Origin of the sequence: Streptomyces sp. NPDC059696 (genome assembly GCF_042733745.1) — a bacterium.
GTDB lineage: Bacteria > Actinomycetota > Actinomycetes > Streptomycetales > Streptomycetaceae > Streptomyces.
On the sequence record NZ_JBHWFG010000010.1, the window covers coordinates 169,746 to 227,416 of the forward strand.

Sequence of the window (57,671 nt, forward strand, 5' to 3'; positions counted from 1 at the left end):
TCAAGGACGGGGCGGAGGTCCATCAGATGCTCGCGGCGTCCAGGGATCATCAGCGGTGGAGGGTGGTCGCGGCGGGTCAGCACGACGGCGACGTCCTGTACCGGATCGAGAACGTGCGCAGCGGCAAGGTTCTGGAGGTCGTCGGAGCGCAGGAAAGGTCCGGGGCAGTCATCGCACAGCGCGGGTACGAGGGCGCGGACGCACATCATCAGCAGTGGAGGCTGATCCCGGTAGGCCCGGTGGACGGCACTCCCCGAGTGTTCGAAATCGCGAACCGCAACAGCGGTCTGCTCCTGCGGGTCGACACCAATGCCCGCGCGGCGATCACCCAGGACGGGTCGGAGGGCGATCACCAGGGCCGGCAGTGGCAACTGCTTCCCGTATGACACCGGAGGGCAGGGGCACTCTCGCCCCTGCCCTCTCTTACACCCTGCCCTGTCTCTGCTCCGCCCCGGCCCCTATTCGGAACGGGACGGCTTCTCCGCGGTCGCCTTGGGCGCGGTGGGTGCCTCAGGTGCTTTCGGCGTCTGCGGGGTTTTGGGCGGCTGGGCGTAGTCGCTCTTCTTCGGCCTGCTCTGCAGATCCTCGTCCTTCTGCAGATCGCTGTGATCTGTCACTGTCGCGCTCGCCTTGTTCATGCCGGCGGACGCTGCATCGCTCACCGAGCCGGGATCGGTGGCGTATCGGGCCTGCGTGTGGGCGGACGCCTGGGTGCTCTGGATGAAGGAGCCGAGGAAGCCCAGGACGGCCCGCGCTTCGGGTGACGTCTCCTGCACGATCTTCGCTCGGGAGGAAGCGCCATGGATCGCGCTGTTGAACAGGCTGGTGCTGGTGTCGTCGTACGTGTCGCTGCCGGCGTCCTCGAAGTCGACGTCCTCGCCGAACGGGGGCTTGGTGCCGTCAGTGGTCACGGAGAACAGTCCCGCGCCCGTGCGCGCGGAGTTGAAGATGTTGTCGAACACCATGGTCGTCCCCTCGGTCGTCGTTGTCGTTGTGGTGGCGGTTCCGCGCGGTCAGGGCTGCTTGTACAGGGTCTGCGGGCTGACGGCCAGGCTCTCGCTGTCGAGCATCGTGTGGTGGACCTCCAAAGCGGAGACGACCTCGGCCAGTCCTTTCATGCGAAAACCGCCGGGTGCCAGGTCGATGTCGCCGATGTCCCGGGCGACCAGCTGGTCGAGGCCGGGGTAGGCACCGGACTGCGGAGGGGACAGGACCGCCACCGGCACGGCGTACTTCACCGCGATCAGTCCGGAGAAGGTCACCGGGATTTCGTAGGTGTACTGCTTACGGGTGCGTCGCTGCGTGACGAGGGTCTGCACGCGGGAGTTCGGCGGGACCTTGCCGGAAATCTGCGACTTCGAGGCCCAGCTGGTGTTCAGAGAGCCGCCCACGGTGGCCGCGATACCCAGGGCCAGCTGCGCGTTGAGCGACGCGTTGCCGGTGGCGCTGCCGGTGGTCGTGAATCCCACCGAGTTCGTCATCCCGTTCGACGAGGAGTTCGTCGCGGAACTGCTCGCGGACGTTTCGGTGGTGTTGGCGTTGTCGACTCCGACGCTGTCCTTGCTGTTCTTGTTGGTCACGGTGTTTGCGTTCTTGTTCGCCGTACCGTTCTGGCACGACGCCTGAAGCTGCGACTGGAGGTCCAGGCGGAGCTGGTTCTGCAACTGCAGCTGGAGCGAGGCGCCGACGCTGCCGCCGAAGGTGAGCTTGGCGTCTCCGTGGAGCGACCACGTGACACCGTTCGAGACGGTGAAGTCCACCGAGTCGGTGAAGGTCATCTCGGACTGGCTGCGATTGACGTACGTGCGCGAGGAGAACGTGTCGGGCGGGGGCTGGCCGATGTCGCCGCGTACCTCGATCAGCGGCTCCCCGAGGTTCATGTAGGCGAGCCACCCCAGTTGGAACGCGCTCCCGGGGAAGTTGCCGAAACTCGACTTGTTCACGGAGAACCCGACGGGCTTGTGTTTCGCCCCGTAGTCGTCGACGTAGATCAGGCTGGGATGGTTCAGGATGGACTGCCAGGTCTGCTGGATGTTGAGCTCCCGCAGGTTCTTCTTGGTCAGCGGCTGACGCTTGGCCTGTACCAGGTTGTACGCGTTGGAAGTCATTCCCCGTCCTCGACTGATATGGCCGAATGTGAATCGGTGAATTCCGAACAAGGATCTGCGCGTTCCCGATAGCTGAAGCTAGCACGCTCTTCGAAATCTCAGAAGATGGCGCCGTATTGTGCGCTCAATCGAGTGATGTGGCATCCGGGGTATTCTCAACTGCCCTGCTCCGCAACTAACTTGAGAATCTGCCGGACACTCGGATGTGACTGTTAATTGCTGGCCGGAAAATGTCAATGGACTTCGCCGGCTGGTGCTGCGGTTCGAATCTGGTTACTGCAGCCACTGCATTGAGCGTCCGACGTGTCGTTCTCCACATTGAGGGACAGGTGAGGTTTCCGCGATGTACACCCAAGAACGCACGGCGATGTCGAACCTGGTCGTCGGCGGCCCGGTGGCGGTGAACAGCTACGACAACGCGATCGTGGCGGCGCTGGTCGAGAACCGGCCGGTCATGCTCGTCCACGCCTTCAACGGCGGCTACCTGCGGCCCGCCGAACTGAAGGAGGAGAGCCACGACAAGGGCGTCAAGCTCGCCACCGCGCTCGACGAGGCCACCAAGGAGGCGAAGGGCCACCTCTGGCACATCACCCCCGCCGGCTTCTTCGGGCAGCGACCGCTGTACTTCGTCGAGAGCGCCGCAGGTCAGGTCACGCCCAAGCCCGCCGCGGCAGGCGACGCCGAGACCGGCCGCGGCGACGACGGCGCGCCGAAGCCCAAGCGCAGGCGCATCACCGTCCACCAGGACGCCCCCAAGAGCACCTGCGACATCGTCCAGGTCGGCCTTCCCGACAAGGTGGGGGACAAGTGGCGCGGAAGGAACGGCGCGCCCGAGGACACCCAGCTCTGGGTCGTCACGGTGACCCCTTGGGGCGGGATCACCTTCGTGCCGATCACCCATCCCGACACCATCCTCGGGTTCAAGGACCACGCGGTGACGGCCGACAGCGAGGTCCGTGTCACCCGCAACTGGGGCGGTGACTTCACCGGGACGGTCATCAACACCTTCTACCCGCGGCTGCCCAACGAGTGGGACGTCCCGTACCACCACGTCTTCACGTGATGCCCGGCCACCGCCGCGCCGCACCCGCCCCCAGTCGCGGCCGGCCCGCAGTCGCCGGCCGCGGCACCCCCGACCGCCTGGAAGAGGCATCACGATGCCCGTGCCCATCGAAGACCTGAAGCTTCAGATCGTCAACGCCGCCACGGGGAGGACCCTCGGTGTCAAGGCCGCGCCGAGCACGGACGGAGCGCTCGTCGCCCGCGCCGTCCCCGATGACGACCCGAGCCCACACCTGTGGCAGCTCGCTCCGGTACAGACGGCGCAGGACGACCGGATCCATGTGATCCGCAACGCGTCCAACGGCAAGGTGCTCGACAACCCCGCGACCCCCGAGCGCGGCGTCCGTCAGTGGGACGCCTCCGCGGGCAAGAAGAGCCAGCAGTGGCGCGTCGTCCCCGTCGACGGCGAAGCGGGCCTCTACTTCATCGAGGGCGCCACCGACGGCGCTGTCCTGGACCTCGGAGCAGCAGGCCAGGACGACACCAAGGTCGTCCTGCGCGAGTACGACGACAACGCGGAAACCCAGCGCTGGAGGTTCGTCCCAGCCGAGCCGGAGCGCACCAGCGATTCGGTACTGCGCTGGTCACCACTGGATCACTGGAACGGCCGCCGGTCCTGGCGGCTGACCCGGTCGGCCTCGCTGCGGCCGGCACCCGACGCGACGCCCTCCTTCAGCGATGCGCTGCTGGTCGTCAAACGCTTCGGCAGCGACCAGGACGCCGGCGGGTGGCAGAGCGACGGCGCGGGACACCTCCCCGACGGGCAGTCCACCCGGTGGGCCGGGCTGGGCGAGCGGTTCCTTGCCGACACCACAGGCACAGGGCGCGTGGACATCGTCGCCATCAAACCCGCGAAGGGCGCTGTGACCGCGGCGGGCCGGGGTGACGGGACCTTCGACGACAACGAGCGCGTCCTGCACCCACCTGCCCCCGCCCCTCATGCCGCGGACCTGTGGACCTCCCTGGACACGACGGGCGACGGCAGACCCGACATCGTCGTGCTGGCCGTCGACGGTGTCCGGGTGAGCGCACAGGACGAGGGCGGGACCTTCGCACCCACCAGCGGCAAGCTGGTCCTCAAAGCGTTCGGACACGGCCGGCAGGCCGGGAGCTGGCTCACCGGCAAGCACCCCCGGTTCCTCGTCGACACCACCGGCGACGGGCGCGCCGACATCGTCGGCTGCCATGACGACGGCGTGTGGATCTCCCTCCAGAGCGAGGACGGCACCTTCGACGAACCTCTGTACGTTCTGGACGACTTCGGAACCGACCAGGGGTGGAGCTCAGTCCGGGAACACCCTCGGTTCCTCCTCGGGACCACCCGTGGTGGTCCGGTGGACATCGTCGGATTCGGCCCTCAAGGCGTTGTCGTCGCACGCGGGCGGGGCGACGGCACGTTCGAGCCGGCGCAGCTCGTCCTGAACGACTTCGGGCTCGCCCAGGGGTGGACGGGCAGCAGACACCTGCGCTTCCTCGCCGACGTCACCGGTGACGGCACCCCGGACATCGTCGGCTTCGGCGACGAGGGAGTCTGGGTGTCGCACAGCCGCGGCGACGGCCGCTTCGAGCAGGCACAACTGGTGTGCCGCGGCTTCGGATACAACGACGACGCCGGCGCCTGGCGGGTCGACCGTCACCCCCGCTTCGTCACCGACATCACCGGCGACGGACGGGTCGACATCGTCGGATTCGGCGGCCCCGGCGTATACGTGGCACGAAACCTCTTCCGCCGCTTCAGAACCCGATAGCGTCCCCGACGTCTGTCATCCTCCCGCTCCGACGCAGGCGGGCCCGCTGATCTCGGGACAGGCGCGTAAACGACCGGCGTCTCTTCACGAGCCGTCAGCGCCGCACTCACTGTTCGTTGCCGGTGCCGTTCGCTCCGCTGAGATCCGCGCAGACCTTCAGGCGCAGGCTGATGGCGTCGTCATCGTGCGATCCCGCTGCTCGATCGGCAGGTCGGGCAGCGGACGCCTCGATCCTGCCGACGCCTTCAGCCCGGCGAGCTGAACCTCGGACAGCCCGGACGACGGCTTGACCCGCTGCGGATCATCCGCCGGACATCGACCCGCCCGAACCCAGGCAACGCATCAACGCCCTGTGGCGAGTTGGGGAAAACCCCTAGGATCGGTCGGTGATGGAGAGCGCAACGCTTGCGGAAGTCTTCGACGAGCTGGCCGACAGCTATGACCACGGGCACCATGAGGAGATCGCGCGGGCCCTGATCGCGTGGGCCGATCCCGGTGCCACCGCCAGGGTCGCCGACGTGGCGTGCGGTGCGGGTGCGGTGGCGCTGCAAGTCGCCCGGGGCCGGCCGGACACCGCACCGGCCGTCCTGGCCGTCGACCTGTCGCCGGGCATGGTCGCCACGGGCCGCGACCGCGCCGCCGGCCTCGTCCCGGTCGGCGCGATCGACTGGCGGGTCGCCGACGCCGTACCGCTGCCCGTCCCGGATCACTCCCTGGACGTGGTGCTCTGCGCCTCCTCGCTGCACTTTCTCGGCCGTCGCGTGATGGACGACTGGCTGCGCGCCCTGCGCCCCGGGGGCCGGGTGGGCTTCACCCTGCCGTTGGCCACGCATTTTCGCCCCTCGGAACGCTTCGCCCGCCACATCTGCCGTGACGTGCCATTGCCCCGCACCGCACGGGAGGCCGACGCCTGGGCGACTTCATGCGGTTTCTCCGGGGCCGCCTCGCGGATCCTCGACCTCGGAACACGCCGTGTGGCCGTCATCGTGGCGAACGCGCCCGCCGGGGACTGACGCCCGGTCTGCGGGTTCGGCCGGACGACGACACCGTGCGGCGGCCGGTACGCACCGGCGGCTGCAGATAGGTCGGCCGGCGGGCGTCCCAGGAGCGGCGCAGCGGGTCGTGGACCGCTCGTACGCACAGCCCCGCGGGGGTGACCACCGCGAAGTACAGCACGGCCAGCCCCACGTGCCGCAGCCGCTCAGTCCACAGGGATCGCGGCACGCCAGTCACCCTCCTCACGCCACTCGGGCTGGTCCCGCTTGTCCAGCAGGAAGTCGCCCAGGACCAGCAGATCGATGCGCGTGCGCATGAAGCAGGCGTAGGCCTCCCGGGCGTCCCGCACGATCGGCTCCCCCCGCACATTGAACGACGTGTTCACCAGCACCGGACAGCCCGTCTGCTCCCGGAACGCGGTGAGCAGCGCGTGGAAGCGCGGGTTGTGCTCGGCCGTCACCGTCTGCACGCGCGCCGAGCCGTCGACATGGGTGACCGCCGGAATGGTGGAGCGCGGCACCCGCAACAGCTCCAGTCCCGACACACCCTGCGGTGGGGGCCCGCACTCCTGCCGCCGGGCGGCGGCGACCTGCGCGGTCAGCAGCATGTACGGGCTCTCCTGGGGGAGTTCGAACCAGTCCTTGGCGTCCTCGGCGAGCACCGCGGGCGCGAACGGCCGGAAGGACTCGCGGAACTTGGTCTTGAGATTGAGGGTGGACTGCATCAGCGGGTCGCGTGGGTCGGCGAGGATGGACCGGTTGCCGAGCGCACGCGGCCCGAACTCCATCCGTCCCTGGCACCAGCCCACCACCCGGCCCGCCGCCAGCTCCGCCGCGACCCGCTCCGTCAGCGCCCGCTCCGGCATCCGTACGGCGGGGTAACCGCCTTCGGCGAGGAAGTCCTCGATCTCCTGGTCCGAGCAGGCGGGGCCGAGCAGCGCCCCCGCCATCGCGTCCCGGCCGCTGCCGGCGTGGGCGCGGGGCGCCCCCCGGTGGTGCGACTCGGCCAGGGCGGCGCCCAGCGCCCCGCCCGCGTCCCCCGCCGCCGGCTGCACCCACAACTCGTCGCACACCCCGTCCGTCAGGATCCGTCCGTTGGCCACGCAGTTCAGCGCGACGCCACCCGCCAGACACAGCCGCCGCTCCCCGGTGCGTTCCAGCACCGTGCGGGCCAGCCGCCGCAGCACCTCCTCGGTGACCTGCTGCACGGACGCCGCCAGGTCGAACTCCCTTTGGGTCAGCGGTCCTTCGGGAGTCCGGCGTGGGCCGCCGAACAGCTCCTCGAAGGCCCGGCCGACCATGGTCAGCCCGTACTGGAAGGTGAAGTAGCCGAGGTCCAGGCGGAAGGAGCCGTCCGGTTTCACGTCGATCAGCCGCTCCCGGATGAGCGGCGCGTACCGCGGGGTGCCGTAGGGCGCGAGGCCCATCAGCTTGTACTCGCCCGAGTCGACCTTGAAGCCGCAGTAGTACGTGAACGCCGAGTACAGCATGCCGAGCGAGTGCGGGAACGACAGCTGTGCGAGTGGGACCAGCTCGGTGTCCCGGCCGTGCCAGAGCGTCGTGGTCTCCCACTCGCCCACGCCGTCCACGCACAGCACCGCCGCCGAGGAAAACGGGCTCGGGAAGAACGCCGATGCCGCGTGCGAGGCGTGATGCCGGTGTGCCACCACCGGGGGCAGCGGCCGTCCCCGGGCCAGCTCACCCAGCCGCGCCCGTACGTCGTCCACGGCACGCCGCTTCCAGCCGGTCCATTCGGGCCACGCCCGGCGGAACACCGGAAAGCCGCGGGGAGCCGTGGCCAGCCAAGTCGCCAGCACCCGGCGGAACTTCAAGGCCGGATCCTCATAGAACGCCACCGCCGCCAGGTCGTCCAGGCTTAGCCCGGCCTCCCGCAGACAGGACACGACGGCGTGGGCAGGGAAGGCCGCGTCGTGGCGGCGCCGGGTGAACCGCTCCTCCTGCGCCGCCACGAGCGGGACGCCGCCGGCCACGACGGCGGCCGCACTGTCGTGGTAGTAGGCGGAGATGCCCAGGACCGGGCGGTCCGGGCCGGTCCCGCTGCCGGAACGGGCCATCTCAGAACAGCGGGTAGACGGAGGCGTCGTCCTCGGGCTGCGGGCGCATCCCGTGCGGCGGGGCGTCGGTGGAGGGGGCGGCCCGGTGCCGACGGCGCAGCCAGGAGGCCAGGCGGCGCACTGCCGGCACGGACGCGGGGCGGCTTTCCCGGGGGGCCTCGCCGTGCGCCTCATGCGGGAACTCGGGCATCACAGGCTCCTCACGCCAGATCGAGACGGTCGGCGAGCTGCCGGGCCACGAGGTCGTAGCCCAGATCGGTGCAGTGCACCCGGTCGATGAACAACCAGTCCTCCGGGCCGGCCACGTCGGCCAGCGCCACGTTCATGTCGAGGAACGGTACGTGCAGACCGGCGCATCCGGCGGCCAGCCGGCCCGCGTAGGCGCGGCCCACCGCCATGGTGGAGATGTCGTTGTGGAACCGGCGGAAGTTGGACACCTCGTCCAGCTCCTCGAACAGCAGCTTCTCCCGGGGCAGCGGCTCCTCGCGCACCCAGGGCGCGAGCGGCTGGAGGACGAAGGTCAGCCGGGCGCCGAGCCCGTCCGCGAGGGTCTTCCACGCCCCGAGGTGCCGCAGCGTCAGCTCTGCGGCGTGCGCCACCCGCCGCTCCGGTGGCGGGACGACGTCGGGGGCGGGCCCGCAGTCGAAGAACGCTCCGTGCCGGCCCTGCTTCTTCTCGGGCAGTCGGCTGAGCACGAGATTGTTGACGCCGGACACCAGCACGATGTCCTCGACGGGCGGCAGTTCGTGCAGGAACAGGGTGAACAGCATCAGTTCCTGCGCGGAGTTGTGGCTCTGCCCGGCGATGTTCAGCCACGGCAGCCGGGGGGCGTGGGCGTTCCACAGCCGGGCGGAGATGGTTGCCGCGTCGCCGGTGGCGCCCACGCCGAAGACCGCGGAACTGCCGGCGAGCACCCGCACCGGTCCGTCCGGGCGGTCGTCGCCGAGGCCGGCCAGAAGCCCGGCCGGCCCCGGCGTGACCCGGAAGCCGTGCCGGTCGGTCGTGTAGACGGGTGTCTTCTCGTTTCCGTACTGGAAATAGCCCAGGTACGGCTGGTCCTCCAGGACGAAGGTGTAGTGCTCCATGTGCGGGGCGAACTCGGCGCGGGGTGAGGTCATCGCGAAGGGGCTCCCGTGGCTGGGTGGGACGGTCGGCGTGCGCTCACCGGGCGGGCTGCGGAGGCGGCGGCTCGGGCAGGGAGCCGGGCCGGTCCTCCCGGATCAGGTCGGCGTTGATGGCCATGCCGGCCAGCCCGCCGCTGGCGGCTGCCATCGCGGCCTGCTGCATGTTCCGGCCGAGGTCACCCGCCACGTACAACCGGGGCAGGCTGGTGCGGCCGCGCTCGTCGGTCTGTACCGACTCCAGGTCAGGGGCCTGCAACCAGGGACGCAGCGGGTCCACCCGGGGCTCGATGTCCAGATGCAGGAAGAGCGCGCCGTAGGCGGCGGACCGGCCGTCCTCGAAGATGACCTCGACCCCCTCGGGGTGCGGCTTGAACTCGCTGATCCCGTCGGCCACCACGGGCACCCCGGCCGCGACGAGCCGGTCGCGTTCGTCCCGCGGCAGGACGCGCCGGTCGGACAGGTAGGTGATGTCCTCGGACCACACCGTCAGAGTCGCGGCCAGGCACTCGCTGGGCACGTTGCCGCCGTACACGGCGAAGCTGCGCTCACGCACCTCCCAGGCGTGGCAGTAAGGGCACTCGAATGCCGCCCTGCCCCACAGGTCCGCGAGGCCCGGGACCGCGGGAAGCACCGAGCGCACCCCGGCCGCGTACAGCAGGGTGCGGGCGTGGAAGCTGCCGGACTCCTTGGTGGTGACGACCACCCGGTCGCCGTCGCATCCCGCCGACATCACCTCGTCGTCGCGGAAGGTCACGTCGTACGCGGCGAGCTCGGCGCGGGAACGGGCGCGGAAGTCCGCGATCGGCGCCCCGTCGTTGGTCAGCACGTTGTGCATGACCCCGGCCGCCATGTTGCGGGCGTCACCCGAGTCGATCAGCAGCACCTTTCGGCGTGAGCGGCCCAGGTACAGCGCGCCGTTGAGGCCGGCCGGGCCGCCTCCGACGATCACCGTGTCGTAGAGCTGTGTGTCCAACGGTCACCCCTTGTCGAGTAGGTCGTTGTGCGGGGACGGGTCGGCCGCCGCTGGGGCGGTGTCCTCGCGCAGCGGCGCGAGCAGCAGGAGGGCACCCACCGCCAGGACGGCACCGCACACCACGAAGACGGCGGGCACGGACAGGGCTTCGGCGAGCACACCGCCGAGCGTGGCGCCGACCGGCATGGAGCCCCAGGAGCACAGCCGGGACACGCTCATCACCCGGCCCTGCAGCGGCTCCGGCGTGAGCCGCTGGCGCAGCGACATCACGGGGATGTTCCAGCCCATCATGAAGACGCCGTTGGCGGCCAGTGCGAGAGCGGCGAGCGCCGGCTGCCGCAGGAAACCCAAGGCTACGTACGCGGCACCCGACGCCGCCAGGGACCACCGGGCCAGCCGCAGCGCGGTCAGCCGGCCGACGGCCCGGGGCGCCAGCCAGCTGCCCGCGACGGCGCCCACCGAGCCTGCTGCGAGCAGCAGCCCGTACCCGGTGCCGTCCAGCCCGAGAGCGTTGTCGCTGAGCAGGACCAGCATCGAGAACGTCGCCGAGAACACCAGCCCGTACAGGGCGCTCGCGGCGAGGGTCAGCCTGAGCGTGCGATGGTGAAGGACGAATGTGAGGCCCGCCCGGATGTCGCGCAGCACTCCGCCGCGCGTGCCCCGCGGGACGTCCGGGCGGGCGGCGCGGGGGAGCGGGGCGAGGCCGAGCATGAGCAGCGCGGCCAGCGCGTACATCGTGCCGCCGGTCGCCACCGCCGCGACGGCGGTCACTGCCACGAGGAGGCCCGCGACGGGCGGCCCGACCATCTCGTTCAGCACGATCTGTGCCGCGGACAGCCGCCCGTTGGCGCGTTCCAGCTGCCGCTCGTCGACCAGCCGTGGCAGCATCGCGGGCGCCGCGGTGTCGGCGAGGGTCTCGGCGATACCGAGCACGAACGCCAGCGCGTACAGCAGGGCCAGCGGGCGGTGGTCGGCGAGGGCCACGGCCGCTGCGAGCAGGGCCGCGGCGCGTACCGTGTTGCTGGCGAGCACGATCCGGCGCCGGTCCGAGCGGTCCGCCAGGACGCCCGCGGGCAGCGCGAAGAGCAGCCAGGGCAGCATGTTGACGGTGGTCAGACCGGCGACCACTGCGGGGTCGGGATGGTGTGCCACCACCAGCAGCGGCAGCAGGGTACGGGTGATGCCGTCGCCGGCGTTGGAGGCGGCGGTCGAGGCCCACAGCCACCGGAACGGTCGGCCGAGGTCCGCCCGTCGGCCCGGTCCGGTCGCGGGCCGTGCGGTGTCAGTCAACAACGCCTCCCCGGGATGCGTCGTCCCGCGGCACACCGTCGTCGGACCACGCCCGCAGGCCCAGCAGTCGTTCGCCCAGACCGCTCAGCCGCGCCGGTCCCCACAGCTCGGCCTCGTCCTTGCGCACCCCGCCCTCGGGGGGATGCGGGGGCACCCGGTCCCGCCAGAACCGCACCCGGGCCTCCCGCAGTTCGGCGTGCTCCTCCCAGGCGGGTGCCATGGTCAGGTACTGGGCCATGCGCACCCGGTCCTCGGACACATTGGGATGCACACCGTGCGGCAGCAGGCTGTTGAAAATGATCAGGTCACCGGGACGGACCCGGGGCACGGTGATCGAGTGGCCGGTGATGTCGGGCGTGAACGGATCGCGATCGGCGGGCTGTTCACTCACCCACTTCTCCCACTCGGTGAAGATCTCCGGCACGCACTGGAACCCGCCGATCTTCTCGTCGCCGTCGGTGAGCGAGAGCACCGCCTGACAGCTCACCGGCAGCGGATCCGTGGAGGTGTCCACGTCCCAGTGGACGAACCCCTCGAAGGCACGTGGCCCCCGGTTGGGCGGGTTGACGTTGGCGAAGTCGATGGTGACCCACAGGTCGGTGCGGTCCCAGATGTCGGCGAAGGCGCCGTAGACCCGGGGGCTCTGCCGCACGTCCCACTGGGCCTGGTGGTTGTACATCTCGACCAGGCCGCTGTGCCCCGGGAGCCGGTCGTTGCCCGTGTGCGGCGAGGTCCAGGTCGAGGGGTCGTCCGGACGCATGTCCAGGAAGGAGTACAGGCCCTCGGTCAGAGTGGCCACGGTCTGCGGCTTTACCGCCTGACGCACGATCACATAGCCCTGGGTGACCCACTGCTGCCAGTCCGCCGGGGACAGGACGCGCAGCGGCTGGGTCTTGACGATGTCACGCAGGGGAACGACGGCCACGGATACTCTCCAGATCAGGGGTCGCAGGTTGCTGGACGGGGCGGGCCTCACTCGACGATCAGGCGGTGTTCCGGAAGTGCCACAGCGTCCAGGTCGGTGCCCGTGAGCAGCTCCAACGCCTCTTCGAGGCGGTTGAGGAGCGGGCGTCCGCCGGCGTTGGCGCTGGTGTTGATCAACACGGGCAGGCCCGTGCGTGCCCCCACCGCATGGCACAGCCGGTGCAGCAGGGGCTGAACACCGGGCGTCACGGTCTGCAGCCGGGCGGTGCCGTCGATGTGCCGGGCCTCGGCCAGCTGCCGGGCCCGGTCCGGCCGTACCCGCACCGCGAACAACATGGTCTCGGCGTGATCCAGGGGACCGGTGAAGAACTGGTCGGCCACCTCCTGCGGACAGATCGGCGCGACCGGCCGGAACCACTCACGTTGCTTGATCGTCTCGGAAACGTACCGGCGGGCGCCGCTCCAGTGCGCCGAGACGAGCAGAGAACGGTGACCGAGGGCTCGCGGCCCGGTCTCCAGGCCACCCTCCAGCCACGCCACGCACCGCCGTTCGGCGAGCAGTTCGGCGACCCGCTCGACGAACTCCTCGTCGTCCACTGCGCGTCGCACGGACAGCGCCGGCTCGGCCGGTGCCGCCGCTGGACGGGCGGCCGCCTCGGTACCGTCGGCATCCAGAGCCTCCAGAGCCTCCAGAGCCTCCAGAGCCTCCAGGCCCGTCAGCGGAGGTCCGGCGTAGGCCAGCGGCGCCCAGCGCGGACCGCCCAACAGCGCGGGGCGGTCGGCCGGATCGGCGACGGCAAGCGCCGCGCCGAGCGCGACCCCCGAGTCGTCGCAGCACGTCGGGACGTGGATCCGGGAGAACAGGCCGGACTCGGCCAGGCGCGTGTTGGCGGTGATGTTGAGGGCGCAGCCACCCGCGTAGCACAGCGTGGTGTAACCCGGGAACCGGCGGCTGATGCCGGTGACCAACTGGAGCAGGTCGTCCTCCACGGCGTGCTGCAGGGTCGCCGCCAGGTCCCGGCAGACCCGGTCCTCGGGAGAGGTTCCCACCAGCGTGACAACGCCGTCCGCGCTCCGGATCTCGTCAGGGAACACCGAGCCGAAGGAGTGCACGACGTCGTCGTCCGAGGAGTCGGCCAGGCCCGCGTCGAGGTAGCCGCCGCTGACCGAGTCGTACTCCCACCAAGTACCGGCGTAGCGCAGCGCGGTCCCGGTCAACTCCCTCTCGTCCAGCACCTCGTACAGGTCCGGTGCGGCACGCCGGGCGGACTGCGGGACCAGCATGGCGCGCAGCACCGGCAGCAGGGCCCCGTCCGTCTCCCCGGTGGCCGTCAGCCCGAGCAGTTTGCCGGTGTCGAACTGGCTGCCGTGGACCCGCCGGGCCAGCGCCTCGTAGACCAGGCCGAAGCGCGGGCCGCCGCGGTTGGTGAGGGACATCACCGGGGTGAGCCGGTCGCCGTCGCCGATACAGACCATGCCGCATTCGGCGTAGTTGCCCGTCCCGTCCAGCGCCAGCACCAGGGCTCTCCGGGCGCCGGAGGTGTGATACGCAAGGGCGGCGTGCGCGTAGTGATGGCGTACCGCCATGAGGCTGATGTCGCCGAGACCGTGGGCCAGTGGCCAGTCGACGGGCTTGATCGCACGGGTCACCGCCTCGGCCAGACCGGTGACGCCGGGCGCCGCCCAGCGCGCGTCCTCGTTGACCAGCTCGACCAGCGCGGGCGGCACCACCTGGCATCGCGGTGTGTACCAGTCCGCCACGGCGATCCGGGTCACCGGGCTCCCCGCCCGCTCCCGCAGCTCCGCCAGCCACTCGGCGGCGGCGTGCGGGAAGTCGCCGTTGCCGCCGCACACATGACGCAGGCCCAGCCGTCGCTCCGCCTCGATGACCCGGTAGCCGTCCGCGTCGGTGAGTGCGGCCCCGGCGTCATGGCCGAAGTGCAGTCCGATCGTTGCCATGGAACCTGTCACCCTTCCTCGGCCCGGAACTGGGTCACGGGAGCCGGGTCGTGGACCGGCGGGGCCGCCGCACCGTGCGGGCGACCCGTCGGGGAGAACGTCGGCGCGGAGATCAGGACAAGCCGGCGAGGCTCTGCGCGTGATGGCGCTCCAGCAGTCCCTGCACCACCTCGCGCATGTAGGCGCAGTAGCCGGGCGACATCACCTGGATCGAGCCGTTCTCCTCCTCCAGAGCGCCGGCGGATCCGCCCGAGCAGGTGCCCTGCAGCTCACAGCCCTGGCAGCCGGGGCCGTTGGTGTAGGCCCGCATGCCGTAGTCCTGGTAGGCGGGCGAGGCGAAGATGCCGCGCCAGTCGTCGATGGTGCCGAGCTTGCGGGCGGTGGCCTTGCAGGCGAACACACTGCCGTTGGGCTCGATGGAGAGCTGACGGCCGACCGCCGGGCAGGTCTTGTAGTCGGCCTGCTCGGCCCACTTGGCCTCGTCGATGATCATCTGGAAGGTCTGGTACCAGTAACCGCTGAGCTGCACGCCGCGCTCGCGCCCGTAGTCCACTGCGGCCAGCAGCCGCTGTGCCACGTCGTGCGGGCTGTGCTTCTGGAAGAACTCCTTCGCCTGGAAGGACACGATGACGTCCAGGCTCTCCAGGCCGGCCTCGGCGACGAAGTCGATCAGCGGGGTGCCCCACTTGTCCCAGGTGTACTGGGAGAGCACCGAGGTGATGCTGACGGGCACGCCCGCGGCCTTCATGTCGAGGATCGCCTTGCGGACCACCGCCCAGGGAGTGCGCTGCTGCTGCCCGCCGCGGAACTCGCCGGTCTCCGGCACCAGGTAGTCGATGGAGACGGTGGTGTCGACGCGGTGCTCGGCGAGCGCCGCCAGCAGTTCGGCGTCGATGCGAGAGCCGTTGCTGGTCAGGTCGTACGAGAGGGAGACCCCGTCGTGGCGGTCGCCGAACGTGCGCAGCACGTGCAGGATGGTGTTCCGGGCCAGGGTCGGCTCGCCGCCGAAGAACGACACCGTGAGATGCCCGCCCCCGTTGGCCTTGCGCAGCTCGATGGCCTCCCTGACGGTCTTCTCGGCCACCTCGCGCGACATGTGCATCGAGGGATTGCGGCCCTCGTCCGAGCCGTGGTTCCAGTCGCCGCGGGCGAGCGTGGGTCCGGAGTCCGGACGGCCCGGCGCGTCCTCGCGGGAGCGGCGCAGCTCGACCAGGACCGGACCGGGTTTCACCGACTCTCCGGAGGTGTTGCGCTCCTCCACACCCCCGTCGAAGTTGTACGCGAAGCAGCCCTGACAGGAGAAGTTGCACGCGTTGGTGAGCACGAGCTGGATGGAGGAGTGGAAGACGCCGCTGCTGAGCACTTCACGCCTGCTCTCGAGCAGGGTGTCGATCTCCTTGGCCTCGTCGTGCCCCACCTCGACCAGGAAGCGGGCTTCCACGAGGTCACGCAGCGACTCCTCGTCGACCCGTTCGCGTAACCGCTGCCAGCTGATGCCCCCGGAGGCCTCCCGCAGGAGTTCCACGATGTCCCGGTCGATCAGCCGCGCATTGCCGAAGAGTGAATGAAAGGCCATGTTTCGCTCGCCGCCCGAGAATGCGTCGAGCCGGCCGCCGAATGAGCTGAAATCCCGATCATCCGCGCCGCGCAGGGTGCGGATGTAGCGCGAGGACTGGTACATCGAATTCTGCATGGCTGAAGCCTTCTCCCTGCGGGTCACGAATTCCGGCGCGACGGAAAGGCGTACACGAGGGCCGGGACGGCGGTGCCGCGGTCACAGGCGCGCGGCGCGGAACAGGGCAGGTCCCGGCGCGCGCGGTGCCGGGGCCCAGCCGGCGAGCGGGGCCCCGGGTGTGGATCAGCCGTCAGGCCGGCTCACACTCTTTTCGTTGGTCAGCGGAGGCCGGGGCGGTCTCCGTCCGCTGACGCTGGGGCGTGATGGTCGGGGCGTTGCCCCTGTCCGGCGATACGAACGCGCACGGACGGCTCGACGCCGTGACCGCGGGTCGGGCGACCTTCCTGACTTCGGCCATACGGCCCTCCTCGGTGAGTGAGGCGAACAATGCGACCCACTGAAGCAGAAGTGAGCGAGGCCCAATAAGACGTCAACCGGTCATGCTGGAATTGCCCGTTTACCGAGGGACGACGACCATATCGATCACGCATTACGCACCGCGCGGCTCCCTTTGGGGCGGCCTCACCTGCTACCCCTGCTTGATCAATTCATTGGGGACGACCCGCTGCGCGGCGGCCGAAGTGCCGCACGCCGACGGGTTCTGGTCACCCAGGGGATGCGGCCGACAGATCGCCCACGCCAACCCGGCCCTCGATATTTTCTCCGTGCAGCACCCCTTTCGCCGTACCGGTCGCGGCGTCGTCCCTGGCGGTAAGGCGCGGTTGGGGCAGGCGGAGGCTGCGGCCGCCGGCCTCCTGTGCTTCCCGGACGCGTCGTCGGTGCGGTTCGCCTGCGTAGCGGTAGAGGCCGCGGTCGATCTGGCGGTAGAGGCTGCGGTCGATGGCCGGGCGTCACCCGTTCGAGTGCTTGTCCGCATCCGTGGCGGGGAGCGGCAGGGAAGCACACGAGAAGCAACGGATGCGGGAGGTGGTGGTCGTGATGGGCGCGGGCCTGGACGTCGTCGTGGTGGGGGCCGGAGTGGCGGGGCTGGCGTGTGCACACGACCTGGCCGCCGCCGGGCTGGACGTCGCGGTGCTGGAGGCCGGGGACGCGGTGGGCGGACGGATGCGGACCGACCGCCTCGACGGTTTCACCGTCGACCGGGGCTTCCAGGTCGTCAACCCGGCCTATCCGCAGATGCGCCGCCGCCTGCCCGCCCGGTTCCTCGCACCGCGCGCCTTCCTGCCGGGCGTCCTGGTGCACACCGGTGAACGGCCCGTGCTGCTGGCCGACCCGCGGCGCCGGCCCGACACGGTGGCCTCGCTGCTGTCCGGGCGGCTCGCCCGCCCGCGCGACGTAGCCGCGCTGGCCGTGCTCGGCGCCCGCGACGGACTCGGTCCGGCCCGCGCGCTCAAGAGCGCGCCCGAGCGCACCACGCGCACGGCGCTGGCCGAGGCCGGCTTCTCCGAGGCGTTCGTCGAGGGATTCTTCCGGCCGTTCGTGTCGGGCGTCTTCCTCGAGGATTCCCTGGAGACCTCCAGCCGGGTGTTCCATCTGGTGTGGCGCAGCATGCTGCGCGGCTCCCTGTGCCTGCCCGCCTTCGGTGTTCAGTCCGTCCCGCGCGCTCTGGCCGCCGCGCTGCCGGAGGACACCGTCCGGCTGGACACGCCGGTCGACGGGATCGTCGAAGGGGGCGTACTCACGGCGGACGGCACGGAGGTTCCTGCGCGGGCGGTCGTGGTGGCGACGGACGCCGACGCCGCCGCGAAGCTGCTGCCCGGTCTGTACGCCCCCGCACACCGCACGGTCACCACGTACTACCACGTAGCGCCGCGCTCTCCCCTCGGACAGCCCGTCCTGCTGGTCGACACCCACCGCCGCGTCCTGAACACCTGCGTCCTCAGCGATGTCGCGCCCGAGTACGCGCCACGCGGCAGCTCGCTCGTCGCGACCTCGGTGCTGGGCGGCGACGACGGGCCCGTGCGGACCAACGTGACCGAGGCGCTGTCCGAGATGTACGGCACCGACGCCACCGTCTGGGATCTGCTGACCGCCCGTACCGTCCACGGTGCGCTGCCCGCCATGCCGCCACCCTGGCCACTGACCCGGACCTGCCGCATCGCACCCGGCCGATACATCTGCGGGGACCACCGCGGCACGGGATCCGTGCAGGGCGCGCTCGCCTCCGGCGCGCGGGCGGCCCGAGAGGTGCTGCGCGACCTCGGCGGGCGCTGAGGCACGAGCCGCGGCGCACCGCTCCCGGCAGCGGGGACGAGCCGGTGCGATCCCGTCCACCATCGCTGCGGCATGCGCCGCACAGGCGGTTGGGGGACGGAGGCCGTCCCTCCACCGGGGCGTGCCCCGCACCTCCGCAGGGCCGTGCCTCACGCATCCCGTAGGCTCCCGGCCATGAACGACGGGGAATCCGGCAGACGGGTCATAGACGGGCGCTTCGAACTGCAAGGGCGGCTCGGTGGCGGCGGGATGGGCATGGTGTGGCGGGCGCGCGATCTCGTCCTGGACCGGGACGTGGCGCTCAAGGAAGTACGGCCCTCCGATCCCGGACTCGCCGAACACGATCCGCAGGCCGCCGCCATGCTCCGGGCCCGGGTGCTGCGCGAGGCACGGGCGCTCGCCCGAGTCGACCACCACAACGTGGTCACCATCCACCACGTGGTCGACACCGAGGACCACGCCTACCCCTGGCTCGTCATGGAGCTGGTGACCGGCGGATCGCTCCAGGACCGGCTCGACAAGGGCCCGTTGGAGCCCGTCGAGGCCGCCCGGCTCGGCCGCGAGGTGCTGGCCGCGCTGCGTGCAGCGCACGACGTCGGCATCCAGCACCGGGACGTGAAGACCGCCAACGTCCTGATGCGGCCCGACGGCCGCCCCGTCCTCACCGACTTCGGGATCGCGGCCATCAGGGAGTCGACCTCCCTGACCGTGACCGGCTCCATCATCGGCACACCCGACTACATGGCGCCCGAGCGCATCAGCGGCGGCGAGGGCGGCCCCGGCTCGGACCTGTGGTCGCTGGCGATGATGCTGTACGTCGCCGTCGAAGGACACCACCCGCTGCGCAGGGGAAGCACCCTCGCGACGCTGGCGGCTCTCCTGAGCGAGGAGCTTCCGCCACCCCTGCGGGCCGGAGTGCTGACCGGTTTCCTGAACGCCGTGCTCGTCAAGGATCCGGCGCGCAGAGCGGACGCGGAGACCGCCGACCGGATGCTCGCCGAAGCGGCCGAGGGCCGTGGCGCGGCTCCCGGCGTACTCGACGAGGCGGAGGCGGCCACCTCGTACCGGCTGGCTCCTCCGCCGGTGCCGACCCCCACACCTTCGGTGCCGGCCGGGGTCGCACCGCCCGTGGGCTTCGGCCCGCCGACCGGCTTCGGACCCACAGGACCGCACGACGCCGCGCCCCGCTCCACCGGGCCGTCGGCCCCCGCCCCAACTCCCTACCCGGTGGGCCCCACCCGGCCGACGCGGCAACGACCGGGAAGCCGGACGAAGAGCCGCGTCACGATCGCTTCCTCCGTCGCCGCTACCGTGCTGGCAGGAGTCCTCACATGGACGCTGCTGCCCGACGGAGGGCAGAACGACGATGCCAAAGCAGCCGACCCGACCGCCTCGGCCTCGACCGGCGCGCAGAACCCGGCCTCCGCACCGCCGAAGGCGTCCCGTTCGGCATCCGTGCCCCAGGCCGACGCCAAGACGGACCTGCTGACCCCGGACGGCATCCGGACGGCGGTGAAGGAGATCAAAGCCGCGACGGGCACGGACCGGGCCTGCGACCTGACCGTCTACCCGGGCTACGTGTCCGCGGAAGTCATGGTCAAGGGCAGTGACACCAAGTACGACAGCTACACCTACCGCCCCGCCGAAGGCGTCAGGAAGGGCATCATCAGCAGCGCCCTCATCGGCGGCGAACGCCCCTTCAGCCTGGACGACTTCGACTGGGACGTCCTTCCGTCCTTGCTGAAGCGGGCAGAGAAGGACCTGAATGTGGAGCGGCCGACCATGCGCTACGTCCTGGTCCGCCCGGCGGACGACACGTTCGGCAGCCCGCTGGGACTGGCCGTCTATCTCGCGGACGAGCACGTGACCGGCTACCTGGAAGCCGACCTCAAGGGCAAGGTGACCCGGGTCATGCCGGCTCAGGACTGATCCCTCGCACGCTCACCTCCGCCACCGCATCACGCCCGACCGTCTGCAGAGCGTGAGCCCGAGGTGTGAGCTGGAGAGAACGCACGGTCACGGATCGGGTGGTGGCGGCCATGGGAGAGCCAGTCCTGTTCGACGAGGCGATGTCCGAAGCTGCTGGACGGCCGCCCCAGGCCCGGGCGTCCGTGGTTACTGGCGGCACGGCGGGGCGGACGTCGCGCTGCTGCGGCCGGACACGCCCGACGGGGGCCCGCCCGGCGTCGCTCGTCCACGGCACCGGCGTGTGGGGGCACACCTCTCCGGCCACACGCGAGCGAACCCGAACAGCCGGCCACTGATCCGCCTCGTTACTTGATTGCCAACCATGCCGCCATGCACACCGTCGCGAGGCCCGCGAGCGCCATGGCGTCACCTGATCCCGTGAACTCGGCCACGGCACCGAACAAGACCGGCCCCACCCCCTGCACGGACATCAGCCCGGCGGTCAGCAGTGCGAACGCCTGGCCGCGACGGGCCTCCGGGACCGCTTCGAGGAAGGGCCGCTGGAGCCCAAGTGCGTAGGCGAACCCGGTACCGGACACCAGGAGCAGCGCTGCGCCGACCACGCGCGACGGCTCCAGCGCGAAGCCGACCAGAGGCAGGCCCAGAACCACGATCAGCGGGACGACCAGGCGTTCCCGGGCGGCTGGCCGGAGGAAGCGCCCGATGGCCAGGTCACCGACGAACATGCCGAGGGGCAGGCACGCGAGCAGCAGTCCGGCCGAACCGGCGGGCATGCCGTGGCCGCTCGTGAAGGGGACCACCAGGCTCTCGGCGCCGGCCACGAGCGCCGGTGGCACCCACTGGGCGAACAGGAGGCTGCGCACCCTCGGTTCGGCGAGCAGCTTCGTGTTGCCGGACCAACTGAGACGTAGGAGCGAGCCGTTGGTCTGTGGTGCCTCGTGGCCAGCCGTCTGTTGAGCAGGGGGCAGGTAGGGCAGCTGGAGGCGGACGGCCGCAGCGGCTGTCAGATAGACGCCCGCGCTGACCAGCAGCGCCCTCTGTGGGCCGAGGAACCCTACCGCGGCACCGCCAGCGGCCAGGCCGGCCAACTGGGCCGCGGACACGGACATGTTCGACAGCGAGCGCCCCAGGACGTAGGCGTCACCGGTGAGCCGCTCGGCGATGAGCCGGTTGGACGCACCGCTGACGGCGGGCGTCGTGAAGGCCACGGCGGCGATGAGGAACAGGACCGCCGCCACCGACAGGTGGGTCGCCCCCATCACGGCGGCCGCCGCGCACTGGATTCCGTATCCGACGGTGATGACCCGGCGCGGGCGGGCGCGGTCGGCGAGTGCGCCGAGGAGGAGCGAACCGGCTACCTGCGGGAGGAAACCGATGCCGAACGCCAGGGCGCCGAACAGGGGTGAGCCTGTCGCCGCGAAGACAAGGGTTGACAAGGTCACGATACGGAGAGAGTCGGCGGAGACCGTCAGGATCCTGGTCACGAACAGCAACCGAAACCGCCGGTCGGAGAGCACTTCCCGGTAGGTGGCCCGCTGTTCGGGAGTGGGGGCGGAGGACATGCGCAGCAGGGTGCCTGGCCCTCAATGAGTCGGCCCATCGTTACGCTCGGGGCGGAAGACGACAGAGTTTCCACCAAGTCTGACGGGGTGTGGGAGGAAATCGGGGACAAAAGTCCCATTGGCTTGAGACCCGGTATGGCGGAACATGATGCTCCGGCGGGCTGCTTTCCGGCCTGTCGGGGTCCGTACTGTCAGTGAACAGAGGGGATGGAAAACATGCTGGTGGACACCATCAAAACGCCGGAGCTGGCTCCGCAGACGTACCTCGACGACGACTCTGCGCTGGTCGCCGTCGACGCGCCGGAGGAGCGCGCCTGGCTCCCGTCCTACCAGGCGGCCCGCACCGCCTGACGCGTGACCGGTCGGCATCGTACCCACGGAAGGGCCCGATGCCGACCGCTGTCCCTCCCGCGTCCGTCATCCCGCTGCCGAAGGACGGTTGTCGTTGCCTTCTTCTCCCTCCGCTGAGCCGGTCACGGACCGGGCAGCGCAAGCCGACACGTTGCTGTGCGCCGACCGGCAGTTCGGCGATTCCGATGCCATCCGCGCGCGCAACCTCGCCCGGTTCCGCTTGGGCCTGACCATGCTGGCGCGGCATGACGGCGAGGCGGCGGACGTGCTTCGGACGACGGCCGCCGCATCAGCGGAGCGCCTCCGGCCGCTGCTGTACGACCCGGTGCTGCGCAACTGCTTCGAGGTCGACCTCGCGCGGCTGGAGAACGACCGCCTCGAGCGCAGTTCGTTCGGCTTGTACGTGCGTGGCCACCTGACTGTTCCGGCGGCGGAGATCCCGTCCTCGCTGGGCCCCTGCGAAGCCCTCATCCATCCGCACCGGTCTGCCTGGCCCGGTCTCGGGGACGCCTGGGTGCTGAGCGAGCCGACACCGCAGGGCCCCTCCCAGGACATGCTGGCCGGGCGCCTCATGGAGTTGTACCGCGATGCGCTCGGTGAGGGCCGGGCGGGCAGTCCTGTCGATCCGACGGACGCGGAGCGTGCCGTCCTGCGGGACGGCGCGGAACTCCTCGCGACGCTGCTGCCTGCCTCGGGAGCTGGTGTGCTCGGGCACGTCACCATGGTGGGTTTCACCCGCCGCGCGAGTGAAGAAGGCCCTCTTCAGTCCATGTCGGGCGGCGATCCACTTCCTTCGACGGTGCTCCTGGCGCCCGAACGCTGCACGTCGCCGTGGCTCATCGCCGAAAGCCTTCTGCACGAGGGCGCCCATCTCAAGCTCTTCGACGCACTCCGCACGGGCTCCCTGGTCAGGAACGCCACCGAGACCGTCCCCATTCCGTGGCGGATCGGTTCTTGGACCGTCATCAGGGTGTTCGTCGCCCTGCATTTCTATGTGCACCTAATGGTTTTCCGGGCCGCGGCCGAGGGGGCGGGCGAGGTGATCCGGGAAAGGTTCGGCCCGCCCCCGTCGGTAGAGGACCTGGACGAGCCCAGTCCGGGCACTCCCGCCGCGCTGAGCGGGCAGTACCGCACCAGTGCGGAGAGGGCCCGCTACCTCGCCGAGTGCGTACTGTCACTGCCCGAGCAGTCCCTCACCGAGAACGGGCGCCGGTTCGCCCGCTGGCTGCTCACCGCCCTGCGTCTCATGGATGTGGACGCGCCGGACTCCGACGAAGGGGTCGAGGCCGGGGGCACGCGGCTGCCACAAGCGGTGCCATCTCAGGAGATTGCGTCGGCAAGTGCTCTGCGTCGCGTCACACCGGTGGACGCGTGCGCTCTGCCCGACCTGGGGCAACTCGTGGTCGGCACCGTTCGGTCCGGACGGATGCACTGGTTGAACGCGCGCTCATGGACGGTCTATTCGCTGTGTGACGGGCGCGACCTCGACTCGTTGCACACAGCCTACGCCGGAGCGGCGGGTCTCCCCGTCGGTTCGGAGGAGGCTGGCCGGCACGTGACCGACAGCTTGCGCCTGCTCGTGGCGGCCGGTCTGGTCACGCACGACACGTGACTGTCCCGCCCGAGGTGCGCTTCCCCCGGCCGATACGGCTCCTCCCGCTGGACGGCGAATTGCTCCTCACCCGGGGGCACCGACCGCCGCGCAGGCGTGAACGGATCGGTGCGGGCGGTCGATGGGTCAGGAGGTGACGGCATCCCCGGTCCGGGACAGGACGTGAGACAGCGCCTGATCCAGGTCCTTGATGATGTCCGCGACGTCGTTGCTGTACCCGAGGGCCAGTCGCACCGTGCCGCGCGGGACTCCGATGCTCACCAGTTCGTTGTCGGAGTACTCGAAGTAGGTGAAGAACGTGCTCTGTTCGACGAGAGTGTGCGGTGCGCCGAAGTTCGAGGCCATGAAGGGCACGCGCAGGCGGTCGACGACCTCCGCGGTCTGCTCCTCGCTCGAGCAAGACGAAGCATGAAGTGTGTTGCGGAAGGCTTGGCGGCGGGCATTCTGCCTGCCTGGGTGGGATGTTGTGGGTTGCGGTCGTGCATGCTCTTGCTGTGGCGGCGGTAGCGGTCTGCCCCAGCGGGCGGCGGTGGCGTGGCTGACCTGGAAGCGTTCCGCGGCCCGACGCACAGGCGGTGGGACAACGGGGGCCTCCTGGCTGCCGGTTGTAGAGGTCGCCATCCACACCGAACCCAGAGGCCCTCGCCCTGGACGCGCCTCGGCCGCTCCGAGTGTCGGTGGGACTCTGGGAGCGGGCCGGGGCCGGTCGAGGTGCCGGCGTCAGCAGGGCTGGGGGATGCCGTTGCCGATGTGGGTGGGCACCGGGTCGGTCCCGCTGTAGAAAGGCGGTGACCTACGGACAGCGCCGTGGAACCCTAGCGAGGCAGCGGCTGCTCAACTCCTGACAGATGTCAGGGCAACTCCTGTCCTGGGATCGCCGCGAGTCACTCGGAACGCGAGTCCGAGGCCCCTCCGCCATCACGGTGCTGGAGGCGCTGTCCGTACCGTGGAACGCCCCGGTGGGCTTCCTGGACGGGCTGAGGCACGGCCGCGTGGGTCATCAGCGGCATCTCCGTACGCTCATGTGTCAACACGCTTCCCCTCGACGCCGAACGGGCCCGATCCACTGGCTTCTCGTTCTTGGACGCCGACCACCGCTGCTGCGCGCGCCTGGCCCGTCTCACCAAGGCGGGACTACGGCCTTATGGTGCTGTGGGGTCTCCGCCGTCCATGATCTTCTTCACGATGTCCTGGTGAAAGCCGCGCACATGTGCCTCCACCAGATCGCCGGCCGCCTCCGTGTCCCCGGCCGCGATGGCGTCGTAGATCGCGTGGTGTTCCGCCCGCAGCCGGGAGGCGACCTTCTCCCAGTCGTCGAGCTTGTTGAACACACTGAGCAGGGTGTGCCGCACCGCATTGCGGACCGCGATGGTCATGTCAGCCATCAGCCGGTTGCCCCCGGCCTCGGCGATGGCAACGTGGAAGTCGGTGTCGCAGTCGTTGAAATGCTCTCGGGGCAGGCTTGCGTCGTCCATCCGGAGCAGGGGATCGCGGATGCGCTCGAGACCGTCCTTGGTGACGAGTTGCGCGGCCAGGCGAGCGCTGGCCCGCTCCAGCGTAGCGCGGGCCTCGACGACGTCACCCATCGGAAAGTTCGCCAGCGCGATATGCAGCCGCAGCAACTGGGTGAGACCGGCGTCCGGCATGGCCGCGATCACGGTGCCGGAGGACGGCCCGGTCCCCACGCGTGAGCGCAGTACCCCCTGGGCCTCCAGGACGCGCAGCGCCTCCCGCACCGCGGCCCTGCTGACGCCGAGCATGTCGACGAGCTCCCGCTCCGGCGGCAACCGGTCACCGACTCGCAGTCGGCCCGCGAGGATCTGCTCTTCGATCCGGGCCAGTACGAGTTCGAAGGTGCGCGAGCGGGGCACTGGCTCCCAGGCAGCAGCCATGTCAGCCATAGAAAGCCCTTTCTCGCGCCTCATCACTCCCTGTGTGTTGATCATAGCTTGAGTGCCCCGCCCTTTGGTCCGACCAAGCCGTAATTCGGTCGTTCCTGACTCTGGACAAGCCTGGTGTCCGCTGCCTAGCGTGAGCAACCAAGTAATGGTCTGACCAAGCCCCCAATGTGAGGGTTCATGTACCAGCCAGATCTCTCTCCCGTGGCCGACAGCCCCGCGCTCTCGTCGCTCGTTGCGGTCCTGCCACTGCTCACGCTCTTCGTCCTGCTCGGCGGCCTGAGGATGAAGGCTCACTGGGCCGGGCTCGCCTCACTGGCCGTCGCGGTGGCAGTGGCCGTGACCGTGTACGGCATGCCTGCCGACCTCGCCTTGCTCTCGGCGAGCGAAGGAGCGGCCTTCGGGCTGTTCCCGATCATGTGGATCGTCATCACCGCCATCTGGGTCTACCAGCTCACCGTCGTCAGCGGCCGCTTCGCGGACCTGCGCCGGGCCTTCGGCCTGATCAGCGCCGATCCGCGCGTCCAGGCCATCATCATCGCCTTCTGCTTCGGCGGACTGCTCGAGGCTCTGGCCGGATTCGGCGCGCCGGTGGCCATCACCGGGGTGATGCTGATGGGACTCGGCTTCGCCCCGGTCAGAGCCGCCGTCACCGTGCTGGTCGCCAACACCGCTCCCGTCGCGTTCGGCGCCATCGCCACGCCCATCATCACGGCCGGCAACCTGACGAAGATCCCGTACACGGAGATCGGCGCCTACGTCGGCCACCAGACACCGCTGGTCGCCTTCTTCGTGCCGCTCCTTCTTGTCGCCCTGGTCGACGGACGCCGCGGAGTGCGCCAGACCTGGCCGGTGGCGCTGGTCTGCGGTGCGGTGTTCGGACTGGCTCAGTTCGTCAGCGCCACTTACCTCTCGGTGGAGCTGACCGACATCATCGCCTCGCTGGTCGCCCTGGCCGCTGTCGTCCTCTTCCTCCGCGTCTGGCGGCCGCAGGGCGGTGAGGAGGCCAGGACCGATCTCCGTAGGGCGGCGGAGAAGGAGCAAGGGGACGGTTCGGCAGGGCAGCCGCCGAAGCCCGGGAACGGCGACGGACCCGTGGCGCCGTCCGGAACGCCCGCCGGGCCGGACAGCAGTGCCGTGACCGGAACACTCCCGATGGCCGGCACCGCTCAGCGGATCGAGGGCCCCCGGATCCTGATGGCCTTCCTGCCCTACCTGATCATCATCGGGGTCTTCTCGCTCGCCAAGCTGTGGACTCCCCTCAAGGAGTTCCTGGCCACCTCCGACGCGAAGTTCGGCTGGCCCGGACTGGACGGCGAGGTCCTCACCGCCGCCGGCCAGGCGTCGGCCACCACGGTTTACACCTTCCCCTGGCTGTCCTCGCCCGGGACCCTGCTGTTGCTGTCGGGCGTCGTGATCGCCGCCGTCTACCGGGTGACCCCGGCGGCCGCCGCCCGGGAATTCACCGCCACGCTGCACAAGCTGCGCTGGGCGCTGCTGACCGTCGCCGCTGTCCTCGCACTCGCCTATGTGATGAACCTGTCCGGACAGACCATCACCATCGGCACCTGGATCGCCGGAGCCGGTACGGCGTTCGCGTTCCTCTCGCCCGTCCTCGGCTGGCTGGGCACCGCGGTCACCGGATCGGACACCTCCGCCAACGCCCTGTTCGCCACCCTCCAGCAGACTGCCGGGAACAAGGCAGGACTCGATCCGACGCTGCTGGTGGCGGCCAACACCTCTGGCGGTGTCGTCGGCAAGATGATCAGCCCTCAGAACCTGACCATCGCCGCCACCGCGGTGGGCCTCATCGGCCGCGAGTCCCAGCTCTTCCGGGCGGCGATCAAGTGGAGCCTGATGCTCTTGCTGGCCCTGTGCGTGCTGGTGTACCTCCAGTCCAACGTCCTGGCCTGGATGCTGCCATGAACCTCAAACCCGTACAGACGCCGTCGCCCGCCTTGCACTCCACTCACGGAACCATGCGGATCGCGCTGTTCATCACCTGCCTCAACGACACGCTTTTCCCAGCCACCGGCCGGGCGGTCGTGACGCTGCTGGAGCGGCTGGGCCACCGTGTGGACTTCCCGCCGGAGCAGACCTGCTGCGGCCAGATGCACTTCAACACCGGTTACCAGCGCGACTGTGTGCCGCTCGTCCGGCGCTTCACCGAGGCCTTCGCCGGTTACGACGCGGTGGTCACGCCGTCCGGCTCGTGCGCCGCCATGGTGCGCGAGTACCACGGGCGGGTCGCTGAGGTGTCCGGCGACGACCGGCTGTCCGCCGCGGTCCATGACGCACCGCGTGTGTACGAACTCTCCGAATTCCTGGTCGACGTACTCGGTGTCACCAACGTCGGGGCGTACTTCCCGCACAGGGTCACCTATCACCCCACGTGCCACTCCCTGCGCATGCTCGGCGTCGACGACCGGCCCCTCACCCTGCTGCGGGCCGTCCGCGGCATCGACCTGGTGGAACTCGGTGCGGCCGACCAGTGCTGCGGGTTCGGCGGCACGTTCGCCCTGAAGAACGCCGACACGTCGGTGGCCATGTGCACGGACAAAGTACGGCACGTCCTGGCCACCGGAGCCGACGTGCTGTGCGCCGGTGACAACTCCTGCCTCATGCACATCGGCGGCGCGCTGTCCCGCCTGCGCACCGGAGTGAACGTCATGCACCTCGCCGAGATCCTCGCGTCCACGGAGAAGGCACCGGTACACGGCGCGGCGGAACCCTCACCCGCCTCCTGGCGCGGCACCGAAAGGACGAAGACCTCGTGAACGACGCGACGTTCCTGGGCATGCCGGCCTTCCCGACGGCGGCGGCGAGCGCCCTGCGCGATTCCCAGCTGCGCGGCAATCTGGCCCGTGCCACCGGGACCATCCGCTCCCGGCGTGCGGCGGCCGTCGCAGAGCAGGACGACTGGGAGCAGCTGCGGGAGGCCGGGCGTGCGGTCAAGGAACGCACCCTGCGCCATCTGGACCGGTACCTGCTGCAGGTGGAGGAGAAGGTGACCGCGGCGGGCGGCAAGGTGCACTGGGCGCGCGACGCCGAGGAGGCACGCCGCATCGTCGTCGGCCTGGTGCAGGACACCGGTGAACGGGACGTCGTCAAGGTCAAGTCGATGGTCACGCAGGAGATCGGGCTCAACGAGGCGCTGGCCGACGCCGGCATCGACGCGTACGAGACCGATCTGGCCGAGTTGATCGTGCAGCTCGGCCAGGACCAGCCTTCCCACATCCTGGTCCCGGCCATCCACCGCAACCGGGCGGAGATCCGGGAGATCTTCCTGCGGTCGATGGGCGCGTACGGCACCGCGGCACCGCCTGACCTGGACGACGATCCGCGGCGGCTGGCCGACGCCGCGAGGCGTCATCTGCGGGAGAAGTTCCTGAGGGCCAAGGTCGCCGTCTCCGGTGTCAACTTCCTGGTCGCCGAGACCGGGACGGCGGTCGTGGTGGAGTCCGAGGGCAACGGGCGGATGTGCCTGACGCTGCCCGAGACGCTCATCTCGGTGGCGGGGATCGAGAAGGTCGTACCCACCTGGCAGGACCTCGAGGTCTTCCTGCAGCTGCTGCCGCGCTCCTCCACGGGGGAACGGATGAACCCCTACACCTCGACCTGGACCGGCACGACCGCCGACGACGGGCCCCGCGCCTTCCATCTGGTGCTGCTCGACGGAGGCCGCACGAATGCTCTCGCCGACCCGGTCGGCCGGCAGGTACTCAACTGCATCCGCTGCTCCGCCTGCCTCAATGTGTGCCCCGTGTACGAGAGGGTGGGCGGACACGCCTACGGATCGGTCTACCCCGGCCCGATCGGCGCCGTCCTCAGTCCCCAACTGCGGGGCACCACCTCGGAAGTGGACCGTGCCCTGCCGTACGCGTCGTCGCTGTGCGGGGCGTGCTACGAGGTCTGCCCCGTCAAGATCAACATTCCCGAGGTGCTGGTGCATCTGCGGGCCCGGATCGTCGAGGAGGGGCGCGAGCGGCTCGTGCCGAAACCGGAACGCCTGGCGATGGCCGCCGCACGCTGGGTGCTCTCCCGTCCCTCGCGTCTGACGGCCGCGCAGCGAGCGGGAGCCCTGGCCGCACGGCTGGTGGCCCGGCGCGGGCGAGTGGGCCGGCTGCCCGGCCCGCTGTCCCGCTGGACCGACACCCGCGACGTCCCCGTCCCGCCCGCGGAGACCTTCAGCGCCTGGTGGAAAGGGACGCATCGATGACTGTACGCCGGAAGGAGGCAGAGATGAACGCGCGAACCGAAGTGCTGGACCGGATCAGGCGCGCCCTGGACGACGTGCCCGCGAGCGAGCGTCCACAGGACGTCCCGGTGCCCCGCCAGTACTCCCGCGGCGGCCAACAGCCGGCCGGGTCGACGGCGGCCGTGGAACTGCTCGCCGAACGACTCGCCGAGTACGGGGCGTCGGTGCACCTCGTATCCCCGCAGGACGTCGCCTCCCGCGTGGGGCAGTTGGTGGCCGGCCTTGGCACCGGTTCCGTCGTGGTACCGCGTGGCTTCCCGCCCGAGTGGCGGTCCGCGCTGGATCCAGCCCGGGTGCTGACCGACGAGCCCCGACTTCCGGTCGCCGAACTGGACCGGGCCCGAGCGGTGGTGACAACCGTGGCCGCCGCCATCGCCACGACCGGAACCCTCGTCCTGGACGGCGGCCCCGGCCAGGGCCGGCGCGCCCTGACGCTGGTGCCTGACGTCCATGTGTGCGTCGTACGCGCCGGACAGGTCGTGGCGTCCGTGCCGGAGGTGTTCACCGCCCTGGATCCGGTGCGTCCACTGACCTTCGTCTCCGGACCGTCGGCCACCAGTGACATCGAACTCGACCGGGTGGAGGGCGTGCACGGTCCGCGCACCCTGGAAGCCCTGATCGTCGTCTGAGTCCGAGCATCTCGTCCTCACAGGAAGAGAGTTGAGCAGTGAAGCCCGCCCTTCACCCAGTACCGCCCCGGCGCGCAGCAGCACCGACGGCGCCTCACTCGGTCCCCCTGCCCGACAACCCTTCGGCGTCGGCGAGCTGCACGCTCCCCGCCGAGAAACGTGCCGTAGCGACAGCCAGGGCGTTCGCCCGGGACCGGCTGACGGCATGGCGCCTCGGGGACGAAACGGCCGAGACGGCGAGCGTCGTGGTGTCGGAGTACGTCACCAACAGCGTTCAGCACAGCGGCGCCCACCACGTCACCCTGCGCCTCGCGTGCTGCGAGTCACACCTGTGGATCGAGGTCGTCGACGCCGGTGTGTGGCAGAACCGCACGGGGCCCGAAGAGAACGGCCTGGCCGAGTGCGGTCGGGGCTTCTGGCTGGTCGAGGCACTGTCCCAGCGGTCCGGAGTGCACCACACCCAGCACGGCACCACGGCCTGGGCGCTGCTGCCCCACGCCCCCGCCACGTGCAAGCGCCCAGACCGATCGTTAGCCGGGCGCACCGGTGCGGGGACTGGCTCGCGCCGCTCACCCGCACGCCGCTCGGTCCTTCGCCTCCCCGGTTGAGCCGCACACGGCAGGGGCCGGCAGGGCGCTTTCGGACGGCCACAGCCGGTGCCGGCCCTCGCGTACGGGCAACGGAATCCCGGGCTCCCAGGCCCGACCGTTGACAACGTCCCACGGCGCTGTGAAACCGGCAGTCCAAGGCGGGGCGACAGGCGCGCACGGGTTGTGCGTCAGAGGCGCAAGTTGGCGCAGTAGAGCGGCGGCCGCCCTCGGCTTTCGCGCAGCGCCCTGACACACGACGCCGGCGCACGCGACCACGCTCGGTGGACACCTCCGGCGCGGCCTCCACCAGCGCACGCCGGATCGACGGACTACTGCATGTGGCGTTGCCGGGGCTGGCGGCCCACCACGGCGTTCGGATGCGGGGCGTCCCCGGCGAGGACGCCCCGTCGCCCGGCGTCACGACCAGGGAATGACGACCCGATACTTGCCGCCCGCAGACTGCTCGGGTGGCTCATGGGCGCGTTCGACGCTCACGTGGCCCGCGCCGTGGGCGGTGAGCAGGGCGACCATCTCCGTTCGCACCGCCGTCCACAGCCGCTCCCGATCGGCTGCGGCGGCGGACAGGATCCGCACGCGGACGCAGGTGGGCGCCGTCTGGACGATCTGGAACAGGTCGATGCCCGGGATGCTTTCCAGGAGGGTCTCGAAGGCCATGGGCACGATGTGCACGGTGCCGCCGTCCCGGCGCGGGAACGCCAGCAGGTCGGCCGCGCGGCCGCGCACTCTGATCGCGGGGAGCGGATCTCCGCACGGGCACGCGTCAGGACGCAGCACAACGCTGTCGCCGAGGTCGTAGCGCAGGATCGGCTGTGCCCAGCGGCACAAGCTGGTCAGGAGCACGGTGAAGGACTCCTGGCCCGGCGGGGTGGGGCGGAGGTCGGGGCCGACGGGCTCGAGGATCAGCCAGTCACTGTGGACGTGGAGCCATCCCGACGGGCAGCCGTAGGCCAGGGCGAGGCTCTCGTTGCAGCCGTAGGTGTCGACCAGGTGCGGCCCGAAAGCAGAGCGGATCCTGCGGTGGTCGCGGTCACTGACGCCCTCGGCCAGCAGTGACACCGCGGCCGGGGCGATACGCAGCCGGCCGGCCAGCTGCTCGCCGGCGAGCAGCGCGATCACCGTGGCGTAGCCGGCCAGGAACACCGGGCGGTACTGGTTGAGCTGGTCCACCAGCTCGGGCAGCGGGCTGTGTACCGACAGCACCTGGCTGCCCCGGGCGGACAGCCGGCCGGCCGCACGGGAGCGGACGATGACGGTATGCGCGGCCAGATGGCCGCCCGTGGCCACGATGTGCGCAGCCCGCATACCTCGGGCGAGCAACCGTGCCGTCACCATGGGCGTCAGGGTACGCCGGGCGGCCCGCAGCGACAGGGCCCTGAACACCGCCGCCGCGCGGTCGTCGAGCAGGAACAGGCCCCGGTGGCCGGTGGTTCCGGAGGTGGTGGTGACCAGGTATCGGCCCAGGAAGCGCTCGCCGGCCCGCCGGGGATCCGCGACGAAGGCCCGTACGCGGTCGAGGGACACCTCGGGATCGGTGACCCAGTCATCGAAACGCGCCATCAGGTTCTGCTTGCGGGTGACCGGCAGCAGGGCGGCATCCTCGACGCGTTCGGGTAGCGCCCGGTACAGCTCGCGGTAGTACGGGGAGTGGGTGCGGGCGAAGTCGATCATCGCGGCCAGCCGTTCACGCTGCCGGTGCGCCAGGGCGTCCGGACCCTGCCGCAGCGTCCGGCGCCCCTCCCGGATCAGGGCGAGTGTCGAGGTCATCGCACGGCTCCCCCGGGAACGGGAGCGGGCTGCCAGAACGCGCAGTGGTGGTCGGCCGCGAACCCGGTTGTGGGTCGGACCCGGTCCGGGGCCAGCACCTGGATGTGGTCCCCGTCGGCCGTGTAGCGCGGCCAGGGCTCTGTCCCGGGCGCGTTGGGGTCGCCGGTGGCCGCGAAGCGGGCCCAGTAGGCGGTCATCGTGGCGGACAGTCGCCGCTGGGCGGGCGTCAGGGGCGCTACCGCGTCCATGGGGAACAGATAGGCCAGTTCGGAGGCGTGGAAGGCACCCTGCGGCGTGTGCGGTGCCGGGATGAACGGCGGTGCCTGGGCGTCGTGGAACTCGTAGGCGTAGACGGGCGCCCGGCTGCCGTACAGCCGGCTGTCGGCCCGCGCCGGGCAGGCGAACCGCTGGTCGGTGCCGATGGCGGAGTAGGCCAGGTTGGCGGACGGATGGGCCGAGAGCGGGTAGGTGTCCAGGACCGCGGCCGCGCGGCTGCCGTACTGGAGTCGGACGAGGCCGGCGTACGAGTCGGGGGTCAGAGGGCCGTCGCCGAGCAGATCCACGTACAGCGCGGTGAAGTAGCGGTGTTCGTCATGGGTGTTGCCGCTCAGCGTCGGCACCGCGTTCACTCGTCCCTCGGCCCACGCCGTGCGCGGAGGGCGGGGGAGGACACGGGGGCCGGTGTTCGGGGCCCACAGGGAGGTGGCACCTGTCCCGGAGGCGCGGATGAGCTCGGTGGTGGGCACGGCACGCAGGCAGCGCGCCGCGGTCGTCGGGTCGGTGCAGCCGACCGAGACCGCGAAGCCGCTTCCCTTCCGCTCGGCCGCGTCGAGCGGGAGGGGGGTCAGACCGCCGTCCGCGGCGCACGCTCCGCTCTGCTGGATCGCCCGGTGGAAAAGGCCTTTCGCGGTCGGCGAGGCGATGTGGAGGCAGGTGTCCGCCGATCCGGCGGACTGGCCACCGAGCGTCACCCGGTTCCGGTCGCCACCGAAGGCACCGATGTTGCGCCGCACCCAGCGCAGGGCGGCCTGTTGGTCCATCAGGCCGTAGTCGCCCGAGGCGTGGTCCTGGCTCTCGGCCGACAGGGCGGGGTGGGCCAGGAACCCCAGTGCCCCGAGACGGTAGTTGACGGTCACCACGACCACACCCCGCGCGGCCAGGGCGGAGCCGTCGTAGTCGCTGCCCGCGCCGTAGACGTTGCCCCCGCCGTGCAGCCACACCAGGACCGGAAGGGGGCGGTGGCCGGTGCCCGCGGGTGTCCGGACATTGAGATACAGGCAGTCCTCCATGGTGCTGCCCGTGCGGTTGGACTCGCCGGGCAGGACGGGGCCGCCGCCGGGGAGCAGCGTCAGCGGTAACTGGGGGCAGGGGTGGGCCGGTGCGGTGGCGTTGCGTACGCCTGACCATCGCGGCGCGGGGCGCGGCGGACGCCAGCGCAGCTCACCGGTCGGCGGGGCGGCGAACGGAATCCCCTGGAAGCCCCGCCCGCCGTCGTGGACGGCCGCGCCCCGCACCCAACCCCGGTCGGTCCGCACGACCAAGGAGTCGGGGCCCCGCGCGGCCAGGGCAGTGGGCGGAGGAACGGTCAGTGACAGGAGCAGGGCCGCGACTGCGGCTGTGGCGCGGGCCAATGTGAGGCGCAGGCTCAGGGCTCTCATTCCTCGCTCCAGGTTCCGGTGTCGGGGTTGGGGGGGGGCATGGCGTGTGCTCGTATGCGCCGAAGTCACAGGTGGCACCCTGTGGGCGAGGGACGCCGCGCTGATCGGTGGCCGGGCGGCCCTTCGGCCGCGTCCAGGCCGGGACTGCCCGGCAGCAGCGCCACGGTGTCAGTGCGGCCGGCGTGGTTCGCCGGCGGTCCGACCAGCGGGTCACGACTGGGTGGATGGCCCGCGGCTGAGAGTCGGCAGCTGCCGTCGCCGTCGATGTTGCGGCCCAGCGACGAGAGGGTGGCGAAGGCCTTCTCACGGTCGGCGAGATCGGGCGGGATCGTGAGCCGGTCATGGCCGGGGGACCGTGTGATCGTACTGACAGGCCGGGCGTTGACGGCCGTCACGGCGGCACGCAGGCTGCACTCGCCCGATGTGGTGCGGCACCGGCCGTCCGGTGGGTCGGCGTCCACCGCCTCGGACGTGGTGTCCACGACGAACTCCGCGGGGTCGACGAGTGGCGCCGTGAGGGCGGGGACGGTGGCGGCGAGTGTCGCAGGGGCGACCCGGACTCTCATGCGGTGAACTCCTCCCTACGAGGAATCTGGACGTACGCGAAATCGGTGGCTGCGGGAACTGAGCACTGGCGGGATGCGCGGCTCGTGCGGACACCGGCGCGTGGTCGCGCTGGAGCGGCGACGCCGACCGGACGAGCGGAAGCAGAACCGGCGGAGCGGGAGAACAGGTCCGCGCCTCTGTAGGGAGCGTTCCATTCAGTCCGGTTCGTGTCTACGCACCGGATGAGAAAAGGCCGAAGTGGATCCCTGCGTACATCGGGAGCGGTCCTCGCCGACTGGGGGCGGGCCGGCTCCGAATCCCACATGCGGGCGTTCTCTGACGCTGTGCCCACGGGGTGGCGGCCACTCGGCGTCACCCGGACGCCTGTGGGCTGGGCTGTCGGTGCTGGGTCAGAACGCCGCCATAGGATCAGCTGATGAGTGACGCTGTCTTACTGCATGCGGGCGCGACACAGTCCGCACCAGGCCTTGTTCTCCGCCCCTGGTGCATGGAGGACTCTGCCGCACTTGTCGAGGTGTTCCGGGATCCTGTGCTGCGCCACTGGACGAGCTCGACCGTGGAGAACGAAGCTGACGCGCAGCAGTGGGTGCGGGGCCAGGAACGGGGATGGGCGGCGGGGAACCGGTTCGGCTTCGCGGTCCTGGAAGCTCAACCCGGTTCATCGCAGGCACAGTTGGTGGGCAACGTGGTGCTCAAGGAAGTGACGCCTGGCAAACCGTCGGCCGAAGTGGGTTATTGGACCGCGGCGCACGCTCGCGGGCGGAGTGTGGCACCCCGCGCTCTGGAGGTTCTCACCGGTTGGGCCTTCGACACCCTCGGCGCCGACGGCCTGGAGCGGCTTGAGCTCCTGCATCAGGTGGACAACCTCGCCTCTTGTCGTGTGGCGCAGAAGAGTCAGTACGCCTTCGACCGAGTCCTGCCCGCATCGCCGCCGTCCTTCCCGCTCGATGGCCATCTGCACAGACGGCGTAGGGATGCTTGAGATCAGGTTCTGACGGGGGACGAGGCCGGTCAGGGCTGGGGGAGTGGCTGGCCGGGCATCCGCGGTGCTGCAGGTGCTGCCCACTGTCGTCGGTGTGCAGGCCGAATGTTTCCGGCCCGGGCGGTCTGCTTGGTCGAACCCGGACAGGATGGTCTCGATCCGCTGCCACGGTTTCACCGGTCAGCCCTCGCGTGTCTCCACCGGCCTTTCACCGGGATGAGGGCCTGACCTCTGCTCACTCTCCCTGTCGTACCAGGAACGGCTACCACAGCCCGTCCTTCCCTCAGCGACACGGAGATTTCACCCCCACCGGCAACCACCAACCAGCACATTCGGTTGACCGAGGCTGCGCATCTGAGCCAATCCGCCCAACCGTCGTCGTAGCGCAATCAATTGAGATGCATACTGGGCGCCGTCAGCTCGCTTCGACCCGGCCTGACACCACACGGGGGCGGATTCGGAGGATCGCGATGAAGGCGCGGCTGCTCTGGGGTGCCGCTGCGGGAGCCGTCGCTGCCATCTCGGCGCGGGCAGCGGCCAGCTGGATCGAACGCCAACCCGACCCTGTCCCCTACGAACGGCTCCGCCGCGAACCCGAGGGCGAGGAAGCCTTCCTCCCCCGCCCCGACGGGACGGTGCTGCGCACCATCGTCGCGGGCGAAGGCCCACCGGTGGTACTGGCCCACGGATACGGTGCCTCGCTCCTGGAGTGGAATCTGGTGCAGGCCACCCTGGTGGCAATCGGTCACCGTGTCATCGTCTTCGACCAGCGCGGCCACGGAGGGTCGTCGCTGGGTGCGGACGGCATCGGCTCCGGCCCCATGGCGCAGGACTACGTGGCGGTACTGGAGCACTTCGACGTACGCGACGCAGTGCTAGTCGGGCATTCCATGGGCGGGTTCCTCGCGCTTCGTGCCGTGCTCGACCATCCCGCCGTCGCCCGGAGGCTGCGCGGCCTGGTGCTGTTCGCGACCTGGGCGGGCTGCATCTACGACGGAGCACCGCACAACCGGCTGCAGATCCCGCTGCTGGAGATGGGCATCCTCCAGCGGCTGGCCCGCACCCGCACGGGCGGACTCCTCTTCGGTGCCGCCCAGTGCGGCAAACGCCCCTCTCCCGCGATGATCGAGGTTTTCCTCGAGGTCTTCCTGCAGCAGGCCCATGCCTCGCTCGTACCGATCGTGCGGGCGTTCGCCCGCGAAGACCGCTATCCACGCCTGGCCGAGATCGCGGTTCCCACCGTCGTCATGGTCGGCTCGGCCGATCGCAGCACACCGTCCAGCCACGCCCGGCGCCTCGCCGCCGGCATACCGGGCGCACGACTGATCACCGTGCCGGACGCCGGACACATGTTGAACTGGGAGGGCCCCGACGCCCTGGTGCAGGCCGTCAGCTCCCTCCACGATGGTCGTTGCCCCCCTGACGCGTAGCGACCTCCGCACCACCGTGCGCCGCTGTGGCGGGAAGTGCGGGGTCGGTTCTCGGCCGGAGGCGAACCGGCTCGGGCAATTGGCCGGTAGCGCGGTGTGATCCGCCCTCGGATGCGGCTTAGGTGAAGGGGTCGAGTAGCCGTGTCGGGCGAGGGGGACAGGTGTACGACTACATCATCGTGGGTGCCGGATCGGCGGGGTGCGTGCTGGCGCGCCGGCTCAGCGAGGACGAGACCACGCGCGTTCTGCTCATCGAGGCGGGGCCCGTGGACGACGCCCCTGAAATCCGCATCCCGGCAGCGTTCAGCAAGCTCTTCCAGACCAAGTACGACTGGAGTTACCTCACCGAGTGCGAACCGGGACTGGACGGCCGCCGTCGTTATTGCCCCGCGGCCGGATGCTCGGCGGCTGCTCGTCGATGAACGCGATGATCTACATACGGGGCAATCGACGTGACTACGACGCCTGGGCGGCCGGCGGCGCCGACGGGTGGAGCTGGCAGGATGTGCTGCCCTACTTCCTTCGCGCCGAAGACTTCGAGGGCGCTCCGTCGCCCTGGCACTCCACCGGCGGGCTTCTCACGGTCAGCGAGGGCCGTTCCCGGCATCCGTTGGCGGACGCCTATGTCGCGGCAGCACAGGAGGCGGGCTACCCCTACACGAGCGACTTCAACGGCCCGGAGCAGGACGGCGTCGGCTATTACCACCTCACCCAGCGAGGCGGTCTGCGCTGCAGCACGGCCGAGGCCTATCTGCGGCCGGCCCTGTCCCGGCCCAATCTCGAGGTGCTGACCGGCGTCCTGTGCACCCGCGTACTCCTGGACGGCGACTGTGCGACCGGTGTCGAGGTGGAACGAGACGGCGAACTGCTGCGCCTCCGTGCCGAACGGGAGGTCGTGCTGTCGGCCGGCGCCTACAACTCGCCGCAGCTGCTCATGCTCTCCGGCATCGGCCCGGCCAGCGAACTCGCTTCCCACGGCATCACGCCCCGCGTCGACCTCCCGGTGGGGGAGAACCTGCAGGACCATCCGCATGTCGGTCTGTGCCATCTCACCGAGACCGAGTCGTTGTTCACCGCCGAGACACCGGAGAACGTCCGCCTGCTGGAGACCGAGGGGCGCGGTCCCCTCACCTCGAATGTCGGCGAGGCCGGCGGATTTCACCGCACCCGTGAGGGACTGGACGCCCCCGACATCCAGGTGCACGCCACCCCGGTGATGTTCCACGAGGAGGGCATCAGCCCCGTGACCGACCACGCTTTCATGTTCGGCGCGGTCCTCCTCGCCCCCACGAGCCGGGGCAAGGTCTCCCTGCGGTCGGCCCTGCCCAGCGCCAAACCGCGCGTTCTGCACAACTACCTGACCACCGAGGAGGATCGCGACACGATGATCCGGGCACTGCGGATGTTGCTCGACATCGCCACTCAGCCCAGCCTGGCCAAGCACCGGCGTGCCGACTTCCGCGTGCCGCGCTCCACGGACGACGCCGGCCTGCTCGACTTCGCCCGGCGCGAGTTGCAGACGCTGTACCACCCGGCGAGCAGTTGCTCCATCGGGCCCGTCGTGGACTCCCGGCTCAGGGTGCACGGCGTGAGCGGCCTGCGGGTGGTGGACGCCTCGGTGATGCCCACCGTGGTGCGGGGCAACACCAACGCCCCGACGGTCATGATCGCGGAGAAGGGCGCGGACATGATCCGCGGACTTTGATCTCCCAACGGGGCAGGAGCGGGGCACCGTCGGCCTATCGCCCGCCAAAGGATTGAGACAACGCCACGCCGAGTGCGTATCGCATGACAAGGAAACCGTAGCCACACACGTCTGCGGTCCGGCTCATCAACAGACGACATCGACCCGATCTCCCGCGCTGACCGGCCAGCCCAGCAGATCACTGGAGTGGCCGGTACGCGTTCCACGGAGCGCTACGCGGGCCGTGGTGGCGCCCCACCCCGGACCTGGTTGGTCGAGGAGGACTACCGATGGGATTCGACGAGGCCGAACCGCCACAGGCCCTCAACTGGGGGCGCGAGCCCGCGCAAGAGATCCAAGATTCGTTTCAGGCGGTTCTGAACGCCCTGGATGCCGCTCGCGCCGATCTCTACGCGACGGAGGAGCACCAAGGGCTAGGAAGCCCGTTTCCGCCCTTGGACCACCCCAGCGCAACAGCCGGATGCGGCAGCCCCACCCATCCCGTCCCGCCTCTGCCGTCACCGCAGCCGGGTACGCAGAGCCTGGGATCCCGGCCCGAGCTGGTTCCGGTCCGTCCGGAAGGCCTCCCACCGTCTGCCGACCCGCCTCAACCCGCTCGGTACCGGCCGGCCGCCGGGAACGCCATGGTCGAGCCGCTGTGGTCACGCGGTGTGCGGCAGGAGGCGGTCACGCCCCCCGGGGCGGTCGCACCCCGGGAGGCCGGACAGCCACCTACTGCGCGCGGCGGGGACGCGGAGCAGGCCGAACCGCCGGCAGCTTTCCCGCCGCCAACAGCCGCTCTGCAGGATCGTGCGCGCCGGTGGACCGACTCAACGGAGGACTGCCCCTACCCATCGCAGGCCGCGCAGCCGAACCGCTTCGTCGCCCTGCCCTCCCAGACGCCGCTGCGCCCAGAACCGGCTCCTCCGCCTGAGCCCAGGGGGAGCCGACGACATCGCCGCTTCACCGACCGGCGACACAGCCGGCTCGCCGGAGTCTTCGGCCTGGGCGCCGTGAGCGGATTGGTCCTTGCCTCTTCGCTGCTCAGCAACGGCGACTCCGCACCGGCGACGCCGCCTGCGTCCATGGAGCAGCCCGACCGGCCATTGCCTGAGAATCCAGCACCTGCAGCCCCGTCCTCACCGACCGGGCAACCGAACCGGCCGGCTCCCGGCAACGCCTCGCTTCCCGAGATCCCGGGCACCGGGCTGCTGCGCCCAGGCGACACTGGCCACGGTGTTTACGAGTTGCAGGTACGTCTGCTCCAGATCCCTCACATCTATGACGGCGGTGCCATCAACGGCCGTTACGGCACGGAGGTCCGTCAGGCAGTGGCCCGATTCCAGCATGCCTACGGCATCCATGGAGACGAGACCGGCGTCTACGGGGACAACACTCGACACGCCCTCATGCTTCGGACGACATAGCCGCCACGGCCACATGCCAGATGCTGCGACGACTGCACGGGCTGTTGGAGGTGGAGCAGTTGCGCATCGGCGCGGAGACCACGGCGTGTGCGGCATGGCGACCCATCCGACGGTATGCCCCCGCGTCGGCGGGGAGGACGCGAGGTACTTGGTCCCCGACCCGGTGCGGAACGGAAAAAGTCACCCACGAGGTTCGGAATGAGAACGACCTCTGAGGCCCCCGTCCCCGTCAAGGTGCGCTCCCGGGTATCAGGCTGGAGCGTTGGTTCCCAGGACTCGCATGCGTTGCCTCCGTGCGGAGCTACGGGAAGGGCGGTGTGCCTACGGGGCTGGCTCGTGCGTGGACTGAGCCGTGGCGAAGTAGGCGATGGTCTGCTTGATGCCCTCCTCCCAGGGCACGCGGGGCATCCAGCCCAGCAGTTCACGGGCCAGGCCCGTGTCGGGGCGGCGGCGCTGCGGGTCGTCGGTGAGGCGGTCGACGTACACGATCCGGGAGGAGGAGCCGGTCAGTTCGACCACACGGTGCGCGATTTCGCCGACCGTGACCTCGTCGGTGCCGCCGACGTTCACGGGGCGCACCGATTGGCTCGCCGCGACCAGCAGGACACCGTCGACGGTGTCGTCCACGTAACACAGGGACCGGGTCTGCCGGCCGTCCCTCGCCACCGTCAGCGGCTCGCCGGCCAGGGCCTGACTGACGAAAGTCGGGACGGCTCGCCCGTCGTGCGCGCGCATGCGCGGTCCGTACGTATTGAACAGACGGACGATGCCCGCGTCGGCGTTTCCGACGCTCACATGAGCGGTGACCAGTGCCTCGGCGAACCGTTTGGACTCGTCGTACACGCTGCGCGGCCCCACCGGATTGACGTTTCCCCAGTAGTGCTCGCGCTGCGGATGGCTCAGCAGGTCGCCGTACACCTCGGATGTCGAGGCCAGCAGGAAGCGGGCTCCGTCACGCTCCGCGATGGCCAGCATGTTGCGGGTGCCCAGGCTGCCGACGTCGAGCGTCTCCAGCTTCAACCGCAGGTAGTCGGCCGGTGACGCAGGGCAGGCGAAAGTGGAGGACCAGGTCGTACGGCCTCGGCAGCCGCTCGGGGGCCGTGGAGGCCGAGACGTCGCACTCGACGAAGCGGAAGCCGTGTCGTCCTTCCAGGTGGGCGATGTTCTCGCGCGTACCGGAGCAGAGGTTGTCGGCGCAGTCGACTTCGACGGTTGCGTCCAGCAGCCGTTCGCACAGGTGACTGCCGAGGAAGCCGGCACCACCCACACCCGTCACCAGCGCACGTTGCCATGTGCGTGTCCTGCTGGTGCTCATGGAACGTCCTTCGTTTGCGCCCGAAGGCGCCGGGCAGCGGGGCCCCGGGCACATGCCGTTCGACGCGGTACAGGGGGAATGTGGAGAGCTGCGGAAAGCTTCGACCGGCCTTCCCGAGCTATGGGGGGAGCGAAACAACAGGCCGCGGATTGCGCTGAGCAGCGGAGCCGCTCCGGCGGATCGCCGTTCTGGCGACGTACTGCCGCCGGGTTCCCTGAGCGGTTGTCCTCACACGTCGGTTCCCGCGATGCGCGGCCTCCCGATGCTCGCGATGTCCCGTGTGGGCCCGCCGACCGCGGCACTCACAGCCGCGGCGGCACCGTCCGGACCGCTGCTCCAAGCTGCAGGTGAAGGACGTGGGCCATGGTGGAATCGACATCGGCGAGTTGATGACCGATCACCGTGAGGTCGAGTCGATCTCCGGCCGGTCCAGGGGCACCCGCCCGGTGGCAGGACCGGAGATCTGCGCCGAGCAGATCGCGTTGGAGCGGGTCGGCACTCGGCGGAACCGAGGAAGAGCATCAAGGACCTGGAGGGACGCGACGCCGGTGATCCCGAGTCCAACCGCTTCACAGGGATGCTGATGAACGAGATCCGCAAACCGGTCCCTCCTTGAACGTACAACGGTGACCAACGGGTACTGGGCGGGAGAGCACGTTGGCTCAGGGACGGTGAAGGAGGTCGGACATGCGTCTTTACCACAGCCGCCCCACCGACCCGGGCTACCGCCGACTGCGGCAGGGGCGCGGTTTCCGGTACCTCGACGCCCGCGGGCAGCCACTGCACGATCCGGGGCAGAAGGCCCGTATCCGCGGTCTGGTGATACCGCCGGCCTGGCGTGACGTGTGGATCTGTACCCGGGCGAACGGGCACCTGCAAGCCGTGGGCACCGACGCCGCCGGGCGGCGGCAGTACCTGTATCACGCCCAATTCCGCGCCGAGCAGGAGCAAGCCAAGCACGCGCACGTGCTCGACGTCGCCGAAGTCCTGCCCGCGGTACGGGAGGCAGCCGAAGGCCATCTGAGAGATCGCGGGCTGACCAGAGAGCGGGTCCTGGCCACGGCGGTACGTCTGCTCGACCTCGGGTTCTTCCGTATCGGCAGCGACCGCTACACCGATCTGAACAGCAGCTACGGTCTGACCACGTTGCTGCGTGAGCACTCTCGCTACCAGGCCGGTGCGGTGTTGTTCACCTACACGGGCAAGCACGGCAAGGAGGTCGCCCGGACGGTCACGGACCCCGCGTCCTGCCGTGCCCTTGCCGCGCTGCTGCGGCGCCGTGGTGGAGGTGACCGGCTGCTGGCCTACTGGCAGCAGCGCGCCTGGCACGACGTGAGCGGTGACGACGTCAACGCCTACCTCAAGGAGCTGGCAGGCCTGGAGATCACCGCCAAAGACTTCCGTACCTGGCACGCCACCGTCATGGCCGCCGTGGCACTGGCCGTCTCACAACCCGTGGCCCACAGTGAGAGCGCCCGTCGCCGGGCCATTGCCCGGGCGGTCAGGGAGGTGGCCGGGTATCTCGGCAACACCCCGGCGGTCTGCCGCGCCTCCTACATCAATCCACGCGTGATCGAACTGTTCGAGGAGGGCGTGACGGTCGCCGCTGCACTGCCCAGCCTCGGCGACGGGGGCACCTACGGCGTCCCTGCCACCCAGGGGTCTGCCGAAGGGGCCGTGTTGCACATGCTGGAGACCGGGCGCCGACCCGACGGGTGACCACACGGGGTGGGATCGTGGGTGGGGACGACGTGACGTGTTGCGCCAGGCCGGACCGCGCCCAGCTCAGCAGAGGGATCATGCGGGCGGCCGGTTCGCTGCCGGGTCCCCCAGCAAAGCTGCTGGTAGAGGGCGGCGTAGGCGGCCGCCATCTGATCGGTGTCGAAGTGACGGTGGACTCGTCCTCGGCAGGCACGGGGATCCAGCCGGTCCACCGAGCCGATCGCCTGGGCCAGTTCGGCGGGGTGATCACAGATGAAGCCGGTGACGCCGTCCTCGACGATCTCGGGCACCGATCCCGGCTCTTGGTCCCGTTACGGCCCACTCCGATGACGGTCACCCGATGCCCCAGTTCGACCAGGCCGTCGACCAGCTCGGCACTCGTCCGCCTCGATCCCGCCGTAGGCCACGGGCGGCAGGGCGACTCGCGAGAGTCCGTGCGGCCTTCGGCCACTGCGGTGCGATGGTTTTTGACCCAGTTCTCGACCGCGAGGACATCTGCCCACTGCGGGAACAGCTTCTCGGTGAGCATCCGGTGCACGTCGGGGTCGGGGTCGGGGTCGGTGTCGAGGCAGGCATCCGCCAGGACGGTGAGGCCGAAGTCCAGGTCGATGGCGTGCCACAGGGTGGACAGCACTACAGCGCTGGTTGCGATGCCGGTGAGAACAAGGCTGTCGATATCGCGAGCCCTGAGTACCAACTCGAGGTCGCCGCCCCAGAACGCGCTCCCACGCCTTTTGATGACCACGACGTCGCCCTGCTGGGGCGCGACGTCGTCATGGATCTCGGTGCCAGGGGCTCCCTCGGAGAACAGGCCGGCCCTCATGGCGTTTGTCATCACCTTGTTGCGGGGGCTGACTTCTGGATGGCCCGGCCGTAACCCCAGCACCACGTAGATCACGGTGATACCTGCAGCCCGGGCACCGTCGATCGCCCTTCGCAAGCGAGGCAGATACCCGGAACCGTCATCGGCGATGGCCACGACGTCCCGTTGGACGTCCATCACCAGAAGTGCGCTGTTTGCCATACTTGCCGTCCCTTCTCCGTTGGGACAAGTCGGGTCTGTCAAACGAGCGGTGTAACTAGGTTGGTTGCGGTTACTGGCGGGCTCCGGAGAGTCGTCCGTCGAAGGTGATGTCCAAGGCGTTCAGGGCGGTCTTCCAGCGCATGGTCCAGCGGGCCGGGCCCTTGCCCGTGGGGTCCAGGCTCATGATGGCCATGTAGACGCACTTCAGGGCGGCCTGCTCGTGGGGGAAGTGCCCGCGGGCCTTGACCGCCCGCCGGATGCGGGCGTTCACCGACTCGATCGCGTTGGTGGCACGGACGATGCGGCGGATCTCGGTGTCGAACCGCAGGAACGGGGTGAACTCCTCCCAGGCGTTCTCCCACAGCTTCACGATCGCCGGATACTTCCGTCCCCAGGCGTCGGCGAACTCGGCGAACCGCTCCAGGGCGGCTTCCTCGGTCGGCGCCGTGTAGACGGGCTTGAAAAGGCGGGCGATCTTGTCCCAGTCCTGGCGGGCGGCATAGCGGAAGGAGTTCCGCAGCAGGTGCACCACGCAGGTCTGCACGATGGTGCGGGGCCAGACAGTCTCCACCGCCTCGGGCAGGCCCTTGAGCCCGTCGCAGACCAGCATGAGGACGTCGTTCACGCCGCGGTTCTTGATCTCGGTGAGGATGTGCATCCAGTGTTCGGCGCCCTCGCCGCCGTCGCCGGCCCACAGCCCGAGGACCTCCCGCCGGCCCTCGGTGGCGACGGCCAGGGCGACATAGACGGGCCGGTTGGCGACCGCGCCGTCGCGGATCTTCACGTGGATGGCGTCGATGAAGACCACCGGATAGACCGGGTCGAGGGGGCGGCTTTGCCATTCGGCCATGCCCTCGAGGACCTTGTCGGTGATGGTCGAGATGGTCTGCCGGGAGACCTCGGCCCCATAGACCTCGGCCAGGTGGGCCGGGACCTCGCCGGTGGTCAGGCCCTTGGCGGCCAGCGAGATGACCATCTCGTCGCCACCGGTCAGGCGCTTCTGCCGCTTCTTGACGATCTTCGGTTCGAAGGAGCCGTCCCGGTCGCGCGGCACCGTTATCTCCACCGGGCCGACATCGGTCAGCACGGTCTTGGAGCGTTTGCCGTTGCGGGAGTTGCCGCCGTTCTTGCCCGCCGGATCGTGCTTGTCATAGCCGAGATGCTCGGTGATCTCGCCTTCCAGGGCGGACTCCAGCAGCCGCGTGGTCAGCTGCTGCAGCAGCCCGACCTCGCCGGTCAGCTGCAGGCCCTCGGCCTGGGCCCGGCTCACCAGCTCGTCGATCAGCTGGTCGTCCACCGCCTTCGCCGATACAACCGGTGCCGACTCGACAGCGTCCTGCTCGGCCACGTTCTCACTGGTCATCGATGCATCCTCCATGATCGGGAGTTACACCGAACGATTTACAGTCCCGACAAGTCTGGTGGATCAACCGAGCTGTGGTAGAGGTTCCGGAAATCTCCGCAGTGTGGTACCGCAGTGCCCTCACGACCGGTGTCAGTTCTCATCGACATTTTCTCGCCTTGCGATCACCGAGCGCTGCCCGAACTCGGTGACAAACGGGGGTCACAAGTCAGTTATGACGCCGGTCGCTTGGGGTCGTGGTCGGTTGGTGGTCCGGCTGATGCCGAAGGTGGGTTGCTTTCAACTCTTTGGTACGGGATCGGAGTCCGTCGGGGCGGTTGGCCTGTTACGGGGGGCGGCCTCTCGACCAGGGCTGCTCTGGTGGCCCGGCGAGCGCTGGTCGTTGATGGGGGTGTGTCACCAGGAGGTTTCGCGGATGCTGGCATGGTTTTGGGGTTGGGTGGTGGTGGTGATGTCGGATCGGTGGTGGCCGGCGGTGAAGGTCACGGTGAGGGTCTGGGCTCCGGTGCGGTGGGTGCCGACAGTGAAGTCTTGGTTGGGGACCGCTGAGATGAGGCATACGGCGTCGTCGCCGAATCGGACAGTGGCTTTGCCGCCTTGGGAGGGCACGGTGTAGACATCGGCGTCGTCGTCCTGGCAGTCGGGCCCGTTGGTGCCGGTCGGCGCCGCGGGGGTGCTGGTGCGGGTGTCGGGTGTCGGCGTGGAGGTGGGTGTGGGGCTGGGGTCGGCCGCGGCTTTGCTGCTCGGGGGTGGGCTGGGTGTGCGCGGGCTTGCCGACGGGCTCGGGGAAGCTTTCGCGGTGGTGGTGCTGGGTCGTGGGGTTTTGGGGGGTTGGCTGGGTGCGGTTTGTGCGACGGGTGCGGTGGGGCGGGTGGATCCGGTGACGAAGTGGATGGTGAGGATGACGGCGGTGGCGCTGGCTGTGGTGCAGGCGAGCCATAGGGTGAGGTAGCGCAGGAGGCGGGGCACGGCACTATGGTGTCGGACCGGCTACGGTGCCTACTCATGGCCTCCATACTTGTCGTTGAGGACGATCCGGTGATCAGGGCTGCGTTGATCGAGGTGCTGTCCGGGCACGGCTACGTGGTCCGCACCACCCACCTGGGTTTTGAGGCGCTGCGTGAGATCACCCAGAGTCCACCGGACATGGTGGTGCTGGATCTGGGGCTGCCCGATCTCGACGGTCTGGACGTGCTGCGCATGATCCGGGGTATTTCCCGGGTGCCGGTCCTGGTCGCCACGGCCCGTGACGACGAGAGCGAGATCATCCGGCTGCTGAACGCGGGGGCCGACGACTACCTGGTCAAACCGTTCTCCGGCGGCCAGCTCGCCGCCCGGCTCGCCGCCGTGCTGCGCCGGTCGGTGCCCGCCGACACCGCGGCGGCCCGGCAGCCGGTGGTGCAGGTGGCGGACCTGCGTATCGACCCGATGGCGCGCACCGCGCATCTGGCGGGCCGGGAACTGGCCCTGACCCGCCGTGAGTTCGACCTGCTGGCCTACTTGGCCGCCCATGCCGACCAGGTCGTCACCCGCCGCCGTATTCTGGCCGAGGTGTGGCAGCAGCCGTATGTGGAGGACCAGACGGTCGACGTGCACCTGTCCGCGCTGCGCCGCAAGATGGGCGAGAAGGCGCGAAAACCGGGCTATTTGCATACGGTGCGCGGTCTGGGTATCAAGCTGGTCAGTTCGCCATGAGACGTGCCCTGGCGGGGATCGCCCTGGCCGTCACTTCGATGGTGGCTCTGTCCTTCCTGATCCCCCTGGCTCTCCTGGTGCGTGAGCAGGCACGGGATAGGGCCACCACGGCTGCCGAGCAGCGGGCGGCCGCCTTGTCCCCGGTGCTCGCCCTGACCACGCGGCGGGCGGATGTGCAGCAGGCCGTCGCCGAGCTCGGCTCCTCCGACCAGCTCGTCGTACGGCTGCCCGACGGCGCCTTCGTCGGCACCCCCCACGCGCCCGGTCAGGCGCTCGAGCGGGCGGTGCGCGGGCGCGAGACGCTTGCCGTGGACACTGCTGGCGGCTGGGTCTACCTCCAGCCCGTCGTCCTGCCGGGCGAGCGGGTCGCGGTCGTGGAAGCGTTCGTGCCGGCCGCGGATCTCACCCGGGGCGTGGCCGCGTCCTGGGGTGTCATGGCGCTGCTCGCGCTGGGTCTGGTCGCCGGGTCGGTCCTGGTGGCCGACCGGCTGGGTGCCCGCGTGGTGCGCTCCTCACGCAGCCTCAAACGCGCGGCGCTGGCTCTTGGGTCGGGCGACCTGGACGCGCGTGTCAAGCCCGACGGCCCGCCCGAACTTGAGGAGGCGGGTGCGGCGTTCAACACCATGGCCGACCGCGTCCTGGACCTTCTCGCCGTCGAGCGCGAACTGGTCGCCGACCTCTCGCACCGCCTGCGCACCCCGCTGACCGCTCTCTATCTGGAGGCCGACCGGATGGGGTCCACGCCCAGCGCCCGACGGGTCGCCACGGCGGCCGGGCAGCTGGAGAGCGAACTGGATGCGATCATCGCCGCGGCTCGCACCCCGCTTGCGGCGGCGCAGCCGGCCCGCGCGGCCGCCGGTGAGGCCAAGCGTTGCGACGTGGCGGAGGTGGTCGCCATGCGCCTGGACTTCTGGTCGGTCCTGGCCACCCAGCAAGCACGACCGTACGAGCGTTCCCTCACGCCGCGCCCTGCGCCCGTCGCCTTTTCCGAGGATGACCTGGCGGCCGTCGTCGACGCCCTGATCGGCAACGTCTTCCGGCACACCCCGGAGGGCACCGCCTTCGCCGTGCGCGTGGAGCGGGCCGAACGGCACGTTCTCCTCACGGTCGACGACGCAGGGCCGGGCGTGGCGGACCCCGACGCAGCACTCACCAGGGGGGTGAGCGTGGGTGGTTCGACGGGGCTGGGCCTGGACATCGTGGCCCGGGCCTCTCGCGCGGCCGATGGCGAACTGACGATCACCCGGGCGCCGTTGGGCGGCGCCCGGGTGGGGGTGTCGTTCGCACTGGCCGACACGGCCGGAACCGGCGGGGCGGCGCGGTGACCGCAGTGCAGTGACCGGTGCCCGATGGTGGGGTGCCTGTGGCCAGCGACGGGCAGTCGGCGAACGTAACCGACCCGGTGGCAGGCTGACACCATGAACAGTGGCGCCTGGCGAAGCCTGTCGGGTCAGGTGCTGAGTGCGTGTCCGGTTGATGAGTCGACGTGCTCTGGGATCTCGTCGTGGCGATCGCCTACGGTCGGTGTCCCGGTGGGCTCGAACATGAGGATGGCGGCGCCGGAGGGAGCGTACGGCTTGTGCTCTGTGCCTCGGGGGACGGTGAAGACCGCCCCCTGCGGGAGCAGGACCGTGCGCTGCCCGTCGGGCTCGCGCAGGCAGATGCGCAGCTCGCCATCGAGTACCAGGAAGAACTCGTCGGTGTCGTCGTGCACGTGCCAGATGTGTTCGCCCTCGACCTTGGCGATGCGGACGTCGTAGTCGTTGACGTGAGGGACGATGCGGGGGCTCCACAGGGCATCGAAGGAGGCCAGAGCCCTTCTGAGGGGGATGGGTTCGCTGCTCATGGGTTCATCCTGAGCCGTTTGGCATGGCCGCCGTGAGTGCTGGAAATCGCACATGGTGAAAGAATCCTCGCACGCAGCTCACGCGGCGGGTGTGCACAGGGTCGTCGTGATCGTGGACGAGAACTCCAACCCCTTCGAGCTGGGCTGCGCCACCGAGGTCTTCGGTCTGCGCAGACCGGAGATCGGCCGTGATCTCTATGACTTCAGGCTCTGTTCGCCCGAGCCCCGCACCCTGATGCGAGACGGATTCTTCACGCTCACTGGAGTCGCCGGCCTGGAAGCGGCCGACGCGGCGGACACCTTGATCGTCCCCAACCGGCCGGACATAGAGGTGCCCCGTCGTCCCGCCGTGCTCGAGGCCGTCCGCCGGGCACAGGCCCCGCGGTGCGCGCCCGGTCGGCTTCTGCAGCGGCGCCTTCACACTGGCCGAGGCGGGCGTCCTCGACGGGCGCCGGGCCACCGCGCACTGGCAGTGGGCGGATTCCTTCCGGGCCCGCTACCCCTTCGTCCGGCTCGAAGCAGACGTGCTGTTCGTGGACGACGGTGACATCCTCACCGCGGCAGGCAGTGCAGCCGCGCTCGATCTCGGGCTGCATCTGGTCCGGCGTGACTACGGCGCAAAGATCGCCAACTCGGTGAGCCGACGGCTGGTCTTCGCGGCGCACCGGGATGGTGGGCAGCGGCAGTTCGTCGAGCGCCCCGTGCCCGACCTGCCGGATGAGTCCTTGGCGCCTGTCCTGGCATGGGCGCAGGAACGGCTGGACGCACCGCTCACGGTGTCCGGCCTTGCGGCGCGTGCTGCGGTCAGTCCGGCGACGCTGCATCGCCGCTTCCAGGCGCAACTGGGCACGACGCCGCTGGCGTGGCTGACGGGTGAACGGCTTGCTCTGGCGTGTCGGTTGATTGAGCGAGGCGAGTCCCGGTTCGAGGTAGTCGCGCGACGCAGCGGGCTTGGGACCGCTGCCAATCTGCGCGCGCTGATGCGCCGCGAGACCGGTATCACGCCGTCGGCGTACAAGCGTCGGTTCGGGCTGGGGGCGAACTGAGGGGGGCCTCCGGTGCTGGCGCACTACGTGGGGTGCGGTGGGAAGTTCTTCCGGCCCCGGAGTGTCGAACGTCTCTTCACCATGACCCGGCTCCCGGGACTCGGGTCTCTGCGGTGTTTTGCCGTTTGCGTTCGGCTGGTGCCGAAGGAGCCGGCGAAGCCGTGGGTGGTTGGCGATCACTTTGATCGTGTCCGTCAGCCAGGCGCGTGCCGGGGCGTCGGGCAGTGGCACGCCGCCGCGGAGTCGGTCTCGTCCTTGTTCCGGGTCGCCTTTGCCTTGGAGAAGAGCCATCGTGGCCGGGGCCTCGGGGCGGGCGATGGCGAGCTGGCGGTTACGCGGGGGCGGTTGTGGCGTCCGGGTGCGGGTGTCGTTCGCGCGGGCCGACACGGCCGGGAGCGGCGGCGCAGAGCAGTGACCTGGGCCGGCGGCCGGCGCCGGCAGCGGCGGCCGGCGCGGGCCGCCGGGGGGAGTGGGGTCCGGTCTGCGGCCGGGGCGGTGAGCGGTGGTTTTGTTCGCGTGTTGGGGCGGCGGTGGTTCGCCTTGTGGGAGGTGGTTGGATCGGGGCGGGGTCGGTGGTCTCGAGAGCGGAAGGCGTCTGGTCCGGTGCCTGTTTCGGGTGCCGGTTGGACAGTGTCGAGGGGGACGAACGTGGAGTGGTCGTGGGCGTTGCTCGGTCTCGCCGCGGGGTTCTTGATTTCCGTCGTCACCGTGCCCGTGGGTGTCTCCGGCGCGGTTTTCCTGCTGCCCGTGCAGGTGAGTGTGCTGGGTGTGCCCAGCCCGGCCGTGACACCGACGAACCTGCTCTACAACGTTGTGGCCGGCCCCGGTGCACTCGTGCGCTTCGGGCGGGCCGGACAGTTCGGCGGACTGCTGACCCGGCTCTTGATCGCGGGTACTGTTCCGGGCGTCGTCATCGGGGCCGTGATCCGCGTCCGCGCTGTTCCCGGCCCGGGAATCTTCCGCCTCCTCGTAGCGGTGCTGCTGCTGCCGCTCGGGTTGTGGCTGTGGCTGCGGACGGTACGCCCGGCCCCACCTCGCGCGGGGCACCAGCCTTCGCCCCGCGCGACGACGTCGCCGGCCCTGGCTGTCGGTGTAGCCGGCGGCATCTACGGAATCGGGGGTGGCTCGCTGCTCGGCCCGATCCTGGTCGGCCGCGGCGTACCGGTCGCGGCCGTCGCACCCGCCGCCCTGGCCTCCACCTTCGTGACTTCCATCGTCGGCGCGGCCACCTACGCGCTGCTCTCCCTGGCCACCACTGGCCGCGTCGCCCCCGACTGGCTGCTGGGCCTTTCCTGCGGCGCCGGCGGTCTCCTGGGCGGCTACCTCGGGGCACGCCTCCAGCCGCACCTGCCTGAGAGGGCCCTCCGGCTTCTGCTCGGCGCCCTCGCCAGCGCGATCGGCGCGCTCTGCGCAGTGCAGTCCTTTCGCTGACCGTGCGGTGCCCAGCCGTCGCGGGGCAGGCACCGGGGTGCTGTCGAGACGGGTGAACATTGCGGCCCTGCGTCGGCCGTCCGGTGTCTGTTGAACCGGTGTCGAAGTGCTGTCCGTTCTCACGTATGGAGGCGAGCGGGGCAAGTGACCGACGCCGGCGGGCCTGGCGGCCATGGGGGGCGTGGGGTCAGCGGCCGGCGCCGAAGTCCTGGGTCCACCAGGGGCCGCCGTCGCCGAAGTGGACGCCCACGCCCAGTTCCTTGAAGGAGCAGTTGAGTATGTTCGCGCGGTGTCCGGGGCTGTTCATCCAGGACTTCATCACCGAGGCGGCATCCGCCTGGCCCTGGGCTATGTTCTCGCCCAGGGTCGACCACTCGTAGCCTGCGGCCTCGATGCGGGTGGTCATCGTCGAGCCGTCGGGGCCGGTGTGGGACATTACGCCGCTGCGGGCCATGACGTCGCTGTAGTCGTCGGCGGCCCGGGTGAGCCGGTCGTTCGCTGTGAGCGGTGCACATCCTGCCGCGGCCCGCTCCTTGTTGACCAGCGCGAGCACCTGCGCCTCGGGCCCGCCACCGGACCCCGTCCCCGTCTCCGACCCGGAGTCCGCCCTGCTGCCGCCCGGCCGCACACCGCCGGAACCGCCCGCCGTCCCGCTGCCGCTCTTCGCCGCGGTCCCCGCGAGTGGCATCGATGTGGGAAAGGTCGTCTTCCGTGCACCGGGGGAGGGACTCGCCGACTGCTTCCGCTTCTGCTTGTGTTTCGGCTTCGCGCTCGGTGAGCTGCTCGCCGTGGCGTTCGCACGCGCACGCGCCGAAGCGGAAGCCTCCGGCGCCGCCCCGCCAGAGGCACCCTGGGCGCCCGGCGCCTGGTCCGCGCCGTCCGCGACCACCCGCTCCGAGGCGTCGCCGTCCTCACCGCTGACGACGGCCACGGTGATCCCGACGCCCGCGATCGCAGCGACGGCTCCCATGGCCAGCGCGGGACCGCGCCTCTTTGGCCCACTGCGGCGGCGGGCGTTCGAGCGGGAGGGGCGGGCGGCTCGGCGGGAACCCATGTAAGGACACCTCGGTCTGTTCGGTCGGCTGACGCGCCCCCTGTGCCCGGTGGCCGCGATCGCGGCCACCGGACCCTGTGGGGGGTGCTCGAGAGCCTAGAACCCGCCCAGGCCGCAAACCCTTGTTCGAAGGTCTTCTTCAAGAACCCTTAAGACAGCCCTCAAAGTCCGCTGAGAAACAGCCGCAAGCGCACCCCGCCCTGCTTCACGCCCACCCTGCTCTGGCGTCCACCCCCTCGCCCCCTCAGGACGCCACCCGCCTGCACAGGCCCGCACGCAACACAGTTGCCGCATCTGCCCGCATGGTCGGCGTGCCAGGGAGGCGGCCCGGCCGGGCCGGCCGTACCGCAGGGCAGCGGTTGCCGCGGCAGCGACGGGCTGGGGCCGCCGCCCTGGGCTCTACGTGGCCGCGGAACCGGGTCTGGAGCGCGGTTGGCGCGCGCACTGCCTGGGGGATCGAGGCGCTGCGGGAATGCATCGAGGTCCTGCCGCCGCGCCCCGGAGGTGCAGATCGAGACCAAGTGCCCTGCAGCCGGGGCGGCCTGGCGGCAGGGCCCGGCTCACCGGGAGGGTGAGGTGCTGTCCGCCGAGTACACAAAGCACCGTGCTGGAGGCGGGTGTCGCCGGTGAAGCTGTTGGGGGAGGTGCAGCTGACTCGGCTGGCGGCCTTGGCGCCGATGCCGGCGCCGAGCATGCCGCCGAGGCAGCCGAGGGCGGCTGATTGTCCGACTTGGCCCCAGTTGACTTTGCGGCCGGACAGGCGCTGGGTGAGCCAGTCGAGTCCGTCGACGACGCCGCCGATGATGCAGCCGGCGATGAGGGGGTTGTTGCCGGTGGGGTCGGTGTAGGTGGTGGGGGAGGACAGAGCGTAAGAGAACGGCCTCAAGGTGACCGTGGTGGTCTTGCCGCTTCCTTCGGCAGGACCACCACCCGACTCAGCGGTAGTACATCCAGAACCCCGTGAACACGAGTGCGATCACCGGTACGGCGATCATCAGTACGGCGACTGTGCGACGCTTCTCTCGCTTCACCTGCTCCCGTTGCTTGTGCCACCTCCACTGGCGCTCGCCTTCCCACCACTCCCCTTCTTCGTCGTCTTCGTAGCGGTGCAGCCTCTCCCGAACGTGGCTCATCTTCCGGCGGTGGATCTCCATGCGCATCTTGCCGTCGGCGGCCAACCACCCGTTCCGGAACTGCGGGGCGAGGTCGGGTCCGCCGATGCCGAGGCCGAGACGGTAGGCGGTCTGCGCGGTGGGCCAGCGTCCGCGCAGGGTCTCGTGGATGGTGGTCTTGCCGATGGCGTACCGCTTGTCGTACTTCTTGGCGTTCCTCGCGATCTCGCGGGGGGAGGGTTTGCCGTACGCCCTGTGCGCGGACAGGACGTAGTCGTGCCAGTCCTCCTGAGTCAGTCCTTTGAAGTCCCCGATCTTAGGAACCCACCCCGTCGCCTTCACCTCCTCCCAAGGTGTGGCGGAGCCAGTCGATGAGCCCGCGGATCGCGCCGGAAGCCGCCCCGCTGACGGCTGCCTTCCCTGCCTCTTGAGCGAACTCCGGCGCGGGCGCGGCGGCCCGGCCTTCCTTCGCGGAGTCGGCTGAATCATCGTTCTTGATCTCCCTCTTCGGCTCGGGTGAGTCAGCGGGGGGCGACTTGGGCCCGTCGATGGGGGGCGGCTTCGGCCCCGGGATTCCGTCCATGCGCATCACTTTGCCGAGCCCAGGGGCGGCACTTCACCTAACGGGACACCCAAGCTGTCCCGCGGGACAAACTGACGAGTTCCCCGAACTCCGAAAGTCCAGCGCTGACTTGGTGCGGGCCTCATCGCTGTGGTACCGCCCAGCAGTCGCGGAAGCGACGGGTGGGAAACGGCCGCGCCCCGGCCGGGGAGTCGTCCGGCCGGGGCGCAGCATGGGATGGGTCAGGCCTCGCCGCCTGCGGAAGTGCCGCCGGTTCTACTCGCTTCCTTGGACTGCGTCCGGCAGTGCCCTGACTCCCGGCAGCGACATCGACCACCGCGGCACCCCCCTCACCGAACGCCTGCTCAACACCCTGCTCGACGCCCTCCACGACCCTGCCTCCGGACACGCACGCCTCGGCGACGCTCGGTTCGATTCGGCGACCTTCCAGGGCGACGCCGGGTTCGAGTCGGCGGTTTTCGAGCGGCGGGTCAGCCTCGGGCCGCTGGTGTGCGCTGGACGGATGGGATTGCAGCCCGGGGAAGCTTCCTCGCGGCTGGCTATAGCCCATGATTGCTAAGGCGTATCTGGGACGATGGCGGAGTAGCCGCCGGCTTCATGTAGTCGTTGGAGGCTTCCTTGGAAGAGCTTGCTGGCCGAGTGGAGGATCACGGCGGTTTCGCAGCAGGAAGTGACGTCTTCCATCAGATGTGTGGACAAGACCACCGTGGTGGTGCTGCCCAACTGCTGCATGAGGGCGTAGAAGCGTTCACGTTCTTGAATGTCGAGACCGGTGGTGGGCTCGTCGAGAAGTAGCAGCTTGGGACTGTTGACTAGTGCCTGGGCTATGCCGAGCCGGCGTTGCATACCGCCAGACAGTGTGCGGTATTTGTGGTCGATGCGCTCGGTCAGCCCCACCTGCTCCACCGCGCGTTCAACGGCCCGGGGTGTGCTGAGGCTGGGCATGTCCTTCAGCCATGCCGCGTAACTCACGCATTCCCTGACGGTGAAACCGCGGAACATCCCGAATGTCTGAGGCAGGTACCCCAGGCGGAGCCGGATCTCCAGTCGTGCGGAAGGACGTCTCGGGTCCCGGTCCAACAGCTTCAGTTCACCCTCCACCGCACCTGAGGCTGTCGCCAGGACACGCAGCAGGGAACTCTTTCCTGAGCCGTTGGGGCCGAGCAGCGCGTGGACACCTGGCCCGAGTTCCAGATCGAGGCTGTCAATGGCGGTGGTACGACGGTGGCGTACAGTCAGTCCAGTTGCACTGATCACCTGGACCTCACATCGTTGAAAGAATGACGGCGAAGCAGCAGCAGGACTGCCAGCACGTTGGCGGCCACGGTCCAGATCAGCTGCGAGCTGGCGTCCAGGAGGTTCTTCAGAACATGAAGCAGGACGATTTCGGGTGAGCGGACCTGACTGTCCTTCCGCATGTCCAGCTGCCAGAGTGCAGCGACCAGCACAGCCCACCCTGCGCTGGTCACGCTCGCGCTGAGAAGGCAGCCGATGTATGAGCCGAGGACCAGTGCGGCGAGCGTCAGGGTGAGGCTGGGTACCAGCCAGGCTGCCGCCCACGCCGAGACGCCCACGCCGACCAGTGCCGCGGCGAGCAGCAGCGGAAGACTGATGACGAGTACTGCTCCGGTGCGCAGGAGCAGCAGTCGAAGGCCGCCAGCCGGCGTACTGCGGATGACGGGAGCGAAGGGGTCGGCCTTGCCGCCGTAGCTAGCCGCCACCCACAACAGCGGCAGCAGGGGAGCGAGCGAGAGCAGCCAGAGCAGAGATTCTTCCTCGCCCGCCATGGTGCCGATCCCTGCCGCTGCAGAGCACACTCCGGTTACCGACAGCAGCCAGGGCCATCGCAGTCCGGGCACGGCTCGCAGCCACGCGGGAAGACGAATTGATGAAACTGCCATGTCTACCTTTCGCCAGGGGTCGGGATGGGCGGCGGGGAGGCTCCGCGCTTTGTGGCTGCGAAATACCGGTTCAGCCAGGCAGTGCGCTCGGGTGCGGGAAGAGCCGCCAGCTGGGATCCGAAGGAGCTCCGGTTACACGAGGCGAGCCAGTCGAACACCGCGGCGTCTTCCGCTGTATACGATGGGTACTCGCTCGTGTACGCTGAGTAGTCGCAGACTTCCCGCAGCCAGGACCTGGAGTAATCTCCAACTGAGACGATCTTGGAGGCCAGCCGCTCAAGGTCAGGCTGATCGACAGGGATTGCCCAAGAGGAACCGGCAACACCCCCCGCTTCCCAGAGATTTGCATCGTCCGTCCATACGTAGTGGGTGGGTATCCCGTGGACGCCTTTCAGACGTTCAGACAACTGTCCTGCAATGCGCTCCAGCTGCGGACGCTGCTTCTCGTACGGAGCCGAGATGCAGACGGCGGGCGCGTGCCCCCGGCAGCGGACCTCGACCGAACTGAGGGCGGATGCCTCGTAGCCGCCCGGCTGTGTCATGCTCAGCCCGAGCACGCCCGTCACGGACACCACGGCCAAGGCCACCGCCGACTTCCAGCGGCGGGCGGACAGGAGCACGGCGGCCGCCGCCAGAGCGGTGACCAGGACGGCCCGGCACCACGGCAGCCACACGGGTGGCGTGGGCGGTGCCCAGGAAACCACCTGCCGAGGGATTGGGTCCCCTGTGTAGGTCAGGTGGATCCCAAAGAGGAACCCCCAGATTGCCCCTAGAAACATCGCCGCGAGGCCGAGGATCAGTGGGGCCACCCGAAGCGGAATTGCCTGGCCCAAGAGGTAGGCGATGCATGAGACGGCGACGATGAACGCGGCATCGACGCTCATCGCGTCCAATGGAATGCGGCCTGACAGTTGCACCGGTTGCGGCCAAACCAGCACCGCTGCCATGCCCAGGAGGTACCCGGCCAGAGGCCACACCACCCCCGAGGCGAGGCCCATCAGCCGGTGCGAGACGGGCCCTCGCACGGATGTGCCCTCCATCCAGCGGGCACCGTTGCGTTCCTCCGCTCCGCCCTGCCACCCCGCCAGGAGCCCGGCGACCGCCCCGGT

Annotated in this window: 46 protein-coding genes and 4 pseudogenes (2 of these 50 cut by a window edge); 23 read left to right on the forward strand and 27 right to left on the reverse strand. The window is 70.0% G+C overall.

The genetic code is table 11. From position 1 onward, the window contains the following. A protein-coding gene (locus ACFV20_RS13965; protein WP_385655975.1) for an RICIN domain-containing protein crosses the window boundary here: on the forward strand, positions 1-386 show its final stretch. Its footprint begins 1,138 nt before the window's first position; the window shows 386 of its 1,524 coding nt (coding positions 1,139-1,524); its start codon lies off the left edge, out of view; it ends in the stop codon at positions 384-386. A 72-nt stretch (positions 387-458) separates the two neighbouring features. On the opposite strand, the gene ACFV20_RS13970 is transcribed toward ACFV20_RS13965, so the two are convergent. Together ACFV20_RS13970 and ACFV20_RS13975 are read right to left on the reverse strand one after the other, a co-directional pair. Continuing rightward, a complete protein-coding gene (locus ACFV20_RS13970) occupies positions 459-965 on the reverse strand; it encodes a hypothetical protein (RefSeq protein ID WP_385655977.1) in 507 nt (168 codons plus the stop codon). A gap of 48 nt (positions 966-1,013) precedes the next feature. After that, on the reverse strand, positions 1,014-2,108 hold the full coding sequence (locus ACFV20_RS13975; RefSeq protein WP_385655979.1) for a hypothetical protein: 1,095 nt from the start codon (positions 2,106-2,108) through the stop codon (positions 1,014-1,016). Between the two features lie 343 nt (positions 2,109-2,451). Between ACFV20_RS13975 and ACFV20_RS13980 the strand changes: the two genes are divergently transcribed. The 3 genes from ACFV20_RS13980 to ACFV20_RS13990 all read left to right on the forward strand — a co-directional run bounded on the left by ACFV20_RS13980 (position 2,452) and on the right by ACFV20_RS13990 (position 5,931). Next, positions 2,452-3,171 carry a hypothetical protein gene (locus ACFV20_RS13980; RefSeq protein ID WP_385655981.1) on the forward strand — a complete coding sequence of 240 codons (720 nt, stop codon included), beginning with the start codon at positions 2,452-2,454 and terminating at the stop codon, positions 3,169-3,171. A gap of 94 nt (positions 3,172-3,265) precedes the next feature. Next, positions 3,266-4,918 (forward strand): FG-GAP-like repeat-containing protein, encoded by a 1,653-nt coding sequence (locus ACFV20_RS13985; RefSeq protein ID WP_385655982.1) that lies wholly within the window; start codon positions 3,266-3,268, stop codon positions 4,916-4,918. Positions 4,919-5,307: 389 nt separating this feature from the next. Next, a complete protein-coding gene (locus ACFV20_RS13990; protein WP_385656110.1) occupies positions 5,308-5,931 on the forward strand; it encodes a class I SAM-dependent methyltransferase in 624 nt (207 codons plus the stop codon). Here the strand turns inward: ACFV20_RS13990 and ACFV20_RS13995 are convergent. From ACFV20_RS13995 to ACFV20_RS14035, 9 genes are all read right to left on the reverse strand, one after another. Next, positions 5,900-6,142, reverse strand: coding sequence for a hypothetical protein (locus ACFV20_RS13995; RefSeq protein WP_385655984.1), 243 nt, complete (start codon positions 6,140-6,142; stop codon positions 5,900-5,902). The genes ACFV20_RS13990 and ACFV20_RS13995 overlap by 32 nt on opposite strands. Further along, positions 6,120-7,988 carry a carbamoyltransferase gene (locus ACFV20_RS14000; protein ID WP_385655986.1) on the reverse strand — a complete coding sequence of 623 codons (1,869 nt, stop codon included), beginning with the start codon at positions 7,986-7,988 and terminating at the stop codon, positions 6,120-6,122. The genes ACFV20_RS13995 and ACFV20_RS14000 overlap by 23 nt, the downstream gene beginning before the upstream one ends. A gap of 1 nt (position 7,989) precedes the next feature. Then, complete coding sequence (locus tag ACFV20_RS14005) at positions 7,990-8,178, reverse strand: hypothetical protein (RefSeq protein ID WP_385655988.1); 189 nt, start codon at positions 8,176-8,178, stop codon at positions 7,990-7,992. 10 nt (positions 8,179-8,188) lie between these two features. Next, positions 8,189-9,106, reverse strand: a complete 918-nt coding sequence (locus ACFV20_RS14010) for an Inducer of phenazine A (protein WP_385655990.1) — start codon at positions 9,104-9,106, stop codon at positions 8,189-8,191. 43 nt (positions 9,107-9,149) lie between these two features. Next, positions 9,150-10,085, reverse strand: coding sequence for an NAD(P)/FAD-dependent oxidoreductase (locus tag ACFV20_RS14015; protein WP_385655991.1), 936 nt, complete (start codon positions 10,083-10,085; stop codon positions 9,150-9,152). A 3-nt stretch (positions 10,086-10,088) separates the two neighbouring features. Then, the gene (locus tag ACFV20_RS14020) at positions 10,089-11,375 is read right to left on the reverse strand and encodes an MFS transporter (protein ID WP_385655993.1); all 1,287 of its coding nucleotides are present in this window, start codon (positions 11,373-11,375) and stop codon (positions 10,089-10,091) included. Then, positions 11,368-12,300: a phytanoyl-CoA dioxygenase family protein gene (locus ACFV20_RS14025; protein WP_385655994.1), complete on the reverse strand. Its 933-nt coding sequence runs from the start codon at positions 12,298-12,300 to the stop codon at positions 11,368-11,370. Before ACFV20_RS14025 ends, ACFV20_RS14020 begins: the two co-directional genes overlap by 8 nt. Positions 12,301-12,347: 47 nt before the next feature. Further along, positions 12,348-14,258 carry a carbamoyltransferase C-terminal domain-containing protein gene (locus ACFV20_RS14030; protein WP_385655996.1) on the reverse strand — a complete coding sequence of 637 codons (1,911 nt, stop codon included), beginning with the start codon at positions 14,256-14,258 and terminating at the stop codon, positions 12,348-12,350. A gap of 112 nt (positions 14,259-14,370) precedes the next feature. After that, positions 14,371-15,834: a radical SAM protein gene (locus ACFV20_RS14035; protein ID WP_385655998.1), complete on the reverse strand. Its 1,464-nt coding sequence runs from the start codon at positions 15,832-15,834 to the stop codon at positions 14,371-14,373. 1,017 nt (positions 15,835-16,851) lie between these two features. Between ACFV20_RS14035 and ACFV20_RS14040 the strand changes: the two genes are divergently transcribed. Then, entirely contained in the window at positions 16,852-18,108 is a 1,257-nt protein-coding gene (locus ACFV20_RS14040; RefSeq protein ID WP_385656000.1) for an NAD(P)/FAD-dependent oxidoreductase, read from the forward strand. Positions 18,109-18,282: 174 nt separating this feature from the next. Beyond that, entirely contained in the window at positions 18,283-20,037 is a 1,755-nt protein-coding gene (locus ACFV20_RS14045) for a protein kinase (RefSeq protein WP_385656002.1), read from the forward strand. Positions 20,038-20,381: 344 nt separating this feature from the next. Here the strand turns inward: ACFV20_RS14045 and ACFV20_RS14050 are convergent, their stop codons facing one another. Continuing rightward, the gene (locus ACFV20_RS14050) at positions 20,382-21,599 is read right to left on the reverse strand and encodes an MFS transporter (protein ID WP_385656004.1); all 1,218 of its coding nucleotides are present in this window, start codon (positions 21,597-21,599) and stop codon (positions 20,382-20,384) included. Positions 21,600-21,821: 222 nt separating this feature from the next. On the opposite strand from ACFV20_RS14050, the gene ACFV20_RS14055 reads away from it, so the two are divergent. Then, positions 21,822-21,950: a hypothetical protein gene (locus tag ACFV20_RS14055; RefSeq protein WP_385656006.1), complete on the forward strand. Its 129-nt coding sequence runs from the start codon at positions 21,822-21,824 to the stop codon at positions 21,948-21,950. Between the two features lie 94 nt (positions 21,951-22,044). Then, a complete protein-coding gene (locus tag ACFV20_RS14060) occupies positions 22,045-23,562 on the forward strand; it encodes an aKG-HExxH-type peptide beta-hydroxylase (RefSeq protein WP_385656008.1) in 1,518 nt (505 codons plus the stop codon). A gap of 126 nt (positions 23,563-23,688) precedes the next feature. Here ACFV20_RS14060 and ACFV20_RS14065 read toward each other — a convergent pair whose 3' ends face one another. Then, entirely contained in the window at positions 23,689-24,183 is a 495-nt protein-coding gene (locus tag ACFV20_RS14065) for a PLP-dependent transferase (protein WP_385656010.1), read from the reverse strand. A 521-nt stretch (positions 24,184-24,704) separates the two neighbouring features. After that, positions 24,705-25,454 carry a FadR/GntR family transcriptional regulator gene (locus ACFV20_RS14070; protein WP_385656012.1) on the reverse strand — a complete coding sequence of 250 codons (750 nt, stop codon included), beginning with the start codon at positions 25,452-25,454 and terminating at the stop codon, positions 24,705-24,707. Between the two features lie 186 nt (positions 25,455-25,640). Here ACFV20_RS14070 and ACFV20_RS14075 point away from each other — a divergent pair, with 186 nt between their 5' ends. The 5 genes from ACFV20_RS14075 to ACFV20_RS14095 are packed head-to-tail and all read left to right on the forward strand — an operon-like array spanning position 25,641 to position 30,955. Next, positions 25,641-27,386 carry an L-lactate permease gene (locus tag ACFV20_RS14075; protein WP_385656015.1) on the forward strand — a complete coding sequence of 582 codons (1,746 nt, stop codon included), beginning with the start codon at positions 25,641-25,643 and terminating at the stop codon, positions 27,384-27,386. A gap of 53 nt (positions 27,387-27,439) precedes the next feature. Then, positions 27,440-28,237 carry a (Fe-S)-binding protein gene (locus ACFV20_RS14080; RefSeq protein ID WP_385656017.1) on the forward strand — a complete coding sequence of 266 codons (798 nt, stop codon included), beginning with the start codon at positions 27,440-27,442 and terminating at the stop codon, positions 28,235-28,237. 20 nt (positions 28,238-28,257) lie between these two features. Continuing rightward, positions 28,258-29,679: a LutB/LldF family L-lactate oxidation iron-sulfur protein gene (locus ACFV20_RS14085; protein WP_385656112.1), complete on the forward strand. Its 1,422-nt coding sequence runs from the start codon at positions 28,258-28,260 to the stop codon at positions 29,677-29,679. Positions 29,680-29,702: 23 nt separating this feature from the next. After that, positions 29,703-30,347, forward strand: coding sequence for a lactate utilization protein C (locus ACFV20_RS14090; RefSeq protein WP_385656019.1), 645 nt, complete (start codon positions 29,703-29,705; stop codon positions 30,345-30,347). Positions 30,348-30,385: 38 nt separating this feature from the next. After that, positions 30,386-30,955: an ATP-binding protein gene (locus ACFV20_RS14095; protein WP_385656021.1), complete on the forward strand. Its 570-nt coding sequence runs from the start codon at positions 30,386-30,388 to the stop codon at positions 30,953-30,955. A gap of 399 nt (positions 30,956-31,354) precedes the next feature. On the opposite strand, the gene ACFV20_RS14100 is transcribed toward ACFV20_RS14095, so the two are convergent. The 3 genes and pseudogenes from ACFV20_RS14100 to ACFV20_RS14110 all read right to left on the reverse strand — a co-directional run. After that, positions 31,355-32,722 carry a phenylacetate--CoA ligase family protein gene (locus ACFV20_RS14100; protein WP_385656023.1) on the reverse strand — a complete coding sequence of 456 codons (1,368 nt, stop codon included), beginning with the start codon at positions 32,720-32,722 and terminating at the stop codon, positions 31,355-31,357. After that, the gene (locus tag ACFV20_RS14105) at positions 32,719-34,380 is read right to left on the reverse strand and encodes a carboxylesterase/lipase family protein (protein WP_385656025.1); all 1,662 of its coding nucleotides are present in this window, start codon (positions 34,378-34,380) and stop codon (positions 32,719-32,721) included. Before ACFV20_RS14105 ends, ACFV20_RS14100 begins: the two co-directional genes overlap by 4 nt. 106 nt (positions 34,381-34,486) lie before the next feature. Next, positions 34,487-34,946 (reverse strand): annotated as a pseudogene (locus ACFV20_RS14110) (choice-of-anchor Q domain-containing protein); the annotation flags it as partial. Between the two features lie 416 nt (positions 34,947-35,362). Here ACFV20_RS14110 and ACFV20_RS14115 point away from each other — a divergent pair. The 5 genes from ACFV20_RS14115 to ACFV20_RS14135 all read left to right on the forward strand — a co-directional run bounded on the left by ACFV20_RS14115 (position 35,363) and on the right by ACFV20_RS14135 (position 40,470). Beyond that, positions 35,363-35,929 (forward strand): GNAT family N-acetyltransferase, encoded by a 567-nt coding sequence (locus ACFV20_RS14115; RefSeq protein ID WP_385656027.1) that lies wholly within the window; start codon positions 35,363-35,365, stop codon positions 35,927-35,929. Between the two features lie 470 nt (positions 35,930-36,399). Continuing rightward, positions 36,400-37,359, forward strand: a complete 960-nt coding sequence (locus ACFV20_RS14120; RefSeq protein WP_385656029.1) for an alpha/beta fold hydrolase — start codon at positions 36,400-36,402, stop codon at positions 37,357-37,359. A 161-nt stretch (positions 37,360-37,520) separates the two neighbouring features. After that, positions 37,521-37,781: a lycopene cyclase family protein gene (locus ACFV20_RS14125; RefSeq protein WP_385656031.1), complete on the forward strand. Its 261-nt coding sequence runs from the start codon at positions 37,521-37,523 to the stop codon at positions 37,779-37,781. Between the two features lie 5 nt (positions 37,782-37,786). Then, the gene (locus tag ACFV20_RS14130) at positions 37,787-39,064 is read left to right on the forward strand and encodes a GMC family oxidoreductase (RefSeq protein ID WP_385656032.1); all 1,278 of its coding nucleotides are present in this window, start codon (positions 37,787-37,789) and stop codon (positions 39,062-39,064) included. A 1,064-nt stretch (positions 39,065-40,128) separates the two neighbouring features. Beyond that, on the forward strand, positions 40,129-40,470 hold the full coding sequence (locus ACFV20_RS14135; RefSeq protein ID WP_385656033.1) for a peptidoglycan-binding protein: 342 nt from the start codon (positions 40,129-40,131) through the stop codon (positions 40,468-40,470). A gap of 321 nt (positions 40,471-40,791) precedes the next feature. Here ACFV20_RS14135 and ACFV20_RS14140 read toward each other — a convergent pair. Next, positions 40,792-41,785: pseudogene (locus ACFV20_RS14140) on the reverse strand (NAD-dependent epimerase/dehydratase family protein). Between the two features lie 687 nt (positions 41,786-42,472). Here ACFV20_RS14140 and ACFV20_RS14145 point away from each other — a divergent pair. Then, positions 42,473-43,504, forward strand: coding sequence for a DNA topoisomerase IB (locus tag ACFV20_RS14145; RefSeq protein ID WP_385656035.1), 1,032 nt, complete (start codon positions 42,473-42,475; stop codon positions 43,502-43,504). A 469-nt stretch (positions 43,505-43,973) separates the two neighbouring features. Here ACFV20_RS14145 and ACFV20_RS14150 read toward each other — a convergent pair. The 3 genes and pseudogenes from ACFV20_RS14150 to ACFV20_RS14160 all read right to left on the reverse strand — a co-directional run. After that, a pseudogene (locus tag ACFV20_RS14150) lies at positions 43,974-44,531 on the reverse strand (cysteine hydrolase family protein); the annotation flags it as partial. A 70-nt stretch (positions 44,532-44,601) separates the two neighbouring features. Further along, positions 44,602-45,894, reverse strand: coding sequence for an IS256 family transposase (locus ACFV20_RS14155; RefSeq protein WP_385656036.1), 1,293 nt, complete (start codon positions 45,892-45,894; stop codon positions 44,602-44,604). A gap of 396 nt (positions 45,895-46,290) precedes the next feature. After that, positions 46,291-46,863 (reverse strand): hypothetical protein, encoded by a 573-nt coding sequence (locus tag ACFV20_RS14160; protein WP_385656037.1) that lies wholly within the window; start codon positions 46,861-46,863, stop codon positions 46,291-46,293. Positions 46,864-46,899: 36 nt separating this feature from the next. On the opposite strand from ACFV20_RS14160, the gene ACFV20_RS14165 reads away from it, so the two are divergent. Next, the gene (locus ACFV20_RS14165; protein ID WP_234849217.1) at positions 46,900-47,589 is read left to right on the forward strand and encodes a response regulator transcription factor; all 690 of its coding nucleotides are present in this window, start codon (positions 46,900-46,902) and stop codon (positions 47,587-47,589) included. Continuing rightward, positions 47,586-48,914, forward strand: coding sequence for an ATP-binding protein (locus ACFV20_RS14170; protein WP_385656039.1), 1,329 nt, complete (start codon positions 47,586-47,588; stop codon positions 48,912-48,914). The genes ACFV20_RS14165 and ACFV20_RS14170 overlap by 4 nt, the downstream gene beginning before the upstream one ends. A 125-nt stretch (positions 48,915-49,039) precedes the next feature. On the opposite strand, the gene ACFV20_RS14175 is transcribed toward ACFV20_RS14170, so the two are convergent. After that, the gene (locus ACFV20_RS14175; RefSeq protein ID WP_385656041.1) at positions 49,040-49,435 is read right to left on the reverse strand and encodes a cupin domain-containing protein; all 396 of its coding nucleotides are present in this window, start codon (positions 49,433-49,435) and stop codon (positions 49,040-49,042) included. A 52-nt stretch (positions 49,436-49,487) separates the two neighbouring features. Here ACFV20_RS14175 and ACFV20_RS14180 point away from each other — a divergent pair. Beyond that, positions 49,488-50,481 (forward strand): annotated as a pseudogene (locus tag ACFV20_RS14180) (helix-turn-helix domain-containing protein). A gap of 648 nt (positions 50,482-51,129) precedes the next feature. After that, the gene (locus ACFV20_RS14185) at positions 51,130-51,912 is read left to right on the forward strand and encodes a TSUP family transporter (RefSeq protein ID WP_385656042.1); all 783 of its coding nucleotides are present in this window, start codon (positions 51,130-51,132) and stop codon (positions 51,910-51,912) included. A gap of 187 nt (positions 51,913-52,099) precedes the next feature. Here ACFV20_RS14185 and ACFV20_RS14190 read toward each other — a convergent pair whose 3' ends face one another. From ACFV20_RS14190 to ACFV20_RS14210, 5 genes are all read right to left on the reverse strand, one after another. Next, entirely contained in the window at positions 52,100-52,966 is an 867-nt protein-coding gene (locus tag ACFV20_RS14190; protein WP_385656043.1) for a CAP domain-containing protein, read from the reverse strand. Between the two features lie 935 nt (positions 52,967-53,901). Next, positions 53,902-54,420, reverse strand: a complete 519-nt coding sequence (locus ACFV20_RS14195) for a hypothetical protein (protein ID WP_385656044.1) — start codon at positions 54,418-54,420, stop codon at positions 53,902-53,904. A 796-nt stretch (positions 54,421-55,216) separates the two neighbouring features. Continuing rightward, a complete protein-coding gene (locus tag ACFV20_RS14200) occupies positions 55,217-55,918 on the reverse strand; it encodes an ATP-binding cassette domain-containing protein (RefSeq protein WP_385656046.1) in 702 nt (233 codons plus the stop codon). Next, a complete protein-coding gene (locus tag ACFV20_RS14205) occupies positions 55,915-56,448 on the reverse strand; it encodes a hypothetical protein (protein WP_385656047.1) in 534 nt (177 codons plus the stop codon). Before ACFV20_RS14205 ends, ACFV20_RS14200 begins: the two co-directional genes overlap by 4 nt. A 116-nt stretch (positions 56,449-56,564) precedes the next feature. Beyond that, a protein-coding gene (locus ACFV20_RS14210; RefSeq protein ID WP_385656049.1) for a hypothetical protein crosses the window boundary here: on the reverse strand, positions 56,565-57,671 show its 3' portion. 129 nt of this gene lie beyond the right edge of the window; only the last 1,107 of its 1,236 coding nucleotides appear in the window; its start codon lies off the right edge, out of view; the stop codon is at positions 56,565-56,567.

Excerpts from the sequence above, each read along its gene's own strand:
- ACFV20_RS13970 (WP_385655977.1), bottom strand. The coding sequence starts at position 965 with ATGGTGTTCGACAACATCTTCAACTCCGCGCGCACGGGCGCGGGACTG.
- ACFV20_RS13975 (WP_385655979.1), bottom strand. The coding sequence starts at position 2,108 with ATGACTTCCAACGCGTACAACCTGGTACAGGCCAAGCGTCAGCCGCTG.
- ACFV20_RS13980 (WP_385655981.1), top strand. The coding sequence starts at position 2,452 with ATGTACACCCAAGAACGCACGGCGATGTCGAACCTGGTCGTCGGCGGC.
- ACFV20_RS13985 (WP_385655982.1), top strand. The coding sequence starts at position 3,266 with ATGCCCGTGCCCATCGAAGACCTGAAGCTTCAGATCGTCAACGCCGCC.
- ACFV20_RS13990 (WP_385656110.1), top strand. The coding sequence starts at position 5,308 with ATGGAGAGCGCAACGCTTGCGGAAGTCTTCGACGAGCTGGCCGACAGC.
- ACFV20_RS14000 (WP_385655986.1), bottom strand. The coding sequence starts at position 7,988 with ATGGCCCGTTCCGGCAGCGGGACCGGCCCGGACCGCCCGGTCCTGGGC.
- ACFV20_RS14005 (WP_385655988.1), bottom strand. The coding sequence starts at position 8,178 with ATGCCCGAGTTCCCGCATGAGGCGCACGGCGAGGCCCCCCGGGAAAGC.
- ACFV20_RS14010 (WP_385655990.1), bottom strand. The coding sequence starts at position 9,106 with ATGACCTCACCCCGCGCCGAGTTCGCCCCGCACATGGAGCACTACACC.
- ACFV20_RS14030 (WP_385655996.1), bottom strand. The coding sequence starts at position 14,258 with ATGGCAACGATCGGACTGCACTTCGGCCATGACGCCGGGGCCGCACTC.
- ACFV20_RS14035 (WP_385655998.1), bottom strand. The coding sequence starts at position 15,834 with ATGGCCTTTCATTCACTCTTCGGCAATGCGCGGCTGATCGACCGGGAC.
- ACFV20_RS14040 (WP_385656000.1), top strand. The coding sequence starts at position 16,852 with ATGCGGGAGGTGGTGGTCGTGATGGGCGCGGGCCTGGACGTCGTCGTG.
- ACFV20_RS14045 (WP_385656002.1), top strand. The coding sequence starts at position 18,283 with ATGAACGACGGGGAATCCGGCAGACGGGTCATAGACGGGCGCTTCGAA.
- ACFV20_RS14050 (WP_385656004.1), bottom strand. The coding sequence starts at position 21,599 with ATGTCCTCCGCCCCCACTCCCGAACAGCGGGCCACCTACCGGGAAGTG.
- ACFV20_RS14065 (WP_385656010.1), bottom strand. The coding sequence starts at position 24,183 with ATGGCGACCTCTACAACCGGCAGCCAGGAGGCCCCCGTTGTCCCACCG.
- ACFV20_RS14070 (WP_385656012.1), bottom strand. The coding sequence starts at position 25,454 with ATGGCTGCTGCCTGGGAGCCAGTGCCCCGCTCGCGCACCTTCGAACTC.
- ACFV20_RS14075 (WP_385656015.1), top strand. The coding sequence starts at position 25,641 with ATGTACCAGCCAGATCTCTCTCCCGTGGCCGACAGCCCCGCGCTCTCG.
- ACFV20_RS14080 (WP_385656017.1), top strand. The coding sequence starts at position 27,440 with ATGCGGATCGCGCTGTTCATCACCTGCCTCAACGACACGCTTTTCCCA.
- ACFV20_RS14085 (WP_385656112.1), top strand. The coding sequence starts at position 28,258 with ATGCCGGCCTTCCCGACGGCGGCGGCGAGCGCCCTGCGCGATTCCCAG.
- ACFV20_RS14090 (WP_385656019.1), top strand. The coding sequence starts at position 29,703 with ATGAACGCGCGAACCGAAGTGCTGGACCGGATCAGGCGCGCCCTGGAC.
- ACFV20_RS14100 (WP_385656023.1), bottom strand. The coding sequence starts at position 32,722 with ATGACCTCGACACTCGCCCTGATCCGGGAGGGGCGCCGGACGCTGCGG.
- ACFV20_RS14105 (WP_385656025.1), bottom strand. The coding sequence starts at position 34,380 with ATGAGAGCCCTGAGCCTGCGCCTCACATTGGCCCGCGCCACAGCCGCA.
- ACFV20_RS14115 (WP_385656027.1), top strand. The coding sequence starts at position 35,363 with ATGAGTGACGCTGTCTTACTGCATGCGGGCGCGACACAGTCCGCACCA.
- ACFV20_RS14120 (WP_385656029.1), top strand. The coding sequence starts at position 36,400 with ATGAAGGCGCGGCTGCTCTGGGGTGCCGCTGCGGGAGCCGTCGCTGCC.
- ACFV20_RS14130 (WP_385656032.1), top strand. The coding sequence starts at position 37,787 with ATGATCTACATACGGGGCAATCGACGTGACTACGACGCCTGGGCGGCC.
- ACFV20_RS14135 (WP_385656033.1), top strand. The coding sequence starts at position 40,129 with ATGGAGCAGCCCGACCGGCCATTGCCTGAGAATCCAGCACCTGCAGCC.
- ACFV20_RS14145 (WP_385656035.1), top strand. The coding sequence starts at position 42,473 with ATGCGTCTTTACCACAGCCGCCCCACCGACCCGGGCTACCGCCGACTG.
- ACFV20_RS14155 (WP_385656036.1), bottom strand. The coding sequence starts at position 45,894 with ATGACCAGTGAGAACGTGGCCGAGCAGGACGCTGTCGAGTCGGCACCG.
- ACFV20_RS14165 (WP_234849217.1), top strand. The coding sequence starts at position 46,900 with ATGGCCTCCATACTTGTCGTTGAGGACGATCCGGTGATCAGGGCTGCG.
- ACFV20_RS14170 (WP_385656039.1), top strand. The coding sequence starts at position 47,586 with ATGAGACGTGCCCTGGCGGGGATCGCCCTGGCCGTCACTTCGATGGTG.
- ACFV20_RS14175 (WP_385656041.1), bottom strand. The coding sequence starts at position 49,435 with ATGAGCAGCGAACCCATCCCCCTCAGAAGGGCTCTGGCCTCCTTCGAT.
- ACFV20_RS14190 (WP_385656043.1), bottom strand. The coding sequence starts at position 52,966 with ATGGGTTCCCGCCGAGCCGCCCGCCCCTCCCGCTCGAACGCCCGCCGC.
- ACFV20_RS14205 (WP_385656047.1), bottom strand. The coding sequence starts at position 56,448 with ATGGCGGGCGAGGAAGAATCTCTGCTCTGGCTGCTCTCGCTCGCTCCC.